Below are 45,159 nucleotides of genomic sequence, written 5' to 3'. Positions count from 1 at the left end.
CCCGGGCCCCCCACGTCCTGCCGCGTGCCCCCCCCCCCCCGGGGCCCCCCCCCCGCGCCCCCCCCCCCCCGCGCCCCCCGGGCCCCCCCGCCCCCCCCCCGCCCCCGGGCCGCCCCGTCGCGTCGACGTACCGGCCGCTCAGCGCCTCGCCCCGCAGGACGGGCAGAACGCCGCCCCGTCGGGCACGTCCTTGTGGCACTGCCCGCACTGGACGGGCTGCGCCAGCTTGAACCCGCAGCCGGGGCAGAACGGCGTGCCGTGGGTCTCCGTGTGGCACTGCGGGCAGACCAGTTGGCGCGGCGTCTGCACGTCGTACTCCGCGCCGGACTGCTGGCCGACCTGGTAGGCCCGGTCCGAGACCATGTCGTTGAGGCCGCGCCGCTGGGCCGCGGCCGCCTCGGCGGCGGTGTCCGGGGCGCAGTCGAAGCACAGGCCCTGCTCCGGGTTGAAGCAGCGGCCGCAGACGTAGCGGGTGCAGCGGGCGCACCGGTTGAAGTGCGACTGGGCGTTGTCGATCGCGCGCTGGAACGCGGCGTCCCGCGAGGTGCCCCAGGTCTGGCCGGCCAGGCCGTCCGCAGCGTTGCTGATCGTGTTGGCGTTGCCGCCTATGAGGTTCCAGGCCGCGCTGACGCCCTTGCCCAGCCAGCCCGCCACCTGACCGGTGGTGAACCGCTCGAACGGCGAGCGCCAGGTGTCGGAGCAGCGGTAGCAGGAGAACTCGAACTGGAAGCCCGCGCCCGTCCCGTACTGCTCGCACAGGTCGCGGTAGTTGTTGTTGAAGTAGATCTCGGAACTCACGTCGTCCCCGGTTGCTGAAAGTGGCCTAGTCGGCGTTCGCTCCCAGGGACGACAGGGGTCCTCGAACGGTTCCGCCAAGAACTCCTGACACTCTCTTCACAACCCGGAGGCCGGGAGCAGCCGTACCCGGTCGGGTTCGAACGGCCGCCAGTCGGCGGGCCGTCCGCTGCGGCCGACCCGCAGCCGGCACCAGTTCCGCCCGGCCGGGTCCTGCCACCAGCCGCTGATCCGGCCGGGCGCCCAACGGCCGCCACCGAGGTCGACCTCGACCGGCTGGTACACCCACCGGACCTCACGGTCCGTCGGCGGCACGGGCATCACGTCAGGCGCTACGAACACCGCGGGCGGCACCGCGGGCAGCACCGCGGGCACCGCCGGCGCCGTGGGCCCGTTCGAACCCTCCACCACGGTTCCGCCTCCGATCCGCCCGGTGCGACCGCGCCCGACGCCGCGGCCCGTCGCCGGAACTCTACAGCCGTGTAGAACACGGCGGGCGGAGTTCCGGCGAAGCGGTCCCGCTCAGCGCCCGGTGCGCCGCGCCCGCCGGCGCCGCCACAGCGCGATCGGCACGACGCCCGCGAGGGCGAGCACCGCCGGCGCCGGGGGCGCCTCCACCGGGCTGCCCGCGGCCCGGGAGGGCACCTTGTCGAAGGTGTCCGGGACGGGCAGGGTGGACCAGTCGGAGATCGGCCACGCCACCACGAACGCCCGGCCGACCACGTTGTCCACCGGCACGAAGCCGTCCCCGGTGAGGTTCTGGTGCGGACGGGAGTCCCGGGAGTTGTTCCGGTGGTCGCCCATCACCCAGAGCTTGCCCTTGGGCACGGTGACGGTGCCGACCGGGTCGTTGTCGCAGGGCGTCGCCCCGGGGAAGAGGTACGGCTCGACCAGCGCGACGCCGTTCACCTTCACCGGGCTGCCCGCGTTGCACTCGACGGTGTCGCCGCCGACCGCGATGACCCGCTTGATCAGGTCCTTCTCGTCCGCCGAGGGCATCAGGCCGACGGTGCTCAGCGCCTTCTGGACGGTGCCCATGACGCCGCCGGAGCTGGCCGTGGGGGTGTCCTCCAGCCAGCCGCCCGGGTCGCGGAAGACCACCACCTCGCCGCGCTCCGGCTCGGCGCCGAACCACGGGGTGAGCTTGTCGACCAGCACCCGGTCGCCGATCTGCAGGGTGTTCTCCATCGAACCGGAGGGGATCGAGAAGGCCTGCACGAAGAAGGTCTTGATGCCGAGCGAGAGCAGCAGGGCGATCACCAGCAGGATCGGCAGCTCCTGCCAGAACGGGCGCTTCTTGCGCGCGGGCTTGGCACCGGCCGCGGTGGACTCCTCCGGTCCGGCGGCCCGCCCGGCTTCCGGCTCCGGCGGCTCCTCCGTCCCGGCTCCGGAACGGGTTCCGGGGGCGGCGCCCGGCCCGGTGGCGGGCCCGGCGCCGGGGCCGGTACCGGTGCCGGTGTCCACCCCCTCCGGCGCGGTCCCCGGCCTCTGCTCGGTTCCGCCGCTCTCGCCGGACTCCGTGCTCTGCTGCACACTCATGTAATCGGCCCCTCCCGACGGCCTGCGGGGGAGCCCGAAGCGGAGACCCCCTGTCAGGGAACGAACCTACCGAACAGAGGTTCCCGGGCGCGCCCTGATGTGGATCCGTTCGCCCTGCGGGCCGAACAGGCTGAGGAACTCCACCGGCTGCGAACCGGCGTTGCCGAAGCCGTGCGGGGTCCGGGTGTCGAACTCGGCGGCCTCACCGGCGGTCAGTTCCAGGTCGTGCGGGCCGAGCACCAGCCGCAGCCTCCCGGACAGCACGTACAGCCACTCGTAGCCCTCGTGGACCTTCAACTCCAGCTCCGGCCCGGCGTTCCGGCCCGGCGGCACGATGTGCTTGTACGCGTGCAGACCACCGAGGTGGCGGGTGAGCGGGACGACGGTCTGGCCGTTCCTGGTCACCGGGCGCGGGTGGATCCGCGGGTCCCCGGTGGCCGGGGCGCCGACCAGTTCGTCCAACGGCACCCGGTACTCCCGGGCCAGCGGCAGCAGCAGCTCCAGGGTCGGCTTGCGCTGCCCGGACTCCAGGCGGGACAGCGTGCTGAGCGAGATCCCGGTCGCCGCGGCCAGCTTGGCGAGCGTGGTGCCGCGCTCCCTGCGCAGGGCCCGCAGCCGCGGGCCCACCGTGGTGAGGACGTTCTCGAACTCTTCGTCGGCCATGCCTGCTATTCGCCGGGACGGCAAGGGTGCTTGTCAATCCGGCACACCGGTGACGACCCGTCCCCACCTGCCGACGGGGCCCGGTGGCGGTCCCCACCGTGCCTGGGGGGGGGGGGGGGGGCCCCCCCCCCCCCCCCGGGCCCCCTCCTCCGGCTTCCCGGATCACGGCCTTCCAGTCCTCCCCCGTCACGCGGTCGTCGGGCCGCGCGCCACCGGCACTCGCGCTACCGGTACTCGCGCAGCCGGGGCCGCACCCCCAGCGCGGTGAGCGCCACCGCCGCCGCCAGGACGACCCCGCCCAGGGCCGCCGTGGTGCCGTCGAGGTCGCCGTCGGTCGCCGCGAGGGCCGCGTCCATCGCCTTCTGGTTGACGTCGATGGTGTCCTGCATGGCCGCGCCCAACTGCCCGAACTGGTAGTTGGACTGCCCCTCGGCGAGCCCGGTGTTGAGCGTGATCGCGTCCTTGAGCTGCCCCGCGCCGCGCAGCACGCGCATCCGGTGGTCGATCGCCTGGTACTCCTGGAAGGCGCTCAGGACCCGCTCGGCGGCCGCCTGCTCGCCGGGGAAGGTGATGTTGTTCAGCTCGGCGCCCAGGTACCCGCCGAAGGGGACGGTGGAGCGGTTCTGGTGGTGGCGTTCGACGGCGGTCTGCAGCCGGGTGCCGTAGGTGTCCAGGGTCGCCCCGTCGAAGTGGACGATCGCCTGGCTCTGCTCCAGGTAGGCCTGCTCCCACACGGCCGCCCGGCTCGGGTCGATCAGGTAGCGGCTCTCGTCGGCGTTCATGTCGTACGCGACGGCGCGGGAGCGGCTGAGCGCGATCACCGAGTCGTAGGCGTCGCTCTTGGCCGTCACCAGGTGGTCCGAGGTGCGGCCCACCAGGGCCAGACCGGTCACCAGCACCACGCCGGTCAGCAGGGTGACGCCGGCCAGCGCGGGGTTGAACACCCGGTGGTAGCGCACGAGCAGCGCGCGCTGGAGCCCGACCAGCGCGGCGAGGGCGAGCAGTCCGGCGCCGAACAGCCACCACCAGCCGGTGCCCAGGGCGTCGCGCTGCTCGCCGTAGACGCGGTCGACGGTCGCCTCGTTGGCGGCCGTGACCTGGTCGGCGGCGGGCAGCAGTTGGCTGCGCAGCAGGTCGGAGGCCTGCCGGTAGGCGTCCAGGGCGGCGGGCGAGGGCTGGCCGGCCGGGGCCTTGGCCTGCTCCTCCAGCAGCTGGGAGCGGGCCACCAGGGCCTCGTAGCTGCCGAGCCGGCCGAGCACAAGTTGGACGGCGCGCTGCCCGGCCGGGTCGGCGGCGGCCGCCTGGGCGGCCTGCTGGAGGTCGTCGTCGGCCTGGTTGCGGCGCTGCTCGTAGGTGTCCAGGGTCTGCTTGCGCAGCGCGGCGTAGTCCTGGTCGTCGCCGACCAGCAGCAGGTTGGCGGCCTGGGCGTCCATGTCGCTGAGCGCGAAGTAGAGGTCGGCGGCGCGGGTGGCCTGCGGGGCCGCCCGGTGGCCGATGGTGTCGGTGCCGTCCCGGGCGCCGCCGAGCACGGCGGTGGCGGTGGCGCCGAGGCCGATCAGGGCGGCCAGGCTCAGCGCGGTGAGCGCGCGGACCAGGCGCGGGGTGGTCCAGTAGGAGCGGCTGCCGACCGTCCGCAGTCCCTGCCCGAGCCGGGCCAGCGGCCCGGACTGCAGCCACGGTCCGGACGGCGGCCGCGGTCCGGCGGGCTCGCCGCTGCTCCCGGCCGGTTCCGGGCCGTCGTCCCCTCCGGCGGCCGCCTCCTCCGAGGTGGCCGATCTGCCTGTTGTCGAGGTGGTCATGACCACACGTCCCTTTCCCCCGTGGCACGGTCCGCCGGGGCTCCCGGTGGGAACCGAACACAGAACCGTTTCTCTCCGCCGCGCGACGCTAGTGCCGCGCCACCGGCCGTGGGACGCTCCCTGACGGCTCCTTGACACCGGCGGACGGGGATCTTGACGCTTCCTTAGCGCGGGGTCGCCGGTGGCACACGGACGGCCCGCCCGGGGCCGTCAGAGCCAGTCGCGGCGCTTGAACACCAGGTACAGCCCGGTGCAGACCAGCGCCATCAACCCGACCGCGAACGGATAGCCGAAGGCCCACTTGAGCTCCGGCATGATCTCGAAGTTCATCCCGTAGACCGTGCCGATCAGGGTCGGCGCGAACAGGATGGCCGCCCAGGAGGAGATCTTCTTGATCTCGTCGTTCTGCGCGTGCCCGGCCTCGGCGAGCTGCTTCATCTCCTCGTTCTGCCGCTGCGAGACCAGCGTCGCGTTCACCGTCAGGATGTTCTGCAGCATCTGCCGGAAGCCGTCCACCCGCTCGGCCGCGTAGGTGGCGTGGTCGGCGACGTCCCGCAGGCGGCGCTGGAGCTCCTCGTCGGTGCCGTACTTGCCGAAGCCCGCCTCCAGGCTCCGCATGATCTCCAGCAGCGGCCGGGTGGCCCGCTGGAGCTCGATCACCTCGCGGGACAGCTCGTAGATCCGGCGGGAGACGTGCGGGTCGCCGCCGAACACCTCGGTCTCGATCTCGTCGATGTCGTGCTGGAGCCCGGCGATCACCGGCGCGTAGCCGTCCACCACGGCGTCCAGCACCCCGTACAGCACCGCCTCCGGACCGAGCGCCAGCAGCTCCGGGTCGTCCTCCAGGCGGCGGCGCACCGCGGAGAGGTCCGGGGCCTGCGAGTGGCGCACGGTGATGACGAAGTCGGGGCCGACGAACAGGTGGATCTCGCCGAAGTCCACCTCCTCCGCCTCGTCCAGGTAGCGGGCGGCGCGCAGCACCACGAACAGGGTGTCGCCGTAGCGCTCCAGCTTCGGGCGCTGGTGGGCCACGATGGCGTCCTCGACGGCCAGTTCGTGCAGGTTGAACCGGTCCGCGGCCTCCAGCAGCTGCGCCTCCGCCGGGCGGAACAGCCCGATCCAGGCCATCGTGCCGGGGCGGTCGGGCAGTTCGCGGTAGATCGCGGCGAGGTCGGCGGGCGCGTCCGTGCGGCGGCCGTCGCGGTAGACCGCCGCGTCCACCAGGGAACGCTCCAGTGCCACCGGCTCGACCGGCTGGTCCGGGCGCGGGTCCATCGAGTGCTCGGGCGCGGACCGGGGATCGACGGGCCGCCGCTCGGCCGTCGGACGGGAGAACGGACGCTTGCTCGCGCGCACGGCGCGCACACGCCAGTCGGACATGGCGGGGAACCTCCACGGTGGGTGCCCGGCCGCCGCCGTGCTCGGCACGGCGGGCCGGGGGCGCCCGGCCCGCCGCCACGCGCACGGCGCGACCGGCAGCGCGCCCCGCCGGTGGCGGGGTCAGCCCTGCGCGGGAGCCGTACGGGAGGAGGAGTGCCGGGGGCCGCGAATCCTGCGGGACAACCGGGGGCGGGGCCGACTTCGACCCGTACTACTGCACTCCACGGCTCTCACCTCCTCGAATCCGCGCGCCCCGGAGGACGCCGACGCAACCCCACCCGATGTTAGTACCCGCACGACCGACCCTCTCCACCGACCCTGCCCACCCCCCTGACCACCACCCTTCCGACCGGACCGCCGGCGGCCCCGAGGCCGTCCGGCCCGGGCCTCAACGGACTTGCGCCGTCGGCCCGTTCGTCCAGCTGGAACGATTACGGTCCGACGCCGCCGCCACTACGCTACGTCGCATGAATTCTTCGGAGACGGCCCCCGCGCGGGGCACGGCGGTGGTGATCGGCGGCGGGCTGGCCGGCGTGGTGGCGGCCTGGGCGCTGCGGGGCCGCGCCGAGCGGATCGTCGTGGTGGAGCGGGACCGGTACCCGGACGCGCCGGCGTTCCGGGCCGGGGTGCCGCAGGGCCGGCACGCGCACCTGGTGCTGGAGGCGGGCCACCGCGCGCTGGAGGAGCTGATGCCCGGCATCAAGCAGGAGTTGACCGACGCGGGCGCGCACCGGGTCTCCACCTCGGGCGACCTCCGGTGGCTCAGCTCCGCCGGCTGGATGGCCGACTACCCGGCCCGGCTGGCCTTCCTCTCCTGCACCCGGCCGGTGCTGGACAAGGTGGTGCTGGACCGGGTCCGCACCGAACCGTCGATCGAGTTCCTGGAGGGCACCGACGTGGTCGGCCTGCTCGGCTCGGCGCAGCGGGTCACCGGGGTGAAGGTCCGCGAGCGCGGCCGGGAGCGCGGGGACGTCCAGGACCGCGGGGACGTCCAGGGGCGCGGCGAAGTCCGGGAGATCCCGGCCGAGTTGGTGATCGACGCGGCCGGCCGCTCGACCTCGGTGCCGAAGTGGCTCGGCGAACTGGGCCGCCCGGTGCCGGAGGAGCGGGTGGACGCGGGCGTCGCGTACGCCTCCCGGCTGTTCCACCGCCCGCCCGGCGTCGACCTCGGCCACCAGGCCGTCTACCTGCAGACCAAGGCCCCGGACAAGCCCCGGATGGGCGTCCTGCTGCCGGTCGAGGGCGACCGCTGGATCGTGAGCCTGGCCGGGATGCGCGGCGCCGAACCCGCGCCCGGCACCGAGGGCTTCACCGAGCACCTGTCCCGACTGCGCGACCCGGCCCTCGCGGAGATGCTGCGGGGCGCCGAACCGGCGGGCGAGGTACGCGGCTTCCTGCCCGGCCCGGGCGTGCGGCGGCACTACGAACGCGGCGCCCCGGACGGCCTGGTGGCGGTCGGCGACGCCGCGAGCACCTTCAACCCGGTGTACGGGCAGGGCATCACCGTGTCGCTGTTCTGCGCCCAGGTGCTGCGCCGCACGGCCGCCCGGCACGGCGGCGTCGGGCCCGCCACCGCCCGTGACGCGCGCCGGGAGATCGCGGCGGTGTCCAAGACCGCGTGGATGATGTCCAGCGCCGAGGACGTCCGCTTCGCCGCCACCACGGGCGGGCCCTCGGGCGCCCTGATCAGGCTCCAGCACCGCTACCTGGACAAGGTGCTCCGGGGCGCCACCCACAACCCCGAGATCACGGCGGCCTTCCACGAGGTGCTGTCGCTGGTCGCGCCGCCGACCCGGCTGTTCCACCCGGCGGTGGTGGCCGCCGTGCTGCGCGGCTGACGGCCCGCGCGGACGCACCCGTCAAGCGGACGCGCCCGTTAATTCGGGTGCGTCCGTTCCGGCCGCCCGTTACCCTGGCCGACATGTCTACGCCCCGAATCTCCTAGCTGACGGACCGCCTCCACGCCACCCGTCTGCCCGCTAGTCGTTTCGGAGCGTTACCCCATGATCACCACCCGTGGTGTCGACGTGCGCGTCGGCGCCCGTCTGCTGCTGTCCGACGTCACCCTGCACATCGCCCCCGGCGACCGGATCGGCCTGGTCGGCCGCAACGGCGCCGGCAAGACCACCCTGCTCTCCACCCTCGCCGGGCACCTGCCCCCCGCCGCCGGTACGGTCACCCGCACCGGACCGGTCGGCTACCTCGCGCAGGACTCCCGCGCCGCCGACCCGGCCGTCACCGTCACCGACCGCATCCTGTCCGCCCGCGGCCTGGACACCGCCGTCCGCGCGCTGCGCGACGCCGAGCGGGCCATGGCCGTGGCCGGCTCCGCCGCCGAGGAACGCCGGGCGATGGACGCCTACGCGCGCGCCGACACCGCGTTCCAGTCCCGCGGCGGCTACCCGGCCGAGGCCGAGGCCGCCCGGGTCGCGGCCGGGCTCGGGCTGCCCGCCCGGATGCTGGACGCCCCCGTCGGCACCCTCTCCGGCGGCCAGCGCCGCCGGGTCGAACTGGCCCGCATCCTGTTCGCCGACCACGGCACCCTGCTGCTGGACGAGCCCACCAACCACCTGGACGCCGACTCCGTCGGCTGGCTGCGCGGCTTCCTCGCCGCCCACCGGGGCGGACTGGTGCTGATCAGCCACGACCTCGACCTGCTGGCGGAGACCGTCAACCGGGTCTTCCACCTGGACCCGCAGCGCGCCGCGCTCGACGTCCACAACACCGGCTGGCGGGCCTACCTGGCCCAGCGCGCGGCCGACGAGCGCCGCCGCACCCGGGAACGGGCCAACGCCGAACGCAAGGCCGCCGCCCTGCACGCCCAGGCCGACCGGATGCGGTCCAACGTCGCCACCGCGACCAGCGCCCGCAGCATGGCCCGGCGCGCCGACCGGATGCTCGCCGAGCTGGAACCCGTACGGCAGACCGAGCGCGCCGCACGCATCCGGCTGCCCGAGCCCGCGCCCTGCGGCCGGACCCCGCTCGGCGCGGTGAGCCTGGCCAAGGCCTACGGCGGCCGGACGGTGCTGAGCGGCCTGGACCTCGCCGTGGACCGCGGCAGCCGAACGGTCGTGCTCGGCCTCAACGGCGCCGGCAAGACCACCCTGCTGCGCGTCCTGGCCGGGCGGGAACGCCCGGACTCCGGCCGGGTCGTCGCCGGCACCGGCCTGCGGCTCGGCTACTTCGCCCAGGAGCACGACACCCTGGACCCGGCGCTCAGCGTGCGCGACAACCTGGCCGCGGCCGCGCCCGAGCTGACCGACGGCGAACTGCGGGCCGTCCTCGGCGCGTTCCTGTTCCGCGGGGACGAGGCCGACAAACCGGCCGACGTGCTGTCCGGCGGCGAGAAGACCAGGCTGGCGCTGGCCGCCCTGGTCCACTCCGGCGCCAACGTGCTGTTGCTGGACGAGCCGACCAACAACCTCGACCCGGCCTCCCGGGCCGAGGTGCTGGCCGCGGTCGGCACCTACCCGGGCGCGATCGTGATGGTCACCCACGACCCCGGTGCCATCGAGGCGCTCCGGCCGGACCGGGTACTGCTGCTGCCGGACGGCGACGAGGACCTCTGGCACGACGAGTACCTGGACCTGGTCACCCAGGCCTGAGCCACCACCCCCGCCCGTAGCGGTCCGCCGGTCCCCGGCGGGCCGCTACGGCCCTCCGCGCCTCGGCCGACCGGAGAAAGGGAGGCGGTCGTGGCCATTGACGGTAGACCCGGCCACCCGGATCCTCTCCCCTACGGCCCGGCCACCGGCCCCGGCCGCACCGACGATCCGGGGGTGGTCACCGATGGCGAACCAGATGGCGGACGAGCGGATGCCGACATCACTCAAGTGGGTGGTAGCGGGGGTCTGGCTGCACGCCGTCGGCAACAGCGCCGCTGGGATCTTCCTCCTCGCCCTGATCCACGGCCAGCACGGTGAAGGCGTCGCCATGGTGACGTTCATCGCCTTCCTCTCGATCCTGATCGGCGTCCTGCTCGGCACCTGCGCGGCCCTGGCGCCGGGCGGGGCCCGGTGGACCCGGAGGACCGTACTGGTGATCGAGTGGCTCGCGATCATCAGCGGCGTGATCCAGCTCTTCTCCGGCTCGATCATCTCGCTGGCCGGCATCGCGATCGCGGGCATCATCGTCCAGGCGTACAGCTCCGCCGAGGCCAAGGAGTGGTTCACGGTCTGAAGGGCCGATCGTCATCACCGGTCGCTGAGCGCGATCCTGCCGATCACGCGCAACAGCCGGCCGCGCTCCGGCCCGTCCGCTCCGACGGACCGCGGGCGTCCGGAGACGCATTGCGGAGTCCCCGAGACGCATTGCTGATTCCAAGGCAGGCACCCCGTCCTACCGTGGAAAGCACACGGGGAGCCCGCCCGGAACCATGAACGGTGCGGGAGGACCGATCCGTTCCTGACACCCCTTCACCAAAAGGAGCATCATGCGAATCGGCACGCGCGTCATCGGAACCGCCCTGGCCGGAGCCCTCCTGGCCGTCGGAGGCGCATCCCAGGCCATGGCACAAGCGAAGTACAGCGCGTCGACGTCGCTCTCCAACGGCCGCCTCAGCACGTCCATCTCCCAGGAGGACAAGACCCAGCCCGACGGGTCCGCCTTCTGGCAGCTGCAGGACGTCTACGAGAAGACCGGCGGCGGCACCATCACCGCACAGTTCGGGTTCAACTACCACGGCTACTCCTACAACCGCGACTGGAGCGACCAGTCCGTCAACCAGACCAAGGACGCGTGGTTCTGGGACCTCGGGTTCAACGACTGCCAGAACGTGATCGGCTGGATGGCCGTCAAGGGCCAGAACACGTTCTACAACGCGCCCGTCACCATCTGCTAGCAGCCGCCCGCCGTCACGATGGGCCCGCGCCCGAGGGCGTGGGCCCATCGCTGTGCCCACTGGAGTGCCACCAGCATGATCCGCGCGATCCTCCACCACGAGCCGGGACTGCTCTGGACCGCCCTGGCGGCTCTGATCGGCGCAGCCGCCCTCTCGGCGGCCGTCGCCGGACGGCGCTCGGCCCCGAGGCTGCTGTCCGCGCTCGCCGGAGCGTCCACCGCCCTGGTGCTCGTCGCCACCCTCTACCCCGTCCACCCCGACGCACCGGCCCCGCTCCGCTGCACCGCCGGGCTCGACCTGACGGGTGCGATGTCGGGCAGCCAGGGCCTGATGAACATCGCCCTGTTCGTCGCGGCCGGCTTCTTCACCTCCCGCCTCGTTCGACGGCCCGTCAGCACCGGCATCGCCCTCACGCTGCTCTCCGCAGCCGTCGAGGCGACCCAGGCCCTGACCCCCGGCATCGGCCGCAGCTGCGATTCCGCCGACCTGTGGGACAACGCGCTCGGGGCCGTGCTCGGCTGTGGCCTCGCGTACCTGTGGAGCCGCCGGACGGGCGACCGACCGCTGGGCACCACCAGGCGCGAGCTCGCGCGCGGGGCGGTCGCCCTCGTGGGCGGAGCCGCAGTGATCGCGGCCGTCCTGGTGCCCTTCGTGGCGGTCGTCGCACCTGACCCCACGGAGAACACCGTGGCCGGACCGGCCCAACGGGCCGCCGCCACCAAGGAGTTCCGGGAGTTCTTCGGGTCGGCCGCCGAAGTCGCGTCCGTCCAGTACGTCGAAGGATCCTCCGGTCACCCCGGGACGGTCAGCGTCACCGGCCGGCAGGGCAGCCTCGAACTGGCGTGGCCGGGCGGCGAACCGGCCTCCGGGCTCGTCGGGCCGACCCCCGACCAGGCACCCGGCGAAGTCACCGACGACGTCGCGGTCGACGCCGCCACCCGCTTCGCCCGGACCCACTTCCCCTGGGCCCTCACCGACAGCTACCCCAGCACCGACCCCCAGCCGAATTCCGGCGGCGCCAGGACCGTCCAGTGGCGTTCCCGCGTCGACGGCGTCCTCATGCCGATGCGACTCGACCTGCTCGTCACCGGCAACGGCCAGGTCAGTTCGTTCTCCGCCCGGCACGTCGACCCGCCCGCCCTGCCGAAGGCGACCGTCACCGAGGCGACCGCACGGAGCACCGCGGCCACCGCCCACCCCGGCTTCACCACCAGCAGCACGATCCTCCTCGCCCAGGCGGACCGCGACGGCACGTGGCACCCGCGCTGGCTGGTCGGCATGAAGCCGCCGGAGGACCAGCAGAAGAAGGGCCTCCTGGTGGTCACCATCGACGCCGCCACCGGCGCCTTCGTCGCGACCTAGCCGGCGGCTGCGGCCCCACCTCAAGCAAACCGGGCATCACGTCACGTACCGCCCCCTCGAGTACCCGGCTGCCTCGGGGACAGCGTCAACGTCTCGGCAGGACCGGTGTCGGTGCCGGCGTCGAGGGCACGGGCGCGGGGTGGGCGCCGGGCAGGGCCAGGGCCAGGGCGGCGCCGAGGAGGCAGACCGCGAGACCGACGGTGCAGGCGACGTGGAATCCGTGCATGAAGGAGCTCTGGACCGCCGCTCGCAACGCCTCCCCGGAGCCCGGGGGCGTGGCCGTCGCGGTGCGCAGGGCCTCGGCCACCGAGCCCTTGGCCGCGCTGAGGGTGCCGGCCGGGAGGGTGGAGAAGGCGGTCGTCGCGAGGTGGGAGGCGTAGAGGGAGGTGAAGACGCTGCCGACGACGGCGACGCCGAGGGTACCGCCGGTCTCGCGGGTCGCGTCGTTCACGGCCGATCCGACGCCCGCCTTGGCGGGCGGCAGGACGCTGAGGATCGACTCGGTGGCCGGTGCGGTCGTCAGGCCGAGGCCCAGTCCCATCAGGATCATCTGGCCGACGATCAGCCCGTAGGACTGGAAGGCGGGCGAGAGGGCGATCCACCCGAAGGAGGCCCCGAGGAGCAGGAGCCCGGAGGTCACGACCGCCCGGGTCCCGGCCCTGGCGGCGAGCGCGACCCCGCCGAGCGAGCCGAGCGCGATGGTGAGCGCGACCGGCAGGATCCGCACGCCGGTGGAGAGGGCGCCGTAGCCGCGGATGAACTGGAAGTACTGCGTCACCAGGAAGATGAAACCGAAGAGCGCGAAGAACGCGACGGTGACCGCTCCGCTGGCGGCGGAGAAGGCCGGGGTGCGGAACAGGGTGATGTCCACCATCGGGTGGCTGCGCCCGCGTTCGATCACCACGAAGAGGGCGGCGAGGGCGGTGGCGGCGGCGAAGCCCGCGAGGGTGGCGGGCCGGTCCCAGCCCCGGGTCGGCGCCTCGATGACCGTGAAGACCAGCAGGCCGACGGCGGCCGAGGCGGTGAGCAGGCCCGGTGGGTCCAGTCGGGCGCTCGACGGGTCCCTGGACTCCGGGACCCAGAACCAGGTGGCGGCGAGGGCGACCAGCGCCACCGGTACGAGCGCGAGGAAGACCGAGGGCCAGGCGAAGTGGGCCAGCAGGAGTCCGCCGGCGACCGGGCCGACGGCGACGCCGAGGCCGGTGACCGCGCCCCACAGGCCGACCGCCTTGGCGCGTGCACGGCGGTCGGGGAAGGCGTTGGTGATGACGGACAGGGTCGTGGGGAAGATGACCGCCGCGCAGGCTCCCATGGCGAAGCGGACGGCGATCAGCGCGCCGGACGACCCGGTGAGGGCTCCCAGCGTGCCGGTGAGCGCGAAGCCGCCGAGTCCGGTGAGCAGGGCGGGCCGTCGTCCGAACCGGTCGCCGAGCGAACCGGCGGTCAGGACGAGGGCCGCGAAGGCGAGGTTGTAGCCGTCGACGATCCACTGGAGGTCGCGGGTGGTGGCGTGCAGTTGGCGGCCGAGGTCCGGGAGGGCGACGTTGACGATCGTGGTGTCCAGGTTGATCGCGAAGGCCGCGAGGCAGACGGACGCGAGGGCCAGGGAGCGCCGGGGCGCGGGACGGTGGGGCATGGCTGCCTCCGACCAGGTGGGGCGGATGGTGCGGGCTCGGTCGAGGGAGTGGATCCCGCGATGTTGACAGCGGGAACATGTGGACATCTGCCAGCATTTCACCGCAAAGTGGACACTGTCAACACCGGAAGGGACGGGAGGGCGGGAACGTGGCCACGAGCCGGCCGTACCACCACGGAAACCTGCGGGAAGCACTGGTCGCCGGCGGGGTCGACCTCGCCAGGACCGGCGGACCCGCCGCCGTCGTCCTGCGCGCGGTCAGCCGGAGGGCGGGCGTCTCGCACAACGCCGCGTACCGGCACTTCGCCGGCCACGAGGCCCTGCTGGCGGCGGTCGGGGCGAGCTGCATGAACCGGCTGGGGCGGCTCATGCTCGCCCGCTCCGCGGCCGTGGACCTGCCCGACGAGGTGGCGGCGGCCCGGGCGCGGCTGGACGCGATCGGCCGGGCGTACATCGACTTCGCCCTGACCGAGCCCGGCTGGTTCCGCACCGCCTTCTGCGGGACCACCGCCGCCCCGCACGGGGAACCGGACCCGGCATCGGGCCTGGCATCGGGCGGGGAACCGGGCCCGGAGGGCTCCTGCGGCGCGGACCCCTACGCCATCCTGTCCACCCACCTCGACGACCTGGTCCGGCTCGGCGCCTTCCCCGCCGACCGCCGCCCGGGCGCCGAGTATGCGGCCTGGTCGGCGGTCCACGGCCTGTCGGACCTGCTGGTCGAGGGCCCACTGCGGGGCCTGTCCGGAGCCGAGCTGCGCACCGCCGTCGAGGCCGTCCTGTCGACCGTCGCCCGCGGCCTCTGAGTCCACAGGGCCTACGCCCGCCCGAGGTCGAGGGCCACAGCGGCACGCCCGGCGACGTAGTAGACGTCCTGGCGGATCCGCGTTCAGCGCCCAGCCAGGTCGGCGTGGCGCATCAGGCTTCCTTCGCGGGTTCGCGGTGGGGGCGGCCGGTCAAGTCGGCCGCGGTCCGGGTGAGGTGCTGGGTCAGCACCTCGGCCGCGGTGTCGGCGTCGCGGGCCAGCGCCGCCTCCTCCAGCCGGCGGTGCTCGCCGACGGCGTCCCGGCCGGGGTTGTGCTGCGCCGACCAGCGGCGAGCCAGTTCGCTCGCGGTCCACGTTCGGTCGAAGGTCTCCAGCAGGACGGGGTTGCCGCAGCCCTCCAGCAGGGTGCGGTGGAACACCCGGTGGGCTTCGGACCATGCAGCGCTGTAGTACTCGCCCTCCTCCGGCACGTACGCCGGGGTGCGGGCCAGACGGTGGTGGGCGGCTCGTACGCGGGCCTCCCAGTCGACGTCCCCGCGCTCGATCGACATGCGCAGCACGACCGGTTCGATGGTCCTGCGGGCCTCCGCGATCTCCTGCCAGCGGCGGTCGGAGACGGCCGGGACGGCGAAGCCGCGGTTGGGCAGCCGGTCGGCGAGGCCCTCGCCGACCAGCCGCACGAGCGCCTCACGCACAACGGCCAGGCTCACGCCCTGTTCCTTGGCGAGGTCCTGCGGTTTGAGGGCGTCGCCGGGGGCGTGGTCCCCGCGCATGATCGCGTCCCGCAGGTGTGCGTAGACCTGCTCGGAGAGCATCAGCTTCCCCGGTGAGGTCGAGGTGTGGGCCGTCTGAGTCATGCCTCCAGCATAGACGATCCCGCAGATAATCGATTATTAGTGTTATGGTCGATTCAGCGACCGAGGGAGCGCGTCGGTGCCGCCACGCGAAGCCGTGGGCTCCGTCGGCCGCACCACCACCGCCCCACCGCACACACCGAAAGGAACGACGCGATGAGCGCCAACGACCCCTTCGCCCGCCTCCCCGAGGCGGCCTTCTTCACCGTCACCAGCACCGCCGTCACCGACGGCGCCGCATGGCCCCCCGAGCAGCACTCCTCCGGCGTCCCCGGCGGGAAGGACGTCTCCCCGCAGCTGTCCTGGAGCGGCGCCCCCGACGGCACCAAGAGCTACGCCGTCACCGTCTACGACCCCGACGCCCCCACCGGGTCCGGGTTCTGGCACTGGGCGGTCGCCGACATCCCCGCCACCGTCACCGAGCTGCCCGAGGACGCCGGCGACGACACCGGCTCAGGCCTGCCCGAGGGCGCCTTCCAACTGCCCAACGACGCCCGCGCGGCCCGCTTCATCGGCGCCGCACCGCCGGCCGGACACGGCCCGCACCGCTACTTCGTCGTGGTGCACGCCCTCGACGTCGAGTCCATCGGCGTCCCGGTCGACTCCACCCCGGCCGTCCTCGGCTTCACCATGGCCGGCCACATCCTCGGCCGAGCGGTCCTGACCGCCACCGCCGAAACCCCCGCCTGACGAACAGCATGTCCGGACTCATCGACACCACGGAGATGTACCTCCGCACGATCCTGGAGCTCGAGGAGGAAGGCGTGGTCCCCATGCGCGCCCGCATCGCCGAGCGCCTGGACCAGAGCGGCCCCACCGTCAGCCAGACCGTCGCCCGCATGGAACGCAACGGTCTGCTGCGCGTCGCCGCCGACCGGCACCTGGAGCTGACGGAGGAAGGCCGGCGGACCGCCACGCGCGTGATGCGCAAACACCGGCTCGCGGAGTGCCTGCTCGTCGACGTGATCGGACTGGAATGGGAGCAGGCCCACGCCGAAGCCTGCCGCTGGGAGCACGTGATGAGCGAGGCCGTCGAACGCCGCGTCCTCGTGCTGCTGCGGCACCCCACCAAGTCGCCCTACGGCAACCCGATCCCGGGTCTGGAGGAACTCGAGGGGAAGAGCACCGTGGATCCGTTCCCCGACGAGAGCATGGTCAGCCTCAGCGACCTTCAACCCGGGCCGAACGGCGCGACCGCGGTCGTACGGTGCATCAGGGAGCTGGTCCAGACCGACCCCCGACTGATGTACACCCTCAGGCACGCCGGGGTGCGGCCCGGCGCGGTCGTGAGCGTGACGTCCTCGTCCGGCGGTGTGACGGTCAGCAGCGGCGGGGAGGCCACCGAACTCCCCACGCAGACCGCCGCGCACGTCTTCGTGGCCGAGCACTGAGCCCACCCGGGTGCCGGCCCATGCCGTAAGGCCCGTGCACCCGACGAGGACGGCCCTCGACCACGACGGCGGGTTCCAGCGATCCCCGCAACACCCTGACCCCAGGGAGTTGCGGGGATCGTGGATGTTGAGGGCTTGAAGGCGAGGTTCTTCGAGCCACGCCACGACTGGGAGCCGTTGCCCCGCAGGTCGCGGGACTTCGATGAGAAAGCTCTCATCAGCCCGTGTCACCGTAGGACGCCCCGGCGGAGGCCGGACGGGAGCGAGGAGACCCCGATGGCGGGCGGTGACGGCACCGGGACGGTGCTGGTGGTGGACGACGACGACATCATCCGCAGGTCGCTGGAGCGCGGCCTGCGGCTCAGCGGGTTCACGGTACGCACGGCCGACGGCGGGCGGACGGCGCTGGGCCTGGTGGCGGACGAGCCGCCGGACGTGCTGGTCCTCGACGTCTCGATGCCCGACCTGGACGGCAGCGAAGTCTGCCGTCGGCTGCGGGAGCAGGGCATCGACACGCCCGTGCTGATGCTCTCCGCACGGGACGAGCTGGCCGACCGGGTGGCCGGCCTCCAGGCGGGCGCCGACGACTACCTGGTCAAGCCGTTCGCGCTGGAGGAGCTGGTGCTGCGCCTGCACGCCCTGCTGCGCCGCCGAACCCGGGCCGACACGTACGGCCGGCCCGCCGGGCCGGGTGGTGAGGTGCTGCGGGTCGGGCCGCTGGAGATCGAACCCGCCGCCCGCGAGGCCCGCCGGGACGGGCAACCGCTGCGGTTGACGCGCCGCGAGTTCGAGCTGCTGGAGTACCTGGCCCGCAACGCCGGGCTGGTGCTGACCCGCGACCAGTTGCTGGACCGGGTGTGGGGCTACGACTTCGAGGTCCGCACCGATGCCGTCGACACGTTCGTCAGCTACCTGCGCCGCAAGCTGGAGGAGGGCGGCCGTTCACGGTTGATCCACACGGTGCGGGGCGTCGGCTTCGTGCTGCGGACTCCGGAGTCCTACCGGTGAGCGGCACCGCCCCCGCCCGGCGCTCGATCAGCCTGGCCACCCGGATCGCGACCGGTGCGGCCCTGCTCGTCCCGCTGCTCGTCCTGGGCACCGGCGCACTGCTGCTCGGGCTCGTCACCCACGATCTGCGCGCCCAGCAGGACACCAGGCTGCGCGACCGCGCCGCCGCCGTGCTCCCCGCCGCCAAGGCACTGCTGAGCGCCACCCGGCAGGACCGGCCCCGGGTCGAGCAGAACCAGCGCCGCAACCTGCTCGACGACGCACTGGACGTCGGCATCCGGGTGGCGGACGCGAACGGCGACCGGGTCACCGAGGGCGGCCCCGTGCCGGGCCCGGCCGTGGTACTCCCGCACCCCGCCCCCGCGGGCACCGGCGGGCCGGTCACCGTACGGGCGCAGGGCCGGGCCTGGCGGGTGCTGGCCCGGCCGGTGGCGGGCGCCGACCCCGGCACGCTCTGGGTCACCGCACCGGTGTCGGCGACCGACCCGCAGGTGGACGCGGTGCGCGGGCGGATCCTGTGGGCCGCAGCGCTGGCCGCACCGCTCTCCGGACTGCTCGCCTACGGCCTCGCCCGGCGGACCACCGCACCGCTCAGCCGCCTGGGCCGACGCGCCGCCGCGCTCGACCCGCAGGCCGGCGCCGTGGGCTTCACCCACCGGCACAGCGGGGTCCGCGAGGTGGACGAGCTCGCGCTCGCGCTGGAGAGCACGCTGGCCCGGTACGACCAGCAGGTCGCCCGGACCGGCCGGGCACTGGAAACCGCCCGCTCGTTCTCCGCCGCCGCCTCCCACGAACTGCGCACACCGCTGATGAGCCTGCGGACCAACCTGGACGTCCTCGGCGCGCACCCGGACCTGCCGCCGACGGACCGCGCGGAGATCCTCTCCGACCTCCGCGACGACCACCGGCGACTCCTCGACCTGCTCACCGCACTGCGGACGCTGGCGCGTGGCGACCTGGTCGAGGAGGAGGCGTTCACGGTCCTCGACCCGGCCGACCCTGCCGCGGCCGCCGTCGCGGAGCTGCGCCGGCGGCGGCCGGAGGTGACCGTCGACCTGGCCGGTCCCGGCCTCACCGGGCCGGACACCGGCGGGCCGGACGTCGGGCCGGACGCCGGCGGGCCGGACGTCGGGCCGGACACCGGCGGGCTGCGGGTGCACGGGTGGGAGGCCGGGCTGCGGATCGTCTGCGACAACCTGCTCGCCAACGCGGCCGTGCACGGGCACCGGTCCGGGGAGCCGGCCCGGATCGCGGTCGGACTGCGCCGGGACGCCGGACAGGCGGTGCTGACCGTGGACGACGAAGGGCCGGGCATCCCGGTGGCGGACCGGGCGGCGGTCTTCGACCGCTTCCACCGGCACCGGGACAGCCCCGGCTCGGGACTGGGACTGACCCTGGTCGCCCAGCAGGTGGCCCTGCACCGCGGCACCGTCACGGTCACCGAGCCGCCGGGCGGGACCGGCTGCCGAGTCGAGGTCCGGCTGCCCCTGGTCGGCGAGGACGCCCCGACGCCGCCCCTGCCGACCCGCCGCGAATGGATCGGCTCCACGGGTACGAGCGCCTGACGCGCCACGGGCGTCGGAGCACCCGCGAAGCGGTGCGCCGGCTCGCCGGCTCACAAGGAATCCACAAAGAGGGTCCTTATCGTCCTGCTCAGCCGGACCGCCCGACGCTCCGGCCGGACCTGCCACCCGTGGCAACTGGAGGACTTCGCCATGCACCCGCACCGCAAGACCGCTGCCGTGATCGGCGCTCTCGCCCTGGGCACCACCCTGGTCGCCCTCACCGGACCGGCTCAGGCCGCCACCCCCAGTGCCACCCCGGTGGCCTCCCAGACCCCGAAGGTGCTGCCGACGCCCGAGGGCGACGGAGCGAAGGGCATCTGCAAGCGGCTGCCGAAGGCCGACCAGCGGATCAAGAACGCCCTGGACCGCCTGAACGGCCCGGTCACCGAGGCCGGCTCGATCGCCCGTCTGCAGCAGCGGGTGAACAACGCCAAGGCCGCCGGGCACACCGCGATCTACAACGACCTCAACGACCGGCTGACGTACCGCAAGAGCCTGGTGCCCACGCTGACCCAGCGCCAGAGCGACCTGAACGCCGTCGCCACCTGGTGCTCCTCGCAGGGCCTCGGCACCCCGACCGCGCAGTGACCGCCCGCACAGTGACCATTCCCGGCACGGCGTCCGACCCGGTCGGCGGCAGGTCGGTGGCTGCACCGGTACCAGCCGCCCGGCTGTCGCGGCGAACCGCTGCCGTCACGGCCGCCCTGCTCGCCACGCTCGCCCTATCGGCGTGTGGCACGAACGGGACCGGCCCCGGAAAGAGCGGCGCACCCGCCGGGGCACCGTCCGCCGACGCGAGCGGGTCGGCGGCGAGCGGTGACCGACTCGGCGAGATGCGGAAGAAGGTGGACGCCGCCGACAGCGCCGCCGCCGCTGCCGAATCGGACGCCGCCAAGGACACCCAGGACACCTCGACTCCCTGACCCCACAAGCTCTCCGGCTGTTCCCCGTCGAAGCAACGTCGAAGCAACGGGGAACAGCCGAAGCCGCCTGTGAGATCGAGCGAAAGGGCTCTGAGCGCGCTCTCCGGCAGAACTCGACCTGGACCAGCCGGCGCTGAGCGTGGAGTTGGTGCTGTCGCAGATCGTCGGGCTGGTGATGCGCAACGCCCTGTTCCCCTACCACCGGGGCGATCGAGGACGCCCGCGGGCGGGCGCAGCCCTTGCGGGGCTGGAGACGGTGCGCGGATCACCTCGCCGTAGTCTCCCCCGCACACCCGCGCCGCCCGGGCCCTCGTCGAGCGACCGGACGCCGCGGCGTCGGCCGGAACGTGACTATCCGGGTGCTGTGACGTGGACGGCGTCGCCGCCGAGTGCGGTGTAGAGCTCGGTCCAGTGGCGGTCGGTGTCCGTGGGCGCTCTGCCGTCGCAGTACGTCTTCGTGCCGTTGGCGGTGTAGAAGCGCATCATCTCCAGCACCGACTTCGGGTCGGACTTCTCCCGGCCCGTGTACGCGCTGCCGGGGTCCTGGCTCTGGTGCTGGATGCAGCTGGGGGACGGGGTGCCGGCCTGGGCGTCGAACCTGCCGTCCGGCTCGCCGCCGCAGCCGGCCAGGGCGGTGACGGCGGCCAGGGCGGGTACGAGAAGGCGAACTGCTCTGCGCGGGCTGCGGGCGTTCACGGTGGCGGTCCTCCGGGGTGGGACGTCAGATGGTGGCGGGCAGGCTGCGGACGGCCAGTCCGATTCCCACCGTGAGGATGAGCAGGGCGGTCAGCAGTGAGCTGTAGGGGGTGAGGCGGCGCAGGCGGCCGAGGAGCGGCCCGTCGGTGGCGGCGGCGAGGCGGTCGCCCAGGCGGACCAGCAGCAGGCCGACCGCGGTGAGGGTGGCGGCCATGCCCAGGCCGTAGGCGACCACGAGGGCCGCGCCGAACAGGGTCCGGCCGAGCGCGATGGCTCCGAGGAGGACGACGAGCGCCGACGGGCTGGGGACCAGGCCTCCGGCGATGCCCAGGCCGATCAGCCCGCGGCGGCCGGGCGGGGCGTGGTGATGGTGGTGACCGCCGCCGAAGAGGCCGTGGCGGTGCCCGTGGTCGTGATGGTGCCCAGCCGCGTGATCGTGGTGGTGCCCGTGGTCGTGGTGGTGCCCACCGGCGTGATCGTGGCCGTGGTCGTGGTGGTGGTGCTCGGGGTGGTGGTGCTCGGGGTGGCCGCCATGGGCGTGGCCGTGCGGGTGGGCGTGGTCGTGCGGGTGGGTGCGGCCGTGGTGCTGGGCCGGGGAGGGGGCCGCCGCCGAGTGGGCGAGTTCCCTGGCCGGCTCCGCCCCGGGAGCACCCGTGTCGTGCGCGTGGTCCGAGAGGGGGCCGGGGTGCGGGCCGCCGCGCGCGCGGCGGGTCGCGTCCCGCAGCAGGCCGAGGCCGACGACCGCGACCAGGGCTCCGCTGGCAACGCCGAGCCAGCCCAGGACGACGTCGCCGGCCAGCGAAGCGGACGCGGTCAGGGCCAGGCCGATCACGAGGACCCCGGCGGTGTGGGTGAGGGTGACGGTGGCTCCGACCGCGACCGCGTCCCGGGTGCTCCCGCGCCGGCCGGCCAGGTAGGCGGCCATCACGGTCTTGCCGTGCCCGGGCAGCAGCGCGTGCCCGGCCCCGAGTACGATCGAGAGCAGGACGGCCAACAGGCCGATAGGAACGGTGAGTTGACGGGCCGCCCCGAGGCCGGCGAGTCGGCTGTCGAGGCCGGCGAGCCAGGCGGTGGGGCCCGAGCCGTCGTTTCGGGAGGCGGCCCCCGACGCGGCGGCCGGGCCGCCGCCCGGCAGGACCCGGAACTGCGCGCGGGTGACGCCACTGGGGCTGTTGAGGAGGTCGCGGGGGTAGTCCCGCAGCTCCTTGGACACCGACTCGGCCGGCACGTCCGTCGGGTCGAGCCGGGCGCCCTCGCCCCGCGCGGTGATCTCGTTCCAGCCGACCCGGCCGGGGTCGCTCCCGCTGGAGACCCGCACGGTGGTTCCGCCGGCCGGAACGCCCAGGGCCGCGTCCAGCACGCACTCCAGCCGGCTCGTGGGCAGACCGGCGGTGCCGTCCTCGTACCGGAACCGCGCGGACCGGGTCGTCCAGCGCAGCGCCGTGGACGCCTGCTCCGTCGTCACCTCGAGGCGCTGGGCGGTCTGTGCGCACTGCTCGGCCGCCCAGGCGGCAAGCTCCCCGTCGTCGATCGCGCCGTCGCCGTTGCGGTCGACCCTCGGCCGTTCCTGGAGGGTGGGGATCTCCGCGGCATCGGTGACGGCCAGGGCCTCGATCCGGTCGGGGTGGACGGTGAACCCGAGGTAGTGGTTGACGGAGAAGTTCCCCAGCGGGTGCGCGTGAGCGGGCGCCGCGAGGCCGAGCAGACACAGCGCGCCCACCGCCCCCGCGCCCGTCCGAACCACGCGTCGCGGCAGCACCACGTCATTGCCTCCGGGGAGAACGACCCGCCACCACGGCCGAGAGGGCCGACGGCCGGGATGAGGATGAGGGCGAGCGCCCGAGCGGTAACCCTGGTGGCCTCGTCCGGCGGACGGCACGTCACCACTCCGGCGAGGTCCACGGGATCACTCGCACGGGGCACCCGCCCCGCATGCACGGCCCCCTCCCGAACGTGAGTGCCCTCACTGCACCCCCGGCGCTCTCCCTGCCCCGGACCGTTGCCGCTCAGAGCACGGACGGGTTCCACCGACCAGGTGGTCCGGCTGGGCCGGGCGGGTGAGGCGACCAAACCTCAACCGCCCGGCGTGCGAAGCACGAACAGGATCCGGTTCACAGTGCCCCTTGCGGCTGCCCAGCCGGACCTGCGCCGGGGCCGGACGGGCCCCGGGCGGACACCGACCGTCACGGAAGCGAGAACCCGACCCTCAATGAACGTCACGCGCCGACCTTCCCGCAGAACCCGGATCGCGCGCAGCGCGGCCATCCTCACCAGCATGAGCCTGGCCATCGCCGGCACCGCGCTCATCGGCCCCGGAGCCGGAACCGGTAACGCCTCCAGCCACCGCGAAGCGCCCCTGATCGCCGCGGACCCGCAGGTCGACAACACCGACGTCTACGCCTTCACCAGCCCCGACAACCCCGACACCGTCACCCTCATCGCCAACTGGCTGCCCTTCCAGGAGCCCAACGGCGGCCCGAACTTCTACCCCTGGGCCGACGGCGCGCACTACGACGTCAACATCGACTCCCAGGGCACCGGCAAGCCCGACATCACCTACCGCTGGACGTTCCACACGGACGACCAGCGCGGCACCAACACCTTCCTCTACAACAACGGCGTGGTGAACAACCTCACCGATCCCACCCTCCTGTTCCGCCAGTACTACACGCTCCAGGAGCTGCGCCCGGGCTGCGAGCCCGTCACGCTGGTCGAGCACGGCCAGGTCGCCCCCTCGGACACCGGCAAGGCCTCGATGCCCGACTACGGCCGGCTCCGCAACCAGGCGACCGTCCAACTCCCCGGCGGCGGGCAGACGGTGGCCACTCAGGCCGCCGACCCGTTCTTCCTCGACCTGCGGGTCTTCGACCTGCTCTACGGCGGCAACCTCTCCGAGGTCGGCCAGAACACCCTCGCCGGCTACAACGTCAACACCGTCGCCCTGCAGATCCCCAAGAGCCGCCTCGCCTTCAAGGGCGACCCCGGCCGCAACCCCGTCATCGGCGTCTGGTCGAGCACCGAGAAGCAGACCCTCAAGCTCAGCCCCGGCAAGGCGGACCCGACCGGCCGGCACGTCCAGGTCTCGCGCCTGGGCAACCCGCTGGTCAACGAGGTCGTCGTCCCGGCCGGTCTCAAGGACACCTTCAACTCCCTGCCGCCGTCCCAGGACCACAACCAGCCCGCGCTGGTGAACAAGGTCCTGAACCCGGAGGTGCCGCAGCTCGTCCAGGCCATCTACGGCATCCCGGCCCCCGCCACCCCCCGCACCGACCTCCAGGAGATCTTCCTCACCGGCATCGCCAAGGCCACCAACGGGCCCCTCGCCGTCGACCTCAACTCCCAGCTCATGAACCAGGACATCGACACGTCCAAGTTCGTGCCCGCCGAGGAGCTGCGCCTGAACATGTCGACGCCCGTCACCGCGAATCCCGACCGGCTCGGCGTCCTCGACGGCGACTTCCAGGGCTACCCCAACGGGCGCCGCCTGACCGACGACGTCGTCGACATCGAACTCCAGGCGCTGGAAGGCGCGACCCCCGGCCACCTCATCCCCGCGCTCGCCGCCGGCGACAAGGTCGACCACGCCGACAAGCCGTTCTCCGCCGCCTTCCCGTACGTCGCGCTGCCCTACGCCAAGGCTGTCAACCAGCCCAACTAGCAGCATGGTTGCGGGTGGTCGGCAACGACACCGTCGGCCACCCGCCGACCACCCGCCGACCCTCCCCTCCGCCACCACCAGAGGACCCCGATGCGCCGCCTACCGCTCCTGCTCACCACCGCCGCCCTCTGCGGCGCCCTGGCGACGGCCGGGGCACTGCACCACCCGACGGCGGACCGCACCGGGTCCCCGGGCGACGACGCGGCGCACGCCGCAGGCCCGCGCACCGCGGGCAGCTCCCTCGCCCGGGCGATCACCGCCGAACAGCAGCGGCTCAAGGCACTGCCGAACGACGCCCCCGGCTGGGCCCGGCTGGGCGCGGAGTACGTCGAACAGGCCCGACTGACGGCCGACCCGTCCTACTACCCGAAGGCCGACGAGGCCCTGCACCGCTCCCTCACGCTCGCACCCGACGCCAACATCGAGGCCCTCACCGGCCTGGGAGCCCTCGCCAACGCCCGCCACCTCTTCGACCGGGCACGTGACTTCGCCGAACAGGCCATCGCCGCCTCGCCCGCGCACTGGCCCGCCTACGCCGTCCTCGCCGACGCCCGCACCCAACTCGGCGACGACGCCGGCGCCACCGACGCCGTCCAGCAACTCCTCGACCGCAGGCCCGGCACCGCCTCCTTCACCCGCGCCGCCTACGACCTCGAACAGCACGGCCACCCCGACCAGGCCCGCGCCGCCCTCGAAAGCGCCCTCGCCTCGGCCTTCGACCCCGCCGACAAAGCCTTCTGCCGCTTCCAGATCGCCGAACTCGACCGCAACGCCGGCCACCCCGACCAAGCCCTGACCGGCTACCGCGAAGCCCTCGCCGACGACCCCGGCCACACCCCCGCACTCGCCGGACAGGCCCGGGCCGAAGCCGCCCTCGGCAACACCGAGGCCGCCGTCCGGGACTACGACGCCGCCATCGCCAAGGTCCCGCTCCCCCAGTACCTCCTCGAACTCGGAGAACTCCACGAATCCCTCGGCCACCCCGAACAGGCCCAGGAGCAGTACCGCCTGCTGGAAGCCGAACAGCGCCTGGCCGCCGCCAACGGCGTCGTCGACGACCTCACCCTCGGCCAGTACCAGGCCGACCACGGCGACCCCGCCGAAGCCGTACGCCTGCTGCGGGCCGAATGGCAACGGCGCCACAACGTCCTGGTCGCCGACGCCCTCGCCTGGGCCCTGCACCGCCAAGGCGCGGACCAGGAAGCACTGGACCTGGCCGAACAGGCCGAAAGCCACGGCTGGCACAACGCCGTCTTCCTCTACCACCACGGCGAGATCGAACGCGCCCTCGGACACACCGAAGCCGCCCGCGCCCACCTCGGCCAGGCCCTCGCCACCGACCCCTCCTTCAACCCCCTCCACGCGCCCCGCGCCCGCGCAGACCTCGCCGCCCTCACCGACGCCCCCTCGTCACCCAGTTCGCCATCCACTGCCACCAGCAGAACAACGGCCAACCGGTGATCATCCCGATGACCCTGCTCCGCCAGGACCACACCGCCGAGATCCACAACGCCATCCGGGCCGCAGGCACCCCGCTCCAGAACCTTCTGCTCCACCCCGACCCGGACACCGGATCAATCGATTTGCTTGCGCGCCTCGATCAGGAAGCGCGCCGAATGGGCGACGAACGGCCCCTCGGCCCGGATCCGGGCGTCCAGCTCGCGCAGCCGGTCGAGGTGGCCCTCGACGGTGAAACCCGGAACCATCCAGATCACCTTCCGCAGGAAGTACACCACCGCGCCGATGTCGCGGAACTCCATCCGCAGCCGCTCCGAGCGCAGGTCCACCACCTCCAGCCCGGCCGCCCGGGCCTCGGCGCCCTCCACCTCGGGGCGTCGGCCCTCACGCGCCTCGGGCTGCGGCCCGAGGAAGTACTCGACCAGCTCGAAGACCGACGCCGGGCCGACGTGCTGGGCGAAGTACGCACCGCCGGGCCGCAGCACCCGGGCGATCTCCGGCCACCAGGCCTTCACCGGGTGCCGGCTGCTGACCAGGCCGAAGGCCCCGTCCGCGAACGGCAGCGGCGGCTCGTCCTGGTCCGCGACCACCACCGCGCCCAGCGGGTGCAGCAGCCGGGTCGCCTGGGCCAGGTTGGGCGGCCAGGACTCGGTGGCCGCCAGGACGGGCGGGCGGCCGCCCTGGCGCAGGGCGCCGGCCAGCACCTCCCCGCCGCCGGTCTGGATGTCCAGGGCCGCCGACGCCGACGCCAGCCGCCCGGCCAGCAGCCGCTGGTAGCCCCAGGAGGGGCGTTGCTCGGTGGCCCGGCCGTCCAGCCAGGAGAAGTCCCAGCCGTCCACGGAGACGGACCCGGCCTCGGCGATCAGCTCTTCGAAGGTGCGCATGCCTCGCATCATCGCGGCGCCGACGCCGCGCTGCCAGCGGATTCACCGCCGACCGGGTACCTGCGCACCCACCCGACCCGCACCTCCAGCCCCCCGGCGGCGATCAGCCCGGCCACCGGCTCCGCCCCGCCGCCGTCCGCCTCGAAGGCGAGCAGCACGCCCGGTGCCTCGCCGCACTGCCGCTCGACGAGCCGCCGCTCCTCGGCGCCCGGCTCGCGGAACACCGGGTCCTGGAAGAACCCCGGGCAGCGGACGTACAGCGGGTCGGTGAGGACCAGTTCCAGACCGTGGTGGTAGCAGAGGTCGTGACCGGCGGCCAGGATCAGCTCGCCGGGGCGCCAGGAGTACACGTCCCAGTCCCACCAGGACCCCTCCGGCAGCTCGATCACCCCGGCCACCGGGCCGCGCCGTCCGCGATCTCCGCAATACTCGGATGCCGGACGGCTTCCAGGCCCGGGTCGGCGAGCAGGTCGGCGATCAGGGCGGGCGGGCCGAAGACCTCGGTGGCGCTGAGGTCCCAGTTGGTGAGGACGAACCAGGAGCGGTCCGCGGACCACCAGTGCGCGGGGAACTGGGCGTACCCCGGGCGGGCGTCGTAGTGGGCGAGCACCTCGTCCAGTCGGCCGCGGTGGGCCGTCACCGGCCGCAGCAGGTCCTCGATCGCGGCCGAGGCGAAACGGCAGTCGGTCTCCGGACCGTCGGCGCTGTGCCGGGCCAGCACCTCCACCAGCCGCGCGAGGCAGTCGCGGTCCGGCTCGCCGATCAGCGGGACGTCGATCTCGCCCGGCAGCGCGGCCCGGTCGTCGAAGACCAGGTACGACAGGGTGCAGGGCCAGTCGGCGAGGCGCCGCCCGGCGCCCGCCAGCGCCTCGGCCCAGCGCACCGGCCGCCCGTCCACCCGCAGCGTGTGCAGCACCCAGCAACGGTCGGCGTAACCGGGCGCCCGCCCGGAGCCGGGCCAGGGGCCGTCCGGCTCGTAGCCGAGGACGGAATCCCCCGCCTCCAGCAGTGGACGGAGCCCGTCCAGCGGGTCCTCATCGGATATCCGTTCCACGGCCCGTTCCTTCCTCTTCCTCCGGTACCGGCACCGCGGCCTCGAAAACCGTTACCCCGGCTCGGCACGTCTGCGCGAGGATAGCGGCCATGACAGAGGAACAGGACGGCGAGCCGTTCGGCTACGGAGTCGTCGCCAACGTCTCCCGGGAGACGGCGCACGGCGTGGGCGGGCTGGAGATCCGCCAGGGGCTCAAGCACTTCGCCCCGGGTGCCAAGGTGTGGATCGCCCCGACGCGCTGGGGCGTGTTCGACGAGGTCGTGGTGGCCGGGCGCCACCGGGGCCACGGTCGGCGCTACGTCACGCTCGCCACCAAGCTCCGCTTCCTGGAGAACTTCCGGGTCAGCGGCGTCCACAGCCCCGCCCTGTTGCGTGCCCTGTCCCGCCCGGGACCGGGCGTCGACCGGGACGGCGGGCTGTGGACGGCGGAGCAGGCCGAGGCGTACGCCGCGTTCAACAACGCCCACCGGCTGGAGGTACGGACCGACGGGCCGAACGGGATCCGTGCGTGGGTGTCCGACCCACCGCCGATGGAACTGGTCCACCAGGACACCACCTACCACCTCGCCCACTTCAACGCCTACTACGCCCGCTACTCCTCCCAGCCGCCGCCCGTGGAGGCCCCGACGCCATGAGACGGACACCGCATTCCGACCTCGGCCGCTTCTACGACGACCTCGCCGAGGACTACCACCTGCTCTACGGCGACTGGAACGCCTCGCTCGCCCGGCAGGGCGCCGCCTTGGACGCCCTGGTCCGGGAGCACCTGGGCGAGGGCCCGGCCGAGGTGCTCGACTGCGCCTGCGGCATCGGCACCCAGGCGATCGGCCTGGCCGCGCTCGGCCACCGGGTGACCGGCACCGACCTCAGCCCGGTCGCCGCCGCCCGGGCCGCCGCGGAGGCCGCCGCTCGCGGGCTCCGACTGCCCGCGGCGGCTGCCGATATGCGCGAACTCCCCTTCCCGGACGGCCGGTTCGATGTGGTGGTGTGCGCCGACAACGCGCTCCCCCACCTGCTCGCGGCCGAGGACGTCCGCGCCGCGCTGGCCGAGATGCGCCGGGTCCTGCGCCCGGGCGGGCTGCTCCTGCTCTCCACCCGCCCGTACGACGAGCTGCGCCGGGACCGCCCGGCCTCCACCCCGCCGCAGACCGCCGAACTGGACGGCCGGCGCTCGGTGCTGTTCCAGCTCTGGCAGTGGCACGAGGACGGCGAGCGCTACGACCTGGAGCTCTTCCGGCTCCTGCCGGACGACACCGGGCAGTGGCGCACCACGGTCCGCCGCTCCAGCTACTGGGCCCTCACCCAGGACCAGTTGAGCGCCTTCGCCGCCGAGGCGGGCCTCACCGCCACCGACTGGCGCGGGCTCGCCGACACCGGCTTCTTCCAGCCCGTCCTGCTCGCCCGGGCCCCCTGACCTCCCGGTTCCTGCGCCACGTCGCCCCGCCGCCTCCCCCACCGGAGGCGGCGGGGCTCTTTTACGCCCGCACTTCTGCCGACGCGTGTTACTTTTTACTCATGCGAGTAAATCCTCAGGACCCCACCGCTCCGGAGAGCGGCCGGAGCTTCGTCACGGACGCCCGACGCGCCCAGATCGTCACCGCCGCCATCGAGGCCGTCGCCGAACTCGGTTACGGCCGGGCCTCGTTCGCGCAGATCGCCAAGCGCGCCGGGCTGTCCAGCGTGCGGCTGATCTCGTACCACTTCGACGACAAGGAGGACCTCTTCCAGGCCCTGGTCGACACCGTCCAGGAACAGGCCCGCGCCGCCATGCAGCCGCGGATCCGCGCCCAGCACGAGCCGGCCGCGATGCTGGCCGCCTACATCGAGGCGAACCTCGACTTCCTCGCCGAACACCCCGTCGCGGTCCGGGCCTTGGTGGACGTCCTCGCCAACGCCCGCCGGGAGGACGGCAGTCCGCTGGTCAGCCCGGCAGGCTTCGACACCCCCGTCGCCCTGCTGGTGCAGCACCTGCGGGACGGCCAGCGCGCCGGCGCCTTCCGCCCCTTCGACGCCGAGGCGATGGCCACCGCGATCCGCGCCTCGATCGACGCGGCCGCCAACCGGCTCGCCGCCGGGGCCGACTTCGACCCGCGCGCCTACGGCCGTGAACTGGTCACCCTGTTCGACCTCGCCACCAGGAACGGCGGCGCGTCATGACCGTCCACGCCGCTCCCCGGGACGGACGGACCCGCCGGAGCACCGCCGCCCTACCCCTGCTGCTCGACCTCGTCCTGCCGCTCGGCGCCTACTACGGGCTGCGCCTCGCAGGCGTGGACCAGTGGTGGTCGCTGCTCTGGTCGGCCGCGATCCCGGCGGTCACCGTCGTCGTCCGACTGGTCCGCACCCGGCGCCTCGACTTCCTCGCCCTGCTGATCCTCACCATGATCGGACTCGGGCTCGTCCTCTCCTCGCTGACCGGCGACCCCCGTGCCCTGCTGATCCGCGAGGCCTGGACCGGCATGCTCGGCGGGCTGATCGGCGTCTGGCTGCTCGCCTCCGTCGGCTTCGGACGCCCGGCGCTGATGCTCCTGTTCCGCTCCTTCGTCCAGGTCAAGGCGGGCGAGGCCGGGCTGCGCGCCTGGGAGGGGCGGTGGGAGGAGGACGCGGCCTTCCGCCGCGGCGTCCGGGTGCTCACCGTGGTCTGGGGCGCGGCCAGCCTGCTCAACGCCTTCGCCCAACTCGCCTTCGCCTACCTGCTGCCGGTCGACGCCGCGCCCGCCGCGATGCACGCCTGCTGGCCGGTCATCGCCGTACCGCTGTTCCTCTTCCACCTCGCCTACACCAAGCGCCACGGCCTGCGGGCCTGAGGCGGGGGCGCCGCCCCGCCCGGTTGCTCCGTCCAGGTCATGCCGCGTGACCGGGGCGGGTGCCGGTCGTTCCCCAGGGCGACCGTCGAGCGGGGGACTCCGGGTCCGGCGAGCCCGATCGGGTGCGGCGGATGCACAGTGAGAGAGCACAACTGCATGACTGATGCGACCACTTGTCCGACCGCTGCGCCACAGGCCGAGGCACCACCGGCCGCTCGGATCACCGGGGCAGAACCCGAAACCGCCGCCGTCACGTCCGCGCGGGCGGCGGGCGCGCGCCGACCCCTGCGACGGCGGCGCGCGACGGCGGTCGCCGAGGCTGTCGTCGGCCTGGTCACCGGCGTCGGCTTCCTGCTCTGGGCCCGCAGCGTCGACGTGAACCCGCTGGTCCGCATCGGCCAGGTGAGCGGCCTCGCCGGTCTCCAACTGCACGCCGCGGTGGTCGGCGCGCCGCTGCTCTACCAGCTGGTCCGGTTCGGCGCGACGACCAAGGACCGCTACGCGATGATCACGGTCTACGCCGATCCCGCCTACGTGCTGGGATGGGCGTCCGACCGCGCCGGCACGCAGACCTACCACGACTGGCCGGTCGGCGGTGAGCTGGCCGGGCAGAGCGCGTTCACCCTGCTGCTCCTCGCCGCGGCGGCACTCGCGATCGGCCTCGGTTCGGGAGGCGTCCTGGTGCGGACCGTCGCCACCGTCCTGGTCAGCTCCTGGCTGCTCCGGTTCTGGTTCGCCGCGCAGATGGAGCGCACCCAGGCCGTGCAGCTCTACCCGCGGACGACGTGGATCATCATGTACTGCCTGATCGTCCTGGCGGTGCTCGGACTGATGCTGGCCGTCCGGCGCACGGCGGCCTGGAGCCGCAGGCTGTCCCGGCCCAGCGGCGGCCCGGCCACCGGGCAGAACCTCCTGGCGGTCCGCCGGATCACCGCGGCCGGGGTCTGCGCGATCGCGCTGTTCACCGCCATGGCCGGCTCGTGGTCGGCCAACCGGTACATGCCGACCACCGCCTCGGGAGTCCTGGACATGGGCCTGGACGCCTGGCGCGCCCACGTGCTCAAGGACGCCACCGGCCAGTGCCCCCGGTACTCGCCCGTCGCCACCTGTGCCGGCGTCAACCAGGACCTGACCGCACGGAGGGAGACCTCCGACGACCCCGCACTGTGGTGCTCCGGCGTCCCCTCCGCCGAGTGGCCGGTGACCTGCGGCCGCCGGGCCCCGTGGGCCTGACGGGCGCGGGCCGGAGCATCAGGTCTCGCGCTGCGGGTGGTAGGCCGTCTCCGGTATGCCGAACGTCCAGGCGACCCCGGCCCGGGCCGTCCGGGTGCTCGGCGGGACGCGCAGCCAGTAGGTGCGGGAGGTGCCGTCGGGCTCGGGCGTGGAGTTGACCACCTCGACCATCACCACCGGTTCGTCGTCCGGCAGGACGATCCGCCACAGCACTCCCGTCTCGTCGCGGTGGACGGGCTCCGCGCCGGAGTCGGCGAGGTACCGCTCGTAGCCGTAGTGCTCCAGCAGCACGCGGCGCAGCTCGGCGTTCTCCTCGGTGCGGATCCGCTCGGCCGTCACCTCGGCGAGGCCCGCCAGGAACTCGGCGGGGACGGGCATCCCGCGCCAGGCGTGCAGCGCGAAGCCGTCCGGGTACTCCAGGGCGGGGCCGTCCGCCCGGTCGAGCCGGCCGGCCTCGTCGCGGTGCAGGACGACGGGCCGCTCGGAGACCAGCGCCACCTCCTGGTACGGCCACCACCAGCCGGCTCCCCGCCCCACCTCGGCGAGCGGTGCGACGGCCTCGACGCCCGCGCCGGCGGCCTCCAGGGCGGCGAACCAGGGTGCGTCGTGCTGGCCGCGCACCGCGTCCAGCAGGGCGAGGCGGACGGTGGTGCGCCGGCTCCGGGCGGCGGCCTCGGCGCCGGAGGCCGGGGCACCGTCGGAGGCCCGGTCGCTGCCGGAGGCCCGGTCGCGATCGGCCTCGGGCGCGAGCCGGTCGAGCACGGCGTTGCGCACCCGCTCGGCCAGCGGCGTGCTGACCGGGCCGAGTTCACCGCCGGTCAGCGCCCAGTGCGCCGCCCAGCCGGCCGGGCCGACCTGCTCGACGGCGCGCCGCCGGGCCTCCTCCCAGGGCCGGGTGCGGACCTCCTCGCGCACGCTCACCGCGCCGGCGGCCCGCAGCTCCAGCGCCGCCTCGGCGGCCGCGAGCGGCGAGCCGAACCAGCGCACGGCCGCCGGTTCGGGCAGCCCGGCCGCCCGGTAGGCGGCCCGCACCGCGTGTTCGACCGCCGCCCGGTCGGCCGGCCCGGTGGCGGCCGAAGCGGCCCGCCAGCGCGCCGTGGCCCCGGCCGCGCCGACCGCCCCGCCGGGCCCACCGGCCTCGCCGCGGCCGCCCGCGCCCGCATCGGTCGGGTTGGCCCGGATCACCGTCTCCGTCGTCATCGTCTGCTCCGTTCCCCGGCCGGGCTCCCCACCCGGCCGTCCGTTCCCGTTCGCTTCCCCGTGCCGCGCAGGGACCCACTCCCGCGCCGGCGTCCGCGCCCGCGCCCGCAGGTCAGTCCGCGACCACCCGCACCGAGCCCGGCACGTACTCGCGCTGGCGGACCACCCGGTACCACCCCTTGGGCAGCGGTATCGCCGCGTGCTCCTCGTGCACCACCCGGCCGCCCTCGGGCAGGTGCAGCCACGCCTCGCCGAAGGGCCCGGCCTCCCGGCGCAGTTCACCGGGGCCGACCACGGCGTGGGCGTGGCCGGTGACCTCACCGAGCGCGAGCACCATCCGGCCCCGCGCGTCCCGGGGCTGCACGGCCAGCCCGGACACCCGCAGCGGCACCACGACCTCCGCGACCGGCACGATCAACACATCACCCTGGCGGTACATCAGTCCTCCCACGCCGTACGGCCGGGCCCCGGCGGGCGCCGGAACCCACGGCTCCGCCCGACCGGACACGGTCACGCTCCGGAGCCATGACCAGAACGTAGAGCAAGGGTCTGACAACGCGCCCGGGCCGCCACCCGGCCACCGGTCTGTCGGACCCGCCTGGTAGACAGTCGTTCGGTCCGATTCCCCGGAGGAGCAGCGCATGACCGTCAACCACCACCTCGAACAGTTCCACGGTCTCCCGGTCTTCGACTTCGTCCAGGCCCTGGAGGCGGCGGAGGCGGCCGGGCCGACCGACGGCGCCGGGCCCGCCCCGCTGCCGGACGCGGCCGCGGTCGCCTGGCGGATCCGGCTCGAGTACGAGTCCGAGCGGACGTGGCCCGAACGCTGGCAGCAGTTCCTGGAGGCCGTCGACACCGAGCGGGTCGCCGCCCTGGTGATCGGCCAGTGGGCACCGGACGAGCCGGACTCCTTCCGGGAGCCGCTGGAGGCGGTGGTCGCCGCCGCGCCCCGACTGCCCGCCCTGCGCGCGCTGTTCGCCGGGGACGTCACGTACGAGGAGTGCGAGATCTCCTGGATCCAGCAGTGCGACGTGACGCCGCTGCTGACGGCCTTCCCCGCACTGGCCGAGCTGGTGGTGCGCGGCGCCTCGGAGGACTGGGAGGGTCAGGGCGGCCTCGCCCTCCAGCCGCTGCGGCACGAGGCGCTCAAGGCGCTGCGCTTCGAGGCGGGCGGCCTGCCGGCCACGGTGGTCCGCGCGGTGGCCGGCTGCGAGTTCCCCGCGCTGGAGCGGCTGGAGCTCTGGCTGGGGGTGGACAACTACGGCGGCGACGCCACGATCGGCGATCTGACGCCCTTCCTGGACGGCACCGGGCTGCCCGCGCTGCGCCACCTCGGCCTGCAGAACAGCGAGTTCCAGGACGAGATCGCCGCCGCTCTCGCCCACGCCCCCGTGGTCGCCCAGCTGGAGTCGCTCAACCTCTCCATGGGCGTGCTGACCGACCAGGGCGCGGCCGCCCTCCTGGAGGGCCAGCCGCTCACCCACCTGCGCGCACTCGACCTCCACCACCACTACCTCACCGACGAGATGCAACAGCGCCTGCGCCAGGCCCTGCCCGGCGTCGACCTCGACCTCACCGAGGCGGGCAAGCCGGACGACCGGTGGCGCTACGTCGCCGTCGCCGAATAGCCCGCACCGCCCCCTCCCGCTCCACCCGTCCCGCACCCGCCCGAGCACACCCGCCAGGATCCGACATGACGGTCTCGCACCACCTCAAGCACTTCCACGAGCTGCCGATCCACGAGTTCGCCCCCGACGACACCCGACACCGGCCCGCCGCCGGCGAGGTCGCCTGGCGGCTGGCCCTGGAGTACGACGCCAAGCACGGCTTCGAGGAGCTCTGGCGGTCCTTCCTCCAGTCCGTCGACCCGGCCGGGGTCCGCGCCCTGGTGATCGGCCCCTGGTGGCAGGGCGGTTACTCCTCCGTACGGGTCGCGGTCGAGGCGATGGCGGCCGCGGCCGACCGCCTGCCCGCGCTGGAGGCGGTCTTCCTCGGCGACGTCACCTTCGACGAGTGCGAGATCTCCTGGCTGGAGATGGACGACGTCACCCCGCTACTGACCGCCTTCCCCCGGCTGGCCTCGCTGACCGTACGCGGCAGCATGGACCTCAGCCTCCTCCCGGTGCGGCACGAACGGCTGACGTCCCTGTGCTTCGAGTCCGGCGGTCTGCCGGCCACCGTGGTCCGCGCGGTGTCCGGCTCCGAACTGCCCGCGCTGGAGCGGCTGGAGCTCTGGCTCGGCGTCGACGAGTACGGCGGCGACACCACGCTGGACGACCTGGCGCCCTTCCTGGACGGCTCGCGCCTGCCGCGGCTGCGCCACCTCGGCCTGCAGAACAGCGAGTTCCAGGACGAGATCGCCGCCGCCCTCGCCCACGCCCCCGTGGTCGCCCAGCTGGAGTCGCTCAACCTCTCCATGGGCGTGCTCTCCGACGAGGGCGCGGCCGCCCTCCTGGAGGGCCAGCCGCTCACCCACCTGCGCGCACTCGACCTCCACCACCACTACCTCTCCGAGGAGATGCAACAGCGCCTGCGCCAGGCCCTGCCCGGCATCAACCTCGACCTCACCGAGGCGGAGGACGCGGGCGAGGACGACGAGGACCGCTACGTCGCGGTCGCCGAGTAGGCGCAGGCGCAGAACGGCAACGGCGCGGAGACCGGAAACGGACACGGACGCGAACACGGCAACGGCAACGGCAACGGCAACGGCAACGGCAACGGCAACGGCAACGGAGAGAGGAGACGGCACGATGACCCAGCGGTTGACCGTCCTCGGCAACCCCGGGCACCGGCGGGTGACGCTGTTCACCGCCGCCGCCCGGGCCGCCGGCCTGCCCGAGCCCTCGGTGCTGCCCTGGCTGGACGTCCTGCGCGGCGGGTACCGGCTGCCGGAGGGCACCCTGCTGCGCATCGAGTCGCCCGGTGAGGAGCCGCTGGTCGACGAGCTGCTCCGCGGCCCGGCGCTCGGCTCCGGCTACGCGCCGACCAGGGTCGAGGGCACGGCCGCCTGGTACACCGGGGTGCTGACCGCCCTGCGCGGGCTGGCCGCACACCCCGGCGTGCGGCTGCTCGGCGATCCGGAGGAGATCGCCGTGATGTTCGACAAGCGCCGGGCGCACGCACTGCTCGCCGCGGCAGGTGTGCCGGTGCCCCGGGCGCTCGCCGACCCGGCCCCCGGCAGCCCAGCTCCCGGCGGCGAGCTCTCCGGCTGGGAGCAGCTGCGCGAGCGGCTCGCCGCAGCCGGTCTGCACCGGGTCTTCGTCAAGCCCGCGCACGGCTCCTCCGCCTCCGGGGTGATCGCCCTGGAGTTCGGCCCGCGCGGACAACTGCTGGCCACCACCTCGGTCGAGCTGGCCGACGGCCGACTGCACAACTCGCTGCGGGTGCGCCGCTACCGCGACGAGCGGGAGGTCGCCGAGATCGTCGACCGCCTGGCGCCGGACGGGCTGCACGTCGAGCAGTGGATCCCGAAGTCCTCCCAGTCCGGCCGCTCGGCGGACCTGCGCGTCGTGGTGGTCGAGGGCCGGGCCACCCACGCGGTGGTGCGCACCAGCTCCCAACCGATGACCAACCTGCACCTCGGCGGCGCCCGGGGCAGCCTCGCCCTGGCCCGGGAGGCGGCCGGCCCGGCCTGGCCCGCGCTGCTGGAGACGGCCGAGCGGGCGGCGGCCTGCTTCCCCGGCTCCCCGATGGTCGGGGTGGACGTCCTGCCCACCGCGGGCTGGCGCCGCGCCCTGGTCGGCGAGGTGAACGCCTTCGGCGACCTGCTGCCCGGGCTCACCGGCCTGCCCGGAGGCCCGGCCGAGGGCCTCGACACCTACGGCGCCCAGCTCGCAGCCCTCGCCCGGAGCCCCGACCAGGCCACCCGTACCGACCGCACAGAGCCCCGCACCCCCGCCCCGACGCACCACCAGAGCATGGAACCCTCCCGATGAACCACCAGCCCACGCCCGAGACGGCCACCCCGAACCCCGACATGAACGCGGTCGTCGGCAGCCACGACCTGCTGCTCGTCACCCTCGACACCCTGCGCTTCGACGTCGCCGAGGAGCTGGCCGGGGCCGGCCGGATCCCGAACCTCGCCGCCTTCCTGCCCGGCGGCCGGTGGGAGCGCCGGCACGCGCCCGGCAGCTTCACCTACGCCTCCCACCAGGCGATCATGGCCGGCTTCCTGCCCACCCCGGCCGCTCCCGGCGGCCCGCACCCGCGCCTGTTCGCGGCCCGCTTCGCCGGTTCGGAGAGCACGGCCACCCGTACCTGGGTGTTCGACGCGGCGGACCTGCCGACCGCCCTGGGGGCGGCCGGGTACCGGACGGTCTGCATCGGCGGCGTCGGCTTCTTCAACAAGCAGGGCCCGCTCGGCTCGGTCCTGCCCGGCCTGTTCCAGGAGAGCCACTGGGAGCCCGCGATGGGCGTGGCCTCCCCCACCTCCTTCGAGGAGCAGGTCGCCCGGGCCGAGCGGGTCGCCGCCGAACAGCCCGCCGACCAGCCGCTGTTCCTGTTCCTGAACGTCTCGGCGCTGCACCAGCCCAACTGGTTCCACCTGCCGGGTGCCACCCGCGAGCACGGCGACTCGCGGGCCAGCCACGCCGCCGCCCTGGAGTACGTGGACGCCCACATCGGCCGCCTCTTCACCGCGATGAGCGCCCGCCGCCCCTGCTTCGCCGTCGTCTGCTCGGACCACGGCACGGCGTACGGCGAGGACGGCTACACCGGGCACCGGATCGGCCACGAGGTGGTCTGGACGGTCCCGTACGCCCACTTCACCGTCCCGGCCGGCCACGGCAGTGTCACCACCCCCTCCGCCACCCCCGCCACCCCCGAGGAGCGCGCATGACCACCGCACCCCCGCTCCCCGACTCGCCGTACCAGTCCTACGTCTACGCCTACCCGCACAAGACGGCCTACCGCCCGCTGCCCGAGCGCCCGCTGCTCGGCGAGCTCTGGGCCGAGGAGCCGCAGCACGCGCTCTCGCTCTACCTGCACGTCCCGTTCTGCGAGGTCCGCTGCGGCTTCTGCAACCTGTTCACCCGGATCGGCAGCCCCGAGGGCCTGACCACCGCCTACCTGGACGCCCTGGAGCGCCAGGCCGACGCCGTGCGCTCGGCCCTGGACGGCGACGCCCGGTTCGCGCTGGCCGCGTTCGGCGGCGGCACCCCGACGTATCTGACGGCCGCCGAGCTGGAGCGGCTGTGCGACATCGCCGAGCAGCGGATGGGCGCCGACCTGCGGGCCGTGCCGCTCTCCGTGGAGGCCTCACCCGCCACCGCGACCGCCGACCGGCTGGAGGTGCTGGCCGCCCGCGGCACCACCCGGCTGAGCCTGGGGGTGCAGTCCTTCGACGACACCGAGGCCCGCTCGGCCGTCCGCCCGCAGAAGCGCGCCGAGGTGGAGGCGGCCCTGGCCCGGATCCGGGCCGCCGGCATACCGGTGCTGAACATCGACCTCATCTACGGCATCGACGGCCAGACCGAGGCGAGCTGGCTGCGTTCACTGGACGCGGCCCTGCGCTGGCAGCCCGAGGAGCTCTACCTCTACCCGCTGTACGTCCGCCCGCTGACCGGGCTGGCCCGGCGCGGCGAGCAGGAGAGCGCCGCCGCCTGGGACGCCCGCCGGCTCGCGCTCTACCGGTCCGGCCGGGACCACCTGCTGGCCAACGGCTACCAGCAGGTGTCGATGCGGATGTTCCGCCGCGCGGCCTCCCCGCAGGCCGGCCAGGGCGAGTACGCCTGCCAGACCGACGGCATGGTCGGCCTGGGCTGCGGCGCCCGCTCCTACACCTCGCGGCTGCACTACTCCTTCGACTACGCGGTGAACGCCACCGAGGTGCGCGCCATCATCGACAGCTTCGTCACCACCGAGGACTTCCACCACGCCGAACACGGTTTCCGGATGGACGGCGGGGAGCCGCGTCGCCGCCACCTCGTCCAGTCGCTGCTCCAGGCCGAGGGCATGCCGCTGGCCGACTACCGCGCCCGCTTCGGCAGTTCGCCGGCCGAGGACTTCGCCGCGGAGCTGGCGGGCTTCGCCGAGCGCGGCTGGCTGGCCGCCGACCCGGAGCGGCTGCGGCTCACCCCGGAGGGCCTGGCCCACTCGGACGCGGTCGGGCCGCTGCTGTTCTCGCCCAGGGTCCGGGCCCTGATGACGGGCTACGAGGCGAAATGACCTTCCTCGGCATGCCCCCCGGCGCGCCCGGCGCGCCCGCCGCCACGGTCGAGGCCGACGCCGCCGACACCACCGACGCCGACGGCACCCCCGACGCGACGCGGCCGCGCGACCTCACCCTGCTCTACCGCGGCCCACTCGCCTCCTGCGACTACGACTGCCCCTACTGCCCGTTCGCCAAGCGCCGCGACTCGCCCGAGCAGCTGCGCGCCGACCGGGCCGCGCTGGAACGCTTCACCGCCTGGGCCGCCGCCCGCGCGGGCACCGGTGACACCCTGTCGCTGCTGTTCACCCCCTGGGGCGAGGGCCTGGTCCGCTCCTGGTACCGCCGCGCGCTGGTCGAGCTGAGCCGGCTCCCGCACGTGCGCCGGGTCGCGATCCAGACCAACCTGAGCTGCCGTACCGGCTGGCTGGCCGAGGCCGACCCCGCCACCCTCGCCCTGTGGGTCACCTACCACCCCGGCCAGGTGCCCTTCGACCGCTTCCTCGCCAAGTGCCGCGAGCTGGACGCGCTGGGCGTGCGCTACAGCGTCGGCGTGGTCGGGCAGCCGGACCACCTCCCCGAGGCCCGTCGGCTGCGCGCGGCGCTCGCCCCCGAGGTGTACCTGTGGATCAACGCGGCCGAGGGCCGCAGCTACACCGATGCCGAGGCCGCGCAGTGGACGGCCCTCGACCCGCACTTCGGCTACAGCCGGCACGCCCACCCGAGCGCCGGGCTGCCCTGCCGCACCGGCGATTCGGTGCTCTCCGTGGACGGCGACGGCACGGTGCGCCGCTGCCACTTCGTCCGGGACGTCCTCGGCAACCTCTACGACGGCAGCTACCGCGCCCGGCTGCGGCCGCGCCCCTGCCCGCAGCCGGTCTGCGACTGCCACATCGGTTACGTCCACCTGGAGACGCTGCCGCTGTACGAGCTGTTCGGCGCGGGCGTACTGGAACGGGTGCCGCAGGAGTGGCCCCGGGGCGGCTGACCGTCCGCACCGACCCTGACCGCCCGCGCCCCCGCCGCCCCGACCGCCCGCACTGCACCCCCGTGTGACCGGCCGCGCACGGCCCGCAGCGCTCCCCGGCCCACCGGGCGCCCGGCCGCTTACCTCCCTAGCCTGGTAACCGAGAGGAGGCGAACCACCATGCTTGGAGACGGACCGCTGCAAGCAGTCATCCCCGCCACCGATCTCGCCCGCGCCAAGGCCTTCTACACCGACGCCCTCGGCCTCAAGGTCGTCGAGGAGGGCGAGGAGGAGCTGACCGGCGAATGCGGCGCGACGCAGTTCACCATCTACCGCACCCCCAGCGGCGGCCAGGCCGCCCACACCCTCGCCAGTTTCAAGGTCGCCGACCTCGACGGCGAGATGGCCGCCCTGCGTGAGCGCGGCATCACCTTCGAGGAGTACGACTTCCCCGGCCTCAAGACGGTCAACGGCGTCGCCGAGGGCGAGGGCATGCGCGCCGCCTGGTTCAAGGACAGCGAGGGCAACATCCTCTGCGTGGCCCAGCGCGTCGGAAGCTGACCCATCCCCGACCGATCCCCCCACCCCACCGCACCCGGGACGCCGGTGCCCGGCCCGCTCGTCAGGAGCAGGCCGGGCACCGGCGCGCGAACGGACTGTCAGCCCTGGCTGTTGCCGCCCTGCCCGTTCTCACCCTGGCCGTTGCCGCCCTGGCCGTTCTCACCCTGGTCGTCGCCGTCCCGGCCGAGCTCGCGCGGGTTGATCGACCAGATGCCGCGCCCGAAGGTCGCCGCGTAGAGCCGGCCGTCGGGGCCCTGCTTGAGCTGCTGCACCGCCGTGGTCGGCAGGTTGCGGCCGAGCACCGAGAACCGGCTCTCGCCCGGGGCCCGGTAGAACGCGGCGAGGTCGGCGCCCAGGGCGAGGCCGCCGTCGGGCAGGAGCTTCACCGAAGTCGCCGGGACGTCGGGCAGGTTGGCCGAGACGTCGGTCCAGGTGGCGCCGCCGTCCCGGGTCTCGAAGAGGTGGCCGGTGCCCGCGCCGGGGCCCTCCGTCCAGGTGCGCGAGAAGCCGTTGACGGCCACGAGGACGTGCCGGGCGTCCTTCTCGTCCACCGCGAAGGAGGAGATGTACCGGTTCGGGATCGTCCCGTCGACGGGCAGGTTCAGCTGGTGCCAGCCGGTGCCGTCGATGTTGCCGACCGCGATGCCGCGGCTGAACCCCTGGTTGTTGCACGGGCCGCACCAGCCCGCGTACACCGTGCCGTTGACGGTGGCGACGGCGGTGGCCACGTGACCGGCGCCCAGGTCGTAGGCGGAGGTCCACTCGCTGCCGCTGCGGATCGCGTAGCCCTTGCGCTGCACCCAGACGTGCCGGCCGCCGGCGATCCAGGTGTTGGCGTCCGCAGGGTCGGCGGTCATCGGCGCGATGAACCGGGCGGCGTTGGTGTCCTTGTCCGGCGGGGCGACCTCGTAGGAGGTGGCCTTGCTCGGGTCCTTCGTCCAACTGCCGTCGTTCACCGCGCAGTTCTGGGTGACCCACATGTCCAGGTAGACGTACTCCTGGGCGATGTCGCAGCCGTTGGCCGGGTCGACCAGGGTGTCGCCGCCGTCCCCGCCGAAGTTGGAGCCCATCACCTTGTCGTGCGCCCGCAGGATGGACTCGCCGTTGTCCTGGAGCCCGCCGCTGACGATGACGCCCTTGCCGGACCGGTCCGCCGGGTCCTTGCCGACGCCGACCGAGTAGTACTGGAGGGTGTCCATCGTGCCGTCGTTGAGCGGCGTCCAGTCCTTGCCGTGGCCCCAGGCGTCCAACTGCCCCTTGCCGGGGCGCCGGTAGATGCCGCCGTCGTTGCCGACGTAGACGTTCACCTTGCCCTGGTAGCTGCCGAAGGCGACGGCGTGCTGGTCGGAGTGGGTGGTCGGCGAGCAGTCACCGGTCTGCTTGCTCGGGTCGATGCTCCAGCACGGGAAGCCGTTGTTCCAGTACGGCCCGACCGTCGCCCACGCGTTGCCGCCGTCGGTGGTCTCGAAGACCTCCTCCAGGCCCGCGTAGACGTGGTCCGGGTTGGCCGGGTCGACCTGCAGCGACTGGTTGTACCAGGCCTGGATGCCGGGCTGGTAGCCCGGGTCCTGGAGCGCGGAGCCGGACGCCTTGAGCTTGTCCTTGTCCGCGATCAGCGTCCACGGGCCGTACGGCGAACCGGACTTGGAGACGTAGATGCCCTTGAGTCCGGTGTCCGGGTTGTGTGCGGCGACATCGGGCGACTGGTCGATCGCGTAGTAGCGCGAGCCGTCCGCCGAGCGGGCGAAGGTCACGTTGCCGACGTTCGCGGCGTCCGACGGCAGGTCGCCCAGCGCGCCGACGCGCTGCCAACTCCCGTCCGCGGCCTTGCTGTAGAAGCCGTTGTAGGTGTCGCCGCCACGCCAGCCGACCGCCAGGACCACCTTGGACGGGTCCTTGGGGTCGATCGCGATGTCGTTGGCGATGTTCTTGTACGGCGCGCTCGGGTCCTTGGCCATCGAACCGCCCGGCAGGTAGTCCGGGTTGGGCGCGAACTCCAGCTTCCACGGCCCCGACAGGTCGGAGGTCGAGTGGCTCCACACACCGCGGCTGGTCGCCGCCCACACCTTGCCGCCGCCGAAGCGCAGCGCGTGGATGATGGTCGACTCCAGCTCCGGCCCGCCCACCCGGTTGCCGGGCTGGAATCTGCCGTGCTGCGGGTCGGACAGCACGTACACGCCGGTGCCGACGTACGAGGTGGCCCCGGTGTTGGACTCGCCGGTGGCGTACCAGAGCCGCCCGCCGCCGTCGAGGTTCAGGGTGCCGGTGGAGAGCGTGGGCAGCTTGTCGGCGATCGGCTCCCAGTGGCCGCCGCCGGTACGGGAGCGGAACACCCCGCCGTTGGCGCCGCCCGCGTACACGTAGCCGTCGCTGTCGGCGGCGATGCCGGTGATCCGGCCGGTCACCAGGCCGGCGCCGCCGCTGGAGTTGGAGTTGACGTCCCGGTAGCGCGGGTCGTCGGAGTTGTACGGCTTGTCGGTGACGTGGTCCCAGGTGCCGCCCGTGTGCGGCATGGACTGCAACTGCGCCCAGGCCGCGCCGTAGGCGCCCGGCGCCACGACACCCGGCGCGGTGCGCGCCTCGGTGTACTGGGCGACGCCCTCGGCGGAGTTCTCCGTCTCGTCGCCGCCGTCCCCGGGCGAGTCGGCCTCGGGAGCGGTGGTCGAGCGGGGGGCGACCGAGGAGGTCCCGGCACCCCGGATCTTCTTCGCGTGCTGCTTCCCGACGTCTGCCTGGTGCTGCACCTGCCAGGGTTGCGATGCGGACGGCGACGGCGCGGCGAGCGCCTGACTGGTGGTCAGTCCGAGGGCGGTGAGCGTGACGGCGCTGAGCAGCAGCCGACGACGTTGCCTGATGGGCACGAGTGCGGTCCTCCCCTGTGGCCGGCCGCGCGGTTGCGCGGCCCCGGCGAAACAGGGGGTAAGCCTGTCCGGTGTGCCCGGCCGGGGGAAGGCCCGAACGGTAAAAAGAGGTTAAGACCCTTACCGTTTCGAACAGTTGGCATTCACCGAATGCCCGGACACCCGAACGCCTGACGTCCGGCGGCCCCCTCACCGCCCGGGCTGCCGCCGCCCGCGCACCCGCCACCCACGCACCCGCCGCCACGACTCCCGCACCACGGCGGCCGGGTCGAAGGCCCCCGGCCGGTCCCGGGTGATCGGGTAGCAGGCGAGCCCGATCAGTGCCGCGCTGAGGTGGCCGATGCTGGTGTAGTCCCGGCTCTGGTGGACTCCGTAGACGTACACGGCGAGCACTCCCACCACGTAGAGGTACCGCCAGGGCCGCACGATCAGGTAGCTGAGCACCCCGACCACCCCGGCGAGCGCGTAGCTCACGCCGTAGTCGAGCGTGTAGACGGCCTTCGGCGCCGCCAGGCCGCGGTGGATCGCCCAGCCGAGCACCCCCTCGCTGAGGTAGGTCGCCCCGACGTGCGCCAGCACCGCCACCGACAGCCAGCGCAGCGTGCCCAGCCAGCGCTCGGCGGGCACGTGGAAGAGGTTGTACAGCGCGAAGTAGCTCAGCCAGCCGCCGCCCGCGATCCACAGCGCGCTGGTCAGCAGCACCCGAACGGGTGAGACCTGGAGGTGGTGCAGATTGGTCGAACGCCGCTGCAGGATCCGGTCGGCGGTCACCGGGTCGACGTGCCGGATCACCTGGGTGGTGACCAGCAGGATCGCCAGCCAGACGTAGGTGCCGGGGGCGCGCCGGACGTAGCGCCACGCCGCCCGGGCCGCGCGCGCCCACCAAGGCCCCGGGTGCGCCTGCGGCACGCCGGTGGTGCTGCCGGTCATCGGCGCCTCCTCGACGGTCCGCTCCTCCTCGACGGCCCCCACCTCACCCTGGCCCGCCCGGGCCGCCGCCCGCCGCCGCGACGGCCCGTTCGGGTGACCCGCCCGGCGGCGCCCGTACCCGGCCTCCCGCCCGCGAAACCGTCGACGGGCGGGCCCGGCCGACTGCCGTAGGCTGGCTCTCCGG

At 74.0% G+C, this 45,159-nt stretch carries 42 protein-coding genes; 25 read left to right on the top strand and 17 right to left on the bottom strand.

Annotation, left to right across the window (positions count from 1 at the left end; genetic code table 11):
* Nucleotides 1-138: 138 nt before the first annotated feature.
* From ACFV8H_RS31190 to ACFV8H_RS31165, 6 genes are all read right to left on the bottom strand, one after another.
* A complete protein-coding gene (locus ACFV8H_RS31190) occupies nucleotides 139-798 on the bottom strand; it encodes a zinc ribbon domain-containing protein (RefSeq protein ID WP_380406718.1) in 660 nt (219 codons plus the stop codon).
* A gap of 96 nt (nucleotides 799-894) precedes the next feature.
* On the bottom strand, nucleotides 895-1,206 hold the full coding sequence (locus tag ACFV8H_RS31185; protein WP_380406716.1) for a hypothetical protein: 312 nt from the start codon (nucleotides 1,204-1,206) through the stop codon (nucleotides 895-897).
* A gap of 111 nt (nucleotides 1,207-1,317) precedes the next feature.
* The gene (gene lepB, locus ACFV8H_RS31180) at nucleotides 1,318-2,334 is read right to left on the bottom strand and encodes a signal peptidase I (protein ID WP_380406714.1); all 1,017 of its coding nucleotides are present in this window, start codon (nucleotides 2,332-2,334) and stop codon (nucleotides 1,318-1,320) included.
* Between the two features lie 66 nt (nucleotides 2,335-2,400).
* Nucleotides 2,401-2,997 carry a helix-turn-helix domain-containing protein gene (locus tag ACFV8H_RS31175; RefSeq protein ID WP_375890955.1) on the bottom strand — a complete coding sequence of 199 codons (597 nt, stop codon included), beginning with the start codon at nucleotides 2,995-2,997 and terminating at the stop codon, nucleotides 2,401-2,403.
* Between the two features lie 224 nt (nucleotides 2,998-3,221).
* A complete protein-coding gene (locus tag ACFV8H_RS31170) occupies nucleotides 3,222-4,796 on the bottom strand; it encodes a hypothetical protein (protein WP_380406712.1) in 1,575 nt (524 codons plus the stop codon).
* 210 nt (nucleotides 4,797-5,006) lie between these two features.
* Entirely contained in the window at nucleotides 5,007-6,176 is a 1,170-nt protein-coding gene (locus ACFV8H_RS31165; RefSeq protein ID WP_380406710.1) for a magnesium and cobalt transport protein CorA, read from the bottom strand.
* Between the two features lie 467 nt (nucleotides 6,177-6,643).
* On the opposite strand from ACFV8H_RS31165, the gene ACFV8H_RS31160 reads away from it, so the two are divergent.
* From ACFV8H_RS31160 to ACFV8H_RS31140, 5 genes are all read left to right on the top strand, one after another.
* Entirely contained in the window at nucleotides 6,644-8,014 is a 1,371-nt protein-coding gene (locus ACFV8H_RS31160; protein ID WP_380406708.1) for an NAD(P)/FAD-dependent oxidoreductase, read from the top strand.
* A gap of 165 nt (nucleotides 8,015-8,179) precedes the next feature.
* Nucleotides 8,180-9,781, top strand: a complete 1,602-nt coding sequence (locus ACFV8H_RS31155) for an ABC-F family ATP-binding cassette domain-containing protein (RefSeq protein ID WP_380406706.1) — start codon at nucleotides 8,180-8,182, stop codon at nucleotides 9,779-9,781.
* A gap of 184 nt (nucleotides 9,782-9,965) precedes the next feature.
* Nucleotides 9,966-10,355, top strand: a complete 390-nt coding sequence (locus ACFV8H_RS31150; protein WP_380406704.1) for a hypothetical protein — start codon at nucleotides 9,966-9,968, stop codon at nucleotides 10,353-10,355.
* 253 nt (nucleotides 10,356-10,608) lie between these two features.
* On the top strand, nucleotides 10,609-11,016 hold the full coding sequence (locus tag ACFV8H_RS31145; RefSeq protein WP_380406702.1) for a hypothetical protein: 408 nt from the start codon (nucleotides 10,609-10,611) through the stop codon (nucleotides 11,014-11,016).
* Nucleotides 11,017-11,091: 75 nt separating this feature from the next.
* Nucleotides 11,092-12,378 carry a VanZ family protein gene (locus tag ACFV8H_RS31140; RefSeq protein ID WP_380406700.1) on the top strand — a complete coding sequence of 429 codons (1,287 nt, stop codon included), beginning with the start codon at nucleotides 11,092-11,094 and terminating at the stop codon, nucleotides 12,376-12,378.
* 85 nt (nucleotides 12,379-12,463) lie between these two features.
* Here the strand turns inward: ACFV8H_RS31140 and ACFV8H_RS31135 are convergent, their stop codons facing one another.
* Nucleotides 12,464-14,014: an MFS transporter gene (locus tag ACFV8H_RS31135; RefSeq protein WP_380406696.1), complete on the bottom strand. Its 1,551-nt coding sequence runs from the start codon at nucleotides 14,012-14,014 to the stop codon at nucleotides 12,464-12,466.
* 149 nt (nucleotides 14,015-14,163) lie between these two features.
* Between ACFV8H_RS31135 and ACFV8H_RS31130 the strand changes: the two genes are divergently transcribed.
* Entirely contained in the window at nucleotides 14,164-14,817 is a 654-nt protein-coding gene (locus ACFV8H_RS31130; RefSeq protein WP_380406694.1) for a TetR/AcrR family transcriptional regulator, read from the top strand.
* A gap of 112 nt (nucleotides 14,818-14,929) precedes the next feature.
* Here ACFV8H_RS31130 and ACFV8H_RS31125 read toward each other — a convergent pair whose 3' ends face one another.
* The gene (locus tag ACFV8H_RS31125) at nucleotides 14,930-15,634 is read right to left on the bottom strand and encodes a GntR family transcriptional regulator (RefSeq protein ID WP_380406692.1); all 705 of its coding nucleotides are present in this window, start codon (nucleotides 15,632-15,634) and stop codon (nucleotides 14,930-14,932) included.
* A 153-nt stretch (nucleotides 15,635-15,787) separates the two neighbouring features.
* Between ACFV8H_RS31125 and ACFV8H_RS31120 the strand changes: the two genes are divergently transcribed.
* The 5 genes from ACFV8H_RS31120 to ACFV8H_RS31100 all read left to right on the top strand — a co-directional run bounded on the left by ACFV8H_RS31120 (nucleotide 15,788) and on the right by ACFV8H_RS31100 (nucleotide 20,183).
* Nucleotides 15,788-16,321: a YbhB/YbcL family Raf kinase inhibitor-like protein gene (locus ACFV8H_RS31120; RefSeq protein ID WP_380406690.1), complete on the top strand. Its 534-nt coding sequence runs from the start codon at nucleotides 15,788-15,790 to the stop codon at nucleotides 16,319-16,321.
* A gap of 8 nt (nucleotides 16,322-16,329) precedes the next feature.
* Nucleotides 16,330-17,022, top strand: coding sequence for a metal-dependent transcriptional regulator (locus tag ACFV8H_RS31115; protein ID WP_380406688.1), 693 nt, complete (start codon nucleotides 16,330-16,332; stop codon nucleotides 17,020-17,022).
* Between the two features lie 276 nt (nucleotides 17,023-17,298).
* Nucleotides 17,299-18,030: a response regulator transcription factor gene (locus ACFV8H_RS31110; protein WP_380406687.1), complete on the top strand. Its 732-nt coding sequence runs from the start codon at nucleotides 17,299-17,301 to the stop codon at nucleotides 18,028-18,030.
* Nucleotides 18,027-19,595, top strand: a complete 1,569-nt coding sequence (locus ACFV8H_RS31105) for a sensor histidine kinase (RefSeq protein ID WP_380406685.1) — start codon at nucleotides 18,027-18,029, stop codon at nucleotides 19,593-19,595. The genes ACFV8H_RS31110 and ACFV8H_RS31105 overlap by 4 nt, the downstream gene beginning before the upstream one ends.
* 150 nt (nucleotides 19,596-19,745) lie before the next feature.
* Nucleotides 19,746-20,183, top strand: coding sequence for a hypothetical protein (locus ACFV8H_RS31100; RefSeq protein ID WP_380406683.1), 438 nt, complete (start codon nucleotides 19,746-19,748; stop codon nucleotides 20,181-20,183).
* A 686-nt stretch (nucleotides 20,184-20,869) separates the two neighbouring features.
* Here ACFV8H_RS31100 and ACFV8H_RS31095 read toward each other — a convergent pair.
* Both ACFV8H_RS31095 and ACFV8H_RS31090 read right to left on the bottom strand, forming a co-directional pair.
* On the bottom strand, nucleotides 20,870-21,214 hold the full coding sequence (locus tag ACFV8H_RS31095) for a hypothetical protein (protein WP_380406681.1): 345 nt from the start codon (nucleotides 21,212-21,214) through the stop codon (nucleotides 20,870-20,872).
* Between the two features lie 25 nt (nucleotides 21,215-21,239).
* Complete coding sequence (locus tag ACFV8H_RS31090) at nucleotides 21,240-22,976, bottom strand: high frequency lysogenization protein HflD (RefSeq protein WP_380406679.1); 1,737 nt, start codon at nucleotides 22,974-22,976, stop codon at nucleotides 21,240-21,242.
* 513 nt (nucleotides 22,977-23,489) lie between these two features.
* On the opposite strand from ACFV8H_RS31090, the gene ACFV8H_RS31085 reads away from it, so the two are divergent.
* Complete coding sequence (locus tag ACFV8H_RS31085) at nucleotides 23,490-24,872, top strand: DUF4331 domain-containing protein (RefSeq protein WP_380406677.1); 1,383 nt, start codon at nucleotides 23,490-23,492, stop codon at nucleotides 24,870-24,872.
* Nucleotides 24,873-24,962: 90 nt separating this feature from the next.
* Nucleotides 24,963-26,333, top strand: coding sequence for a tetratricopeptide repeat protein (locus ACFV8H_RS31080; RefSeq protein WP_380406675.1), 1,371 nt, complete (start codon nucleotides 24,963-24,965; stop codon nucleotides 26,331-26,333).
* Between the two features lie 113 nt (nucleotides 26,334-26,446).
* On the opposite strand, the gene ACFV8H_RS31075 is transcribed toward ACFV8H_RS31080, so the two are convergent.
* From ACFV8H_RS31075 to ACFV8H_RS31065, 3 genes are read right to left on the bottom strand one after another with little or no spacing between them, the layout of a single operon-like run.
* Nucleotides 26,447-27,214, bottom strand: a complete 768-nt coding sequence (locus tag ACFV8H_RS31075) for a methyltransferase domain-containing protein (protein ID WP_380406673.1) — start codon at nucleotides 27,212-27,214, stop codon at nucleotides 26,447-26,449.
* A gap of 8 nt (nucleotides 27,215-27,222) precedes the next feature.
* Nucleotides 27,223-27,603 carry a hypothetical protein gene (locus ACFV8H_RS31070; protein ID WP_380406671.1) on the bottom strand — a complete coding sequence of 127 codons (381 nt, stop codon included), beginning with the start codon at nucleotides 27,601-27,603 and terminating at the stop codon, nucleotides 27,223-27,225.
* Nucleotides 27,600-28,268 carry a hypothetical protein gene (locus ACFV8H_RS31065; RefSeq protein ID WP_380406669.1) on the bottom strand — a complete coding sequence of 223 codons (669 nt, stop codon included), beginning with the start codon at nucleotides 28,266-28,268 and terminating at the stop codon, nucleotides 27,600-27,602. Before ACFV8H_RS31065 ends, ACFV8H_RS31070 begins: the two co-directional genes overlap by 4 nt.
* Before the next feature lie 89 nt (nucleotides 28,269-28,357).
* Here ACFV8H_RS31065 and ACFV8H_RS31060 point away from each other — a divergent pair, with 89 nt between their 5' ends.
* From ACFV8H_RS31060 to ACFV8H_RS31040, 5 genes are all read left to right on the top strand, one after another.
* Nucleotides 28,358-28,903, top strand: coding sequence for a hypothetical protein (locus ACFV8H_RS31060; RefSeq protein WP_380406667.1), 546 nt, complete (start codon nucleotides 28,358-28,360; stop codon nucleotides 28,901-28,903).
* The gene (locus tag ACFV8H_RS31055; protein WP_380406665.1) at nucleotides 28,900-29,682 is read left to right on the top strand and encodes a methyltransferase domain-containing protein; all 783 of its coding nucleotides are present in this window, start codon (nucleotides 28,900-28,902) and stop codon (nucleotides 29,680-29,682) included. The genes ACFV8H_RS31060 and ACFV8H_RS31055 overlap by 4 nt, the downstream gene beginning before the upstream one ends.
* 101 nt (nucleotides 29,683-29,783) lie before the next feature.
* Nucleotides 29,784-30,425 (top strand): TetR/AcrR family transcriptional regulator, encoded by a 642-nt coding sequence (locus tag ACFV8H_RS31050; protein WP_380406663.1) that lies wholly within the window; start codon nucleotides 29,784-29,786, stop codon nucleotides 30,423-30,425.
* Nucleotides 30,422-31,075: a VC0807 family protein gene (locus ACFV8H_RS31045; protein ID WP_380406661.1), complete on the top strand. Its 654-nt coding sequence runs from the start codon at nucleotides 30,422-30,424 to the stop codon at nucleotides 31,073-31,075. Before ACFV8H_RS31050 ends, ACFV8H_RS31045 begins: the two co-directional genes overlap by 4 nt.
* Nucleotides 31,076-31,231: 156 nt before the next feature.
* Nucleotides 31,232-32,308 carry a hypothetical protein gene (locus ACFV8H_RS31040; protein WP_380406659.1) on the top strand — a complete coding sequence of 359 codons (1,077 nt, stop codon included), beginning with the start codon at nucleotides 31,232-31,234 and terminating at the stop codon, nucleotides 32,306-32,308.
* An 18-nt stretch (nucleotides 32,309-32,326) separates the two neighbouring features.
* Here the strand turns inward: ACFV8H_RS31040 and ACFV8H_RS31035 are convergent, their stop codons facing one another.
* Nucleotides 32,327-33,508: a DUF6745 domain-containing protein gene (locus ACFV8H_RS31035; protein WP_380406657.1), complete on the bottom strand. Its 1,182-nt coding sequence runs from the start codon at nucleotides 33,506-33,508 to the stop codon at nucleotides 32,327-32,329.
* A gap of 112 nt (nucleotides 33,509-33,620) precedes the next feature.
* Nucleotides 33,621-33,947 (bottom strand): hypothetical protein, encoded by a 327-nt coding sequence (locus tag ACFV8H_RS31030; protein WP_380406655.1) that lies wholly within the window; start codon nucleotides 33,945-33,947, stop codon nucleotides 33,621-33,623.
* Nucleotides 33,948-34,149: 202 nt separating this feature from the next.
* On the opposite strand from ACFV8H_RS31030, the gene ACFV8H_RS31025 reads away from it, so the two are divergent.
* The 7 genes from ACFV8H_RS31025 (at nucleotide 34,150) to ACFV8H_RS30995 (ending at nucleotide 41,184) form a co-directional block, all read left to right on the top strand.
* A complete protein-coding gene (locus ACFV8H_RS31025) occupies nucleotides 34,150-35,136 on the top strand; it encodes an STM4015 family protein (RefSeq protein ID WP_380406653.1) in 987 nt (328 codons plus the stop codon).
* Nucleotides 35,137-35,201: 65 nt separating this feature from the next.
* Nucleotides 35,202-36,134 carry an STM4015 family protein gene (locus ACFV8H_RS31020; RefSeq protein ID WP_380406651.1) on the top strand — a complete coding sequence of 311 codons (933 nt, stop codon included), beginning with the start codon at nucleotides 35,202-35,204 and terminating at the stop codon, nucleotides 36,132-36,134.
* A 124-nt stretch (nucleotides 36,135-36,258) separates the two neighbouring features.
* On the top strand, nucleotides 36,259-37,443 hold the full coding sequence (locus ACFV8H_RS31015) for an STM4014 family protein (protein ID WP_380406649.1): 1,185 nt from the start codon (nucleotides 36,259-36,261) through the stop codon (nucleotides 37,441-37,443).
* A gap of 41 nt (nucleotides 37,444-37,484) precedes the next feature.
* The gene (locus ACFV8H_RS31010; protein WP_380406720.1) at nucleotides 37,485-38,345 is read left to right on the top strand and encodes an STM4013/SEN3800 family hydrolase; all 861 of its coding nucleotides are present in this window, start codon (nucleotides 37,485-37,487) and stop codon (nucleotides 38,343-38,345) included.
* Complete coding sequence (locus tag ACFV8H_RS31005; RefSeq protein ID WP_380406647.1) at nucleotides 38,342-39,673, top strand: STM4012 family radical SAM protein; 1,332 nt, start codon at nucleotides 38,342-38,344, stop codon at nucleotides 39,671-39,673. Before ACFV8H_RS31010 ends, ACFV8H_RS31005 begins: the two co-directional genes overlap by 4 nt.
* Nucleotides 39,670-40,644, top strand: a complete 975-nt coding sequence (locus ACFV8H_RS31000; RefSeq protein ID WP_380406645.1) for an STM4011 family radical SAM protein — start codon at nucleotides 39,670-39,672, stop codon at nucleotides 40,642-40,644. Before ACFV8H_RS31005 ends, ACFV8H_RS31000 begins: the two co-directional genes overlap by 4 nt.
* Before the next feature lie 159 nt (nucleotides 40,645-40,803).
* A complete protein-coding gene (locus tag ACFV8H_RS30995; RefSeq protein ID WP_375896821.1) occupies nucleotides 40,804-41,184 on the top strand; it encodes a VOC family protein in 381 nt (126 codons plus the stop codon).
* A 98-nt stretch (nucleotides 41,185-41,282) separates the two neighbouring features.
* On the opposite strand, the gene ACFV8H_RS30990 is transcribed toward ACFV8H_RS30995, so the two are convergent.
* Together ACFV8H_RS30990 and ACFV8H_RS30985 are read right to left on the bottom strand one after the other, a co-directional pair.
* Nucleotides 41,283-44,045, bottom strand: a complete 2,763-nt coding sequence (locus ACFV8H_RS30990) for a glycosyl hydrolase (protein ID WP_380406643.1) — start codon at nucleotides 44,043-44,045, stop codon at nucleotides 41,283-41,285.
* 189 nt (nucleotides 44,046-44,234) lie between these two features.
* Entirely contained in the window at nucleotides 44,235-45,017 is a 783-nt protein-coding gene (locus ACFV8H_RS30985) for a rhomboid-like protein (protein WP_380406641.1), read from the bottom strand.
* Nucleotides 45,018-45,159 lie beyond the last annotated feature (142 nt).

Source organism: Kitasatospora sp. NPDC059827, assembly GCF_042731675.1.
Taxonomy (GTDB): Bacteria; Actinomycetota; Actinomycetes; order Streptomycetales; family Streptomycetaceae; genus Kitasatospora.
This window is presented reverse-complemented; position numbering and strand designations above follow the sequence as displayed.

What these genes read in the sequence shown, in the direction of transcription:
- ACFV8H_RS31120 (WP_380406690.1), top strand. Translation starts at nt 15,788, where the DNA reads ATGAGCGCCAACGACCCCTTCGCCCGCCTCCCCGAGGCGGCCTTCTTC.
- ACFV8H_RS31100 (WP_380406683.1), top strand. Translation starts at nt 19,746, where the DNA reads ATGCACCCGCACCGCAAGACCGCTGCCGTGATCGGCGCTCTCGCCCTG.
- ACFV8H_RS31135 (WP_380406696.1), bottom strand. Translation starts at nt 14,014, where the DNA reads ATGCCCCACCGTCCCGCGCCCCGGCGCTCCCTGGCCCTCGCGTCCGTC.
- ACFV8H_RS31150 (WP_380406704.1), top strand. Translation starts at nt 9,966, where the DNA reads ATGGCGAACCAGATGGCGGACGAGCGGATGCCGACATCACTCAAGTGG.
- ACFV8H_RS31015 (WP_380406649.1), top strand. Translation starts at nt 36,259, where the DNA reads ATGACCCAGCGGTTGACCGTCCTCGGCAACCCCGGGCACCGGCGGGTG.
- ACFV8H_RS31155 (WP_380406706.1), top strand. Translation starts at nt 8,180, where the DNA reads ATGATCACCACCCGTGGTGTCGACGTGCGCGTCGGCGCCCGTCTGCTG.
- ACFV8H_RS31060 (WP_380406667.1), top strand. Translation starts at nt 28,358, where the DNA reads ATGACAGAGGAACAGGACGGCGAGCCGTTCGGCTACGGAGTCGTCGCC.
- ACFV8H_RS31175 (WP_375890955.1), bottom strand. Translation starts at nt 2,997, where the DNA reads ATGGCCGACGAAGAGTTCGAGAACGTCCTCACCACGGTGGGCCCGCGG.
- ACFV8H_RS31170 (WP_380406712.1), bottom strand. Translation starts at nt 4,796, where the DNA reads ATGACCACCTCGACAACAGGCAGATCGGCCACCTCGGAGGAGGCGGCC.
- ACFV8H_RS31035 (WP_380406657.1), bottom strand. Translation starts at nt 33,508, where the DNA reads ATGACGACGGAGACGGTGATCCGGGCCAACCCGACCGATGCGGGCGCG.
- ACFV8H_RS31020 (WP_380406651.1), top strand. Translation starts at nt 35,202, where the DNA reads ATGACGGTCTCGCACCACCTCAAGCACTTCCACGAGCTGCCGATCCAC.
- ACFV8H_RS31115 (WP_380406688.1), top strand. Translation starts at nt 16,330, where the DNA reads ATGTCCGGACTCATCGACACCACGGAGATGTACCTCCGCACGATCCTG.
- lepB (WP_380406714.1), bottom strand. Translation starts at nt 2,334, where the DNA reads ATGAGTGTGCAGCAGAGCACGGAGTCCGGCGAGAGCGGCGGAACCGAG.
- ACFV8H_RS31025 (WP_380406653.1), top strand. Translation starts at nt 34,150, where the DNA reads ATGACCGTCAACCACCACCTCGAACAGTTCCACGGTCTCCCGGTCTTC.
- ACFV8H_RS31160 (WP_380406708.1), top strand. Translation starts at nt 6,644, where the DNA reads ATGAATTCTTCGGAGACGGCCCCCGCGCGGGGCACGGCGGTGGTGATC.
- ACFV8H_RS31145 (WP_380406702.1), top strand. Translation starts at nt 10,609, where the DNA reads ATGCGAATCGGCACGCGCGTCATCGGAACCGCCCTGGCCGGAGCCCTC.
- ACFV8H_RS31045 (WP_380406661.1), top strand. Translation starts at nt 30,422, where the DNA reads ATGACCGTCCACGCCGCTCCCCGGGACGGACGGACCCGCCGGAGCACC.
- ACFV8H_RS31085 (WP_380406677.1), top strand. Translation starts at nt 23,490, where the DNA reads ATGAGCCTGGCCATCGCCGGCACCGCGCTCATCGGCCCCGGAGCCGGA.
- ACFV8H_RS31125 (WP_380406692.1), bottom strand. Translation starts at nt 15,634, where the DNA reads ATGACTCAGACGGCCCACACCTCGACCTCACCGGGGAAGCTGATGCTC.
- ACFV8H_RS31055 (WP_380406665.1), top strand. Translation starts at nt 28,900, where the DNA reads ATGAGACGGACACCGCATTCCGACCTCGGCCGCTTCTACGACGACCTC.
- ACFV8H_RS31110 (WP_380406687.1), top strand. Translation starts at nt 17,299, where the DNA reads ATGGCGGGCGGTGACGGCACCGGGACGGTGCTGGTGGTGGACGACGAC.
- ACFV8H_RS31050 (WP_380406663.1), top strand. Translation starts at nt 29,784, where the DNA reads ATGCGAGTAAATCCTCAGGACCCCACCGCTCCGGAGAGCGGCCGGAGC.
- ACFV8H_RS30995 (WP_375896821.1), top strand. Translation starts at nt 40,804, where the DNA reads ATGCTTGGAGACGGACCGCTGCAAGCAGTCATCCCCGCCACCGATCTC.
- ACFV8H_RS31080 (WP_380406675.1), top strand. Translation starts at nt 24,963, where the DNA reads ATGCGCCGCCTACCGCTCCTGCTCACCACCGCCGCCCTCTGCGGCGCC.
- ACFV8H_RS31075 (WP_380406673.1), bottom strand. Translation starts at nt 27,214, where the DNA reads ATGCGCACCTTCGAAGAGCTGATCGCCGAGGCCGGGTCCGTCTCCGTG.
- ACFV8H_RS31010 (WP_380406720.1), top strand. Translation starts at nt 37,485, where the DNA reads ATGAACGCGGTCGTCGGCAGCCACGACCTGCTGCTCGTCACCCTCGAC.
- ACFV8H_RS31000 (WP_380406645.1), top strand. Translation starts at nt 39,670, where the DNA reads ATGACCTTCCTCGGCATGCCCCCCGGCGCGCCCGGCGCGCCCGCCGCC.
- ACFV8H_RS31005 (WP_380406647.1), top strand. Translation starts at nt 38,342, where the DNA reads ATGACCACCGCACCCCCGCTCCCCGACTCGCCGTACCAGTCCTACGTC.
- ACFV8H_RS31165 (WP_380406710.1), bottom strand. Translation starts at nt 6,176, where the DNA reads ATGTCCGACTGGCGTGTGCGCGCCGTGCGCGCGAGCAAGCGTCCGTTC.
- ACFV8H_RS31040 (WP_380406659.1), top strand. Translation starts at nt 31,232, where the DNA reads ATGACTGATGCGACCACTTGTCCGACCGCTGCGCCACAGGCCGAGGCA.
- ACFV8H_RS31030 (WP_380406655.1), bottom strand. Translation starts at nt 33,947, where the DNA reads ATGTACCGCCAGGGTGATGTGTTGATCGTGCCGGTCGCGGAGGTCGTG.
- ACFV8H_RS31140 (WP_380406700.1), top strand. Translation starts at nt 11,092, where the DNA reads ATGATCCGCGCGATCCTCCACCACGAGCCGGGACTGCTCTGGACCGCC.